Below are 57,671 nucleotides of genomic sequence, written 5' to 3'. Positions count from 1 at the left end.
GTACTTTAAGCGTGTTGTTAATTTCTATTGTCCCTTTATTTTTCTTTAAACTATCCACAAAAATTGATGAAATTGGTATACACTACCAGTTTTTTCCTTTTCATTTAAAATTGAAGCGTATTGCTTGGCAAGATATTGCAAAAGCTTACGTAAGAACGTACGACCCAATTGGAGATTATGGTGGTTGGGGTTTAAAAGGAGGTGCATTTTGGAACTCAGCAAAAGGCAAAGCTATTAATGTTTCTGGTGATATTGGAATACAGTTAGAACTTAAAAATGGACAGAAATTATTAATTGGTACGCAAAAAAAAACTGCAGCAGAAAGCGTTATAAAAACCTATCAACTTAAAACAAATCAAAATGATTAGAGTAATAACTTATTTTCTTTTTTTAGTATTTGGTGTTGTATCACTAACAGCGCAAATTAAATCAGAAGAATTGGTTTTGTTCAATAATAAGATAGAATTACCTGGTAGATTAAGCTATGTAGAAGAACAAACACCTTTACTAATTTGGGTGCATGGCTCTGGAAATGTAGATAGAAATGGCAATCAGCAACCTGTTATCAAAGCCAATTACATTAAACAATTTAGAGATAGCATAAATAAAAACAACATCGCATTTTACAGTTATGACAAAAGAACTGCAAATAAAAAAAACAAAGCAAGTTTGCTTAAAGGAGTTTTTTTAAAAGACTATGTTACAGATGTACAAATAGCCATCAATCATTTTAAAAAAGAAGGCCGATTTTCAAAAATTGTATTGGTAGGCCATAGTCAAGGTTCTTTGGTAGCGATGCTGAGTTCAGAAAACATAGACAAATACATTTCTTTAGCTGGGCCAAGTAAAAGTGCAGATCAGGTTATCATTGACCAAATAAAAGAATCTGCACCTTTTTTAGACTCTATTACCAAAGCCCACTTTAAAGAATTAAAAGAAACAGGTAACGTAGAAAAGGTGAACCCTATGTTACAATCGGTTTTTGCCAAGCAAAATCAAGCGTTTTTAAGTTCATGGATGCAATACAACCCATCAGAGGAAATCAAAAAACTAAGTATGCCTATTTTACTGATTAATGGCACAGAAGATCTACAAGTAAAACCACAGGAAGCATCTAACCTACTCCTTTCAAATAAAAATACTCAATTGGTTTTTATAAAAGGGATGAATCATGTTTTAAAAGAGGTAAAATCAATGACAGAAAATCAGTCTTCTTACCTAAAACCAGACTATCCTTTATCTACAAAATTGGTACAAGTAATTGTTGAATTTGTAAAAAAGTAAAATGACAAAAAAGAAAGCTTTCGCTTTGCGAGTTAATGAAGATATGATGAATGCTATTGAAAAATGGGCTGCAGATGAGTTTCGTTCTACAAATGGGCAAATAGAATGGATACTCATGCAAAGCTTAAAAGATGTAAAACGCGAACCTAAAACGAAAGAAGATTAAATATCAATTTCAACTGTTAAATTAAACGCTCAATTTTTATTGAGCGTTTTCTATTTTGTATATTGTTGGCAAAAATAGATTCCCACTTTTGTGGGAAAGAGAATTTTATTGACACTCAAACTTACGTTTGAAAACATTTTTTATAATAAACAAACCACTTAGAATGAAAAAACTAATCACATTACTATTTTTAAGCGCTACTACTCTACTCTTTTCACAAGAGTTTTCTATGGATTTAGTAAAAAACATGAAACCAAGAAATATTGGTCCAGGAGGTATGTCAGGTCGTGTAACATCTATAGATGTTGTAGAATCTAATACAGAAATTATATATGTAGGTACAGCTTCTGGTGGAATCTGGAAATCTACATCAGGTGGTGTAAAATGGGAACCTATTTTTGAAAACGAGTTAACTGCTTCCATTGGTGCAGTTGCCATTCAGCAATCAAACCCAAGTGTAATTTGGGCTGGTACAGGAGAAGGAAACCCAAGAAATAGTTTAAATGGTGGTTTTGGTATTTACAAATCTTTAGATGCTGGTAAAACTTGGCAAGCTATGGGTTTAGAAAAAACGAGACATATTCACAGAGTTATAATAGACCCAACAAATCCTGATGTTGTTTATGTAGGTGCCATTGGTTCTCCTTGGGGAGAACACAAAGAACGTGGTGTTTATAAAACAACAGATGGTGGTAAAACTTGGAAACAAATTTTATACAATAACGAAAAAACTGGTGCTGCAGATTTAATTATGGATCCAACAAATCCTAATAAATTAATTGCTGCAATGTGGGAACATAAACGTGATCCTTGGTTTTTTAAATCTGGAGGAGAAGGTTCTGGATTATACATTACACATGATGGAGGAGAAAACTGGAAAGAAATAACAGAAAAAGAAGGTTTCCCAAAAGGTGATCTAGGTAGAATTGGTGTTGCAATTGCCCCAAGTGAAACAAATACTATTTATGCTTTGGTAGAAGCAAAAAAGAATGCGCTTTATAAAAGTGAAGATGGTGGTTTTAAATGGGAAAAAATAAATGATAAACCAGGTATAGGAAATAGACCTTTTTACTATTCAGAAATCTATGTAGATCCGCAGAATGAAAACAGATTGTACACAGTTTTCACCTATGTAAATGTTTCACAAGATGGTGGAAAAAATTTCACAGAATTAATGCCTGCTTATGGTGTAGATAATGGAGTACATCCAGATCATCATGCTTGGTGGATTCATCCAAAAAATGGAAAATTCATGATTGATGGTAATGATGGTGGATTAAACATTACCAAAGATGGTGGTAAATCATGGAGATTTATTGGTAATATTCCTGTTGCTCAATTTTATCATATTAATGTAGATAACGAGTTTCCATATAATGTTTATGGAGGAATGCAAGACAATGGATCTTGGAGAGGTCCTGCTTATGTTTGGAAAGCGCAAGGAATTAGAAATTCTTATTGGCAAGAAATTTCTTTTGGTGATGGTTTTGATGTGGTGCCAGATAAAGATGATTCTAGATACGGATGGTCTATGAGTCAGCAAGGTTCTGTGGTAAGATATGATCATATAACAGGTAACAATTATTCTGTAAAACCAACGCATAAAGATGCTAATGTAAAGTTACGCTTCAATTGGAATGCTGCCATCAATATGGATCCTTTTGATAACAATACCTTATATTTTGGTAGTCAGTTTGTGCATAGATCAACTGATAAAGGCTTGACATGGGAAGTTATTTCTCCTGATTTATCAACCAATAATCCAGAAAAATTAAAACAATCTGAAAGTGGTGGTTTAACCATGGATGCCACTGGTGCAGAAAATCACTGTACTATTTTAGTAATTGAACCAACCCCATTGGAAAAAGATTTACTATGGGCAGCTACAGATGATGGTCAAGTACATATTACCAAAAATAGTGGAACTGATTGGACAAACGTAGCTAAAAACATTAAAGGCTTACCAGAAAATTCTTGGATTACGCAAATAAAAGCATCTAATAAAAACAAAGGAGAAGCATTGTTAATTGCTAACGATTATAGACGTTTTAACTACACACCTTATGCATACAGAACCAAAAATTATGGTAAAACTTGGGAACGTATTGTAGATGAAAATGATGTACAAAGCTACACACTTTGTATTGTGGAAGATCCTGAAAATGAAAACCTATTATTCTTAGGTACAGATGATGGTTTATATGTATCGTTAAATGCTGGTGATAAGTGGACAAAATGGACCAATGGTTTTCCCACAGTTCCTGTAAAAGATTTGGTAATACATCCAAGAGAAGACGACTTGGTTATTGGAACTTTTGGTAGAGCTGCTTGGGTTTTAGATGATATTAAACCATTAAGGGCAATGGCCGGTAAAAATATTGCAGATAAAAAAATCTCATTATTTGTACCACAAACTGCTTACCAAGCTGCAACACAACAACCTACAGGAAGTAGGTTTGGTGCAGATGCTATGTATCAAGGAGAAAACAGAAATAGTGGAGCTATTATTTCTTACTATTTCAATAAAGACGATAAAAAGACAAAAAAAAGTGATGATAAAAAAGTAAAAAATGATTCAATTAAACTAGAAATATTTGATGGAAATAGACAAATAAGAACTTTAAAATTTAAAGCCCCAAAAGAATCTGGCGTACATAAAACAACCTGGTATTTAAGAGAAAAAGGCGTTGATAGAGCTTCTAGAAGAATACGAAAATCTACTAGAGAACCAGGAGGTGTAACTGTAAAACCAGGAGTTTATAGATTAAGAATGACGTATGGTAATGCGACTTCTGAACAAAACATTACAGTAGCTTTTGATCCAAGGTTAAAAATGTCTCAAGAAGCGATTAATCAAAAATACAATGCAAGCAAAGTTTTAGAAAGCTATCAAGACAAAATCGCTGCTATTGTAAAACAACTGGTAGAAAGCAAAAATACAGTAGCTTCTATAAAATCAGATTTATCTAAAGAAGATAAAGAAAAGTACAAAGAAGAGATAAAGGCTTCGAAAGAGATTAGTAAGAAAGTAGAGAAACTAATTGCGATGTATTTAGGAACAATTGATAAAAGACAAGGGATTACTAGAAACCCAGAAATAACAGTTAATCAACGATTAGGACAAGCGAGTAGATATATAAGATCTAGATTTGGAGAACAAACTTCTACTGAAACTTTGCTTATGAATCAATTTATAGAAGAATTTAAAAAAGCAGTTGCTGAAACGAACACTTTCTTTAATAACGATTGGATTGCATATAAAAAATCTGTTGAGAATATAAATATCTCTCCTTTTAAAGACACCAAAATCTTTTCTGCTAATTAGTATGATAAAAAAAAGTCTACTTTTCTGTGTCTTTGTTTTCTGTTTTACAACAACAAAGGCGCAGAATGCTGACCAACAATTAGGTGCTTGGTACATGTATAATGGCTCTCATAAAATAGCAGATAAATTTGCAATTAAAACCATGGCTCATTATAGATACTATGAAATTTTAAGTGAATTTCAGCAGGAAATATATAGGTTAGGTTTAAACTACACTATTTCTCCTAAAGTAAATTTTACTGTTGGTTATAGCTATGTAAATACAGATACTGAGTTCAAAATTCCCACTAGAAATATAGAAGAACATAGACTTTATGAAGATATTAATATTAGTGGAAAATTAAAAGATTTAAAATTAAGACATCGTTTACGGTTTGAGCATCGCTTCTTTAATGCCACTTCTAGCCATTGGTTTCGTTACGATTTAAATGCCAACTACCCAATTGCTAATAATTGGTCTGTATACGCGTTTAATGAAATCTTTCTGAACATAGATAAATCAAAACGATTTGTCCAAAATTGGACAGGTGTTGGCTTTTTACATCAACTGAACACTAACCTAAAAATTAAATTAGGTTACTTTTATCAAAAGTTTCCTGATAATGGTTTTCACAGATTACAATTGGGAATTATTTTAAATACAAATCATCTTAAAAATAAAAAATGATAGAACCAATTTTTAAAAATGATGCCATAGTTTTTGGTATTTTAATGCTATCCTTAGGTTTTGTTTTTTACACAGAAAATATTAAAACAGGTTTTTGGCCTAAATTCTATAAAATTGTTCCAGGTTTATTTATGGCCTATTTTATTCCTGCTTTATTTACAACTTTTAGAGTAATAGCTCCTGAATGGGAAACTGAAAAGGAAGTTGGTGAGGTTGTAAAGAATAGTTCGCAATTATACTATGTTGCTAGTAGATTTTTATTACCTGCAGCTCTTGTTTTAATGACATTAAGTATCGATTTAAAAGCCATTTTTAATTTGGGCTCTAAAACTTTAATCATGTTTTTTACAGGAACAATAGGGATTATTATTGGTGGCCCAATTGCTATATTATTAATATCTATTTTTTCTCCTGAAACTGTTGGAGGTGCAGATTTTGATGCTGTTTGGAGAGGTTTATCAACCTTAGCAGGAAGCTGGATTGGTGGTGGTGCTAATCAAACAGCTATGTTAGAAATATATCAATACAATCCTTCTAAATATGGAGGAATGGTTATTGTAGATATTGTTGTTGCTAATGTTTGGATGGCTATTTTATTGATAGGTATTGGTAAAAAAGATAAAATTGATAAATGGTTAAAAGCAGATACCTCTGCTATTGAAAACCTTAAACAAAAAGTAATACACTTTTCTGAAAAGGTAAAAAGAAACCCATCATTAACAGATTTTATTATAATGCTAGCCATTGGTTTTGGAACTGTTGGTTTTGGCCATTTCTGTTCTAAATATTTAGCAGAGTTCTTTGCAAACTTTGTAGCTTCTATTGAATCTCAAACTTGGAGAAATGTATTTTCTTTCTTGGGTTCCAGTTTCTTTTGGTTGATTAGTGTATCTACAATTGTTGCAATTATTTTATCATACACAAAAGCTAAAAACTACGAAGGTGCAGGTGCCAGTAAATTGGGTAGTATTTTTATTTACATTTTGGTAGCTACCATTGGTATGAAAATGGATTTAAATCAGGCTTTAGAAAACCCTGGCTTATTGGTTATTGGATTAGTATGGATGACAATACATGCTGTATTATTAATTATAGTTGCAAAAATTATAAGAGCTCCTTATTTCTTTTTAGCTGTAGGTAGCCAAGCCAATGTTGGTGGTGCAGCCTCTGCTCCTATTGTTGCACAAGCATTTCATCCTTCTTTAGCAACTGTTGGAGTATTGCTGGCTGTATTTGGCTACGCAATTGGTACAATTGGTGCAATTGCCTGTACTATTTTAATGGAATTATCATCAACTTTATAAAAAATTAAGCATATTTGCAACTGTAAAATTAAGATACAAATGAAAAAAGTTTTAGCAGTTTTAGTACTAGCAATAGTAATATATTCGTGCTCATCTAAGAAAGATGGAAACATGATTGTTCAAGGTCAGATAAAAGGATTAAAAAAAGGGAAACTTTATTTACAGAAAATGCAAGACACTGCTTTAGTGTCTGTAGATTCTGTTGCTTTAAATGGTTCTGATACTTTCAAATTAACAGATGATGTAAATTCGCCTGTATTGTATTATTTAACTTTTGATGGAAATACTACTGACAAAAGAATTCTATTTTTTGGAGAACAAGGTACAATTACCATTAATGATAAAGTAGACGAATTTGGTTTGTATCCGGAAATATCTGGATCAAAAAATCAAGAAGTATTAGACCAGTTTAATAAAGTAAGAAGTAGATTTCAAACTGAGCGTTTAGAATTTATTAAAAAAGATTTTGACGCTAAAAGAGCTGATGATAAAGAGCTAATTGAAAAATTAGAAAAAGATTACAACAGATTAGTAAAAAGAAGAGTATTATATACCACAAACTTCGCAATTACAAATGCCGATTTTGAGGTAGCACCTTACATAGCATTAACAGAAATGTACGATGCTAGTTTAAAAATGTTAAATACTGTTAATGCTTCTCTAACTCCAAAGATTAAGGATTCTGAATATGGAAAGCGTTTTCAAGAATACTTAAATAATATTAAAAAAAACGAAGAATAAATAATTCTATTGTTATCCGATAAAAAAACGAGCCAATAGCTCGTTTTTTTTTAATTTAAAATTATATATAACTTAAACTTATGCTCTTTTTGCTTTAAGTTCATCTCTTACTGAATTAGCTTTATTTTCATCTATATTATAATCTTTCATAATAAACATGGCAATAATAGTTCCTAGTACAGGGAAAAAGCAAAAGAAAGCATGTAATCCATCTACTGCAGGTTGTTGTTCTGTAGAAACCAAATCAGGATCAAAACCAACAAAAGCAATAATAACACCACTTAAAGCTCCTGCAATTGCAAAACCTACTTTAACCATCCACCAATAAATAGCTCCAAATATACCCTCTCTTCTTAAACCTGAGTTAAGTTCGTCTATATCTATAATATCTGCGGTCATAGACATCATTATTGTAAATAAACTTCCTATTCCAAATGAGAAAAAAGGCAAAGCTATAATATATAACCAAGGTTTACCAGGCACAAATAAGAAGTATAATAAAACATAACCTACTATAGAAATCCCTTGGGCTATTAGAAAAGCTTTTTTCTTACCAAAAGTTTTAGACATTTTGGTAATTAATGGAATTACTAAAAAAGTTGTTCCAAGTGCCCCTAAACAACCAAACAAAGATACCCAAATACCAGAAGCTTCTGCATCTCCATTAAATAACCCAAAAACAATTACAAAAAAAGTAAGAGCAGCGACAGTATTAAATGCATTGTAAATTAAAAAAGTAGCAGCACATAATTTTCTAAATGCTTTAATTTTAAATGCCTCTAAAAAGCTTTCATATATTTTTACTAAACTATTTCCAACGTTCGAAAAATTTAACGGCTCATATTCTTTGTCTAAAGTGGACTCACTTTTTATAAATACTGCAGGCACAATAGCACAAATTGCACAAGGTATTGCAACCCATATTGCCAACTCTCTTACTGCTATCTCTGCTGAAGGAAACCAATCAGGATCGTACATAATTACCCAAAACCAAGGTGCAATTACCCATGCCCATTGACCAATCCATTGCGCAATAGCCATAATATTTGTACGTTCATGAAAATCATTACTCATTTCATAACCCATTGCTACGTAAGGCACACTAAACAGAGTTAAACCCAGGTAAAATATTAAAGACCAAATAAAAAAGTACCAAAAATTAAACTCTAGTGAATTTTCTTTGAACAATTGCCACATAAAAATATAGGAAACCCCCATAAGAACTCCACCGATTAAAACATATTGCCTTCTTCTACCCCATTTAGACTTTGTATTATCTGATATAAAGCCCATAATTGGATCTGTAATAGAATCAAAAATTCTAGGAAAGAAATAAATTAAAGACCACATCCAGCCTGGAAAACCAAGGTCTTGAACTAAAACCACCATGAAAATTCCTAAAATAGCAGGAAACATTTGATTTGCAAACATACCTATACCAAAAGCTAACTTGTGTCCAAAAGGTACTTTATTCTTGCTAAACTGTACAGAATTACTAGACATATTTTATTTTTTTATACTTTTTTAAATAACAATCGTTTGTAATGATTGCCCTTTAATATCTATGGTAACACTTTTGTTATTTAGTGTTAGATTGATTTTTTTTAGATTTTCTTTTTCATTAAAAACCACAACAGTTATAGAACCATCTATGTTTACTGCTGCTGTAATCATTAAGTCTTTATCTGAATAATTTACCTTGAAAACTTTTGCTTCTGGCCTTATAAACCGAGAGAAATGTGACATTACATAATAAAGAGGTGTAAAATAAATCTCATCGGCATTCTCATCAACAATAACAGGAGCAACGCACCAATTCTTAAACCAATTTGGCCCTCCTTGTTTGTTTAAAACCATATTCCAATCGATCCAACCATCTACATAATTGTTTAAACAACCAATAATATCTCTTGCATATCTGTTAACTGGTGCATACTTAGGGTGTAAAGGCTTGTCTTTTTCTGGAGCCCAATCCCAACCCCAATCTGTAGCTTCTTTTTTCCAATACCAAGCATCGTCTTTCCATTTTGGAATTTCTGAATCTACACATGCTTCAGATTGTATTAAATATTTATTTGGTGATTTTTTATGTGCATACTGTAACTCTTCTGGATAAAAGTGATAAGTACTCGCATACCAATGAATGGCTGCTCCATCAAAATAAGAAGAAGTTTCTTCGTTTTTATATTGTGAGTCTACCCACTCATTTAAATGTTCTCTGTTTTGATCATATCCTAAAATTTTTACATCAGGATAATCATGTCTTAATTGCGGACCTAAATGATGTTGAACAAAATTGGTCATTTCATCTGGAGTGTAATGCATGCTTTCCCAATTATTACCATTTCCTAGAGGTTCATTTTCTACTGTAAATCCCCAAATATCTATACCTTCATTTTTATAGGCTGTTACATATTTTGAGAAAAACAAAGCCCAAGTATCATAATATTTAGGTAACAATTTACCTCCAACATAGTTTTTGTTGTCTTTCATCCAAGGTGACGCTGTCCAAGGAGAAGAAAGTATTTTAAAACCGTCTTTAGATACATCCATGGCATCTTTAATCATTGGAATAATATCATCTAAATCTTCTTGAATGCTAAAGCTCTTTAGTTCTTTATCATCTTCTACAGGAGCATACGAATAGTTACTAAGAGAAAAATCTGAAGAATTAATATGGGTTCTTGTTAAAGAGTACTTAGCACCTGATTCTCCAAAATAAGCTTCAATAATCGAATCTCTATTTTTCTTACTCAACTTGTTAAGTAAATAGGCTGAAGCCTCTGTAAAAGATCCTCCAAAACCAGTAATAGTTTGCTTAGTTTGTTTTGGTTGTAATACTACCTGAATTCTGTTTTCATTAGTTGCATCAGAAAAATTATCTAGTTGTACTAAATTATTCCCAGATGCAGAAGTTTCATAAACTTGTACATTTAATTTTTCTGCACTTGTATTAAAGCCTACAGCAAAAATTACCAATAATAAACAAAATATTATTTTAAAGATTTTCATATCATTCTATTTTTTATAATCAGTATTCGGCAAATTCACAGTTACAAACAATGAATCTAAATTACCTTCATACGTCTTTTTTATAAGGTTTCCATCTCTTTTTAAATCAGAAAAAATTCCTTTATCTACTAAATTCCAAATAGGATATTTAGCTTCTCCTTTTATAGTAAATAAACCAAAATGATTTTCTGAACCATTCTCATTTTTTGCATCTTTCCATTGTTCATCAAAAGCTTCAAAATAGAAACAAGAAATACCATTAGCATTTGTCCATTTACGCATGTTTTTATAGTATAAACCTTGTTTATACTCATCTGTTGCTCTAGAACCATTAAAGCCATAATGTCCGTTAGAAATTGTGGCCCAACCAGTTTCTCCTATATGAATCGATTTTGTAGAATCGATGCTCTTTACATAAGCAGAAACATTCTTGTATTGATTTTTAGCAAAATCTAAAGCACGAATCATAAACTTATCTACGATTTGTTTTTTAGTAAAAACTATATCTAATTCTGGAACAGTCCAAAAATCTGAATTATAATGTGTATTATGATATGGATAAGTGTGCATAGAAACGTAATCTACAGCTCTAATTAAACTGTCTAATTCTTTTGTTTTGTAGCTTTCAGCTCCTCCTCCCCAAGAAGAAAAATCATCTGAAGATGTAATCCATAAATCTTTAGATAACTTATTATTTTCTTTTAGCTTTTGTAAATGATCTACCCATTTTAGAATAACGTTGGGTTGTACATAATAACTAGCTGCCCAATTAACCATAGCTTCATTTCCTACAGCAATTACTTTAACAATTTCTGGATATTTATTTGCCAATTGAACTGCTCTTTCTATTTCTACTTTGTTTTGCTCACTCTCTATATAATGATTTGGAGTTTTATCTGTCCAAGCATTTAAACAATCTATCCAAGCACCTAACATTACATACATCTCAAAAGATTCATCTTCATTTTTTAATTGATGAATAGCCTCTAAGACATTTGCTGCATGTGGTAACTCAGGCTGAACATTGTAAGTTCTTAAAATTCGAATACCCATAGCATGCAACAATTTAAGATCTTCCTTTAATTGCTGAATTGTAGGTTGATTTGCTCTATCTTTTGTTCTATAACCACCATAAGAAATTGCTAGATAATCAGGGTTTCCTAAAATATCTTTAGCAGTAATACTTACTTTCTCTTGTTTATTTATTTGACCATCCTTATTTGCATCAACATCACTTTTACATGATGCTAAAGACAATAATAAGAAACAAAAAACAGCTATATAAAACGTATTCTTCATGCATTTACTTTGTTAGAAAAACTTCTATTTGCTTAACATTATTATTTCTGTTAAATAATTCATTACTTATTTCCTCATTTAAAGCCAATTCGTTTAAAACCTTTTCATCACCTGAATTATAGGTAACTATTACTTTTTGTTCTTGAGCAACAGTATAAATTATTGGGACTTGACAATATGTAAAACATAATTGATTCTGGTTTACAGTAATTGATTCTTTAGTATCTGAAACTGATATATAATCAAAAGTTTTTGCGCTGGTTAAAAATTCTGATTCTTTTAATAATCTTGGTTTAAAAACTATTTTACCACCTGTTACAAAAACACCTAATTCTCCAAATCTGCTTAACAAATCTTCTTTTACTTGACCTGTCATTCCTGGTTGTTGAGCTCCTTTGTTTGCTGGTGTATGAGAATAAGCATCAGTTGGAAATGCGCCATATAGATCTGGAGATTTATGCACACCAATTCCTGCATTAATTTCATAATAATGATCTAATAATCTACCAATAACTTTTTCATCTTCATTAGAGTTAATAGCCAATAAACAATTTTCTTGAACTGCTAATAACAACTTAGAAACCATATGCCAATAAATAGAACCTAAACCTTCATAACCGAAGAAGGTACCTGATCTACCTGTAAAGCTTTTATGGTCAAAAATTTCTTCAAAAACATCTAAAATGTATGTTTTATCCTTTTCAATTAGGGTTTGATAAGTTTCTGGTAAATCTTTAAAAGCTGCTTTTAAACTATCTGCATTATTGAAATTACCATTAAAATGATAATTACCTAAGGCATCTTGCTCTATAATTTCTTTATTATTATCTTTCACTAAAATTTGTAACAATTCAGAATTAGAAACTTTATCATTTGGTATATTATTCTTTTTGGTAAACCTTGATAAATCTTTATTAGGATAAAGTATGTAACTGTATTGATCTTCTCTGAATAAAGCTGAATCTTTTAAACCATCTAGCAGTTCTAAAGCTTGTTTAGGTGTTAAATAACCTGAACTTAACACAGATACTTGACCTTCTAACATTTCTGACAAATAAGAAATAGAAACCTCTTTATCATTCTCTAATGTCATTAAATTATAGGCATGATACATATTATCGCTTCTTTTATTTGCTCTAATACTGTGCTCTAAATACCTATTTGTGATTTGTAAGAAATGTTCTAAATCATCTTTAGAAAGCGTTGATTTTGTAGTAGAAAAACCTTCTTTATACACTTTAGTTCTGTAATCACTTGCAGGATTTCCTAAGCCATCTAAGACTCTTTTTCTATCCACATCAGAAACACTAGATTTTAAGATGCTTTCATTGTTATTTAAAGTCTGAACAACTTGATTAAATAAAATAGCAACTTCCTCTGAAACTTGAACCCCATTTATATCTGCATTATTTAAAACACCTTCAAAGAAATGGATGAATCTTCTTAGGTAATACAAAGTTACCATAGACACTCCATTACCAACTAATGCATTATTGGCATCATTCCATTCTGGCCTCTGAGTATTTAACCAAATACCACCTTCTGGAATAAAATTAGATACTTTCGCTAAAATTGTAACTAGTAATTTTTCTATTAAGTTTACTTTATAAGGTTGTGCATTTTTATCTCTAATTAAAGAACCATCTGCACCAATCTCTGCTCTTCTCTCTTCTATTTTTTCATTCAATCTATGATCAAAATCAATAGTATCTTTAGGGTTCTTAAGAATATCGCTATATAGTTTTATTATGTAAGGAACGTTTGCATACACAAAAATGTCATCGTTAAAAAGTGATGCCAATTTTGATGGATAATGTTTTTCTATAAACTCTAAAAACTTTAATAAATAAATGATTTGATGATCTCCCCAATAACCAATGTAAGACCAAGGATCATTCTCTTCAATCACTTCCCAATCAAAACCATCTTTTGTAACTCTATATGGATTGTAACCTTCAAAAGTAGTTGCATTTAGAAATTTATGAATCATACTCTCAATAAATTGAGGATATGAATGCGCTAAAGTTTCCCAATTTTGAAAAATATCCCTCCAATTTCCTTCATAATCTAAAATTTTAGAACCATCAATTTCACTTTTTGTATTTATAGAAAACTTGTTCCATGGTCTACTAGGGTCTCCATGTCTTCTACTAAATTTTAATGGTAAATATTCTAAACACAGTCTTTTAAAGTCTTTATTAGAATCTTTATCTGCCAATTCTTTAATATGATGTAAAGAAAAAGTTTCTGACAAACTAGCCAATAAATCAACTTTTAGTTCTCTTAATGGTTTATTTGCTTTTGTTAAATAGGTAACAAAGTCATCTTTTTCTATGGTATAATTATCATCAAAAATACCACCTCTCATAATATTGAAAAGCGTGTTTGAGAAGTGTCTTGTATTTACAAGAGCATCATTAGACAATTGCAAACCATCAGAAGCTGCAGCAAGTTTAATAAGGTTATCTGTACCTGTATTAATACTTTCTTGTAAAATATCTGATACATTTTTATCGCTATTTATTAGTTCAGATATTTTTACTACATCTGAAACAGTTTGATTCACATTCGCTACTAATAACCAAGATTTCTCTGAATTTGCTGCAACTGTGATTGTATCATTTAAAAAATAAGCCCCTTTTTCTGCTTTAATATCAATTTCTTCTTTTAATTCTATTCCTTTTCTAAAATTATTTAATTGAAGTGAACATAGCAAATGTTTAGGGTTTTCTAACCCTGAAGACCAAATTAGATTTGCTTTTAAAGCTTCACTCGGCTCTGCTTTATCTACAATAATAGCACTTAAACTAAAAATACCTAAACCTGTATCTGCTTCTAGTTCACACTTTTTATAAGCATCTACTAAATTACTTCTTATACCTTGTATATCTGAACCTACTCCATAAGGGATAACATCCTGTACACCATCTAATAAAGAAACTTCTAATTTATCTGAAGAATGATTTACAAATGTAGCCTCTCTTACAAAGCCAAATTCATCACTAGAATTCCATTGATATTTAAAAGAAACCTCTAAATCTTCATTTATTTCTTCAAAGATTACTTTATTACCATAAATGTTTTTATAAATATTTCTTTTGATATTATAAAGACCTGCCTGCCTTTCAGAGAAAGGCTCCCATAAGTTTTTCTTACCATTTTTAATGATATGAAAAATACTTTTACAACCTGTAGTTTCTGCTAAATCTGTAATTTTATCATCTGTATAGTAAGGAAAAAGCGCATACTCAGCATTTTTCCTTCCAGCTGTTAAACCACCATTACTTGAAATAAACATCCAATGGTTTGAATCTGAAACAATGGTCATAAAAAAAGGACGCATTGTATGACTATTGGATATTTTGTAATAAGATTCGTCTGCTAAGGTTACTAACTTGCCTTTAACTTGATGATTAAAATCTGTATTCATATAAAATTATATATATTGTGTTGGTTTGTAGTTATTTATTTTCTAAAAGCATTTTATTTTTTAAGCCTCGCTTTAAAGCCTTATTTTGATTTATTTTATAAATCTTTTTTTCTATATAATTTGTTGTAATTCCTTTTTGATAAGGATTTATTTGATGCAATTTTTGTAAAACATAATAAGCTGCTCTTGGGTATAATTGATACAAACCTTCAGTATCTGAAAAGCCTTTTGCTGCAATTCCAAACCATTCCTCATTCATGTTTTGGCTATTGTTTTTAGTATCTATATCATAGCCATTATTTGTCCAATTAGCTTCCTCATCATGGATATCTAAATTTATAGTTTGCCCTAATTTCCACCAGCCATCACTGAATTGAAAAGTAAAACCTCCTATAGAATTTGCTGTTTTTTCTAAACCATAAGCATTGGTATAAATTTCTTTCCAGTTTTCTGTTAAATAAAAAGATTGCATCTCCTGATCCTCTTCTTTATTCAAGGCATTAAAAGCATCTACACCAAATTCTGTAAACAAAATTGGCTTGTTTAATTTGTCTTTCACTTTTTGAAAAGCATCTCCAAAAGATTTACCTCTATACATATTTGTACCATAGATATCTAAATCCTTACACTCTTCTGCAATGATGTCTATAAATAAAACATCTCCATTACACATGGCTATAGGGTGATTAGCATCTATTTTTTTCATTAACAATGCAGCCTCATTAAAGAGTTGGTACATAGGCCTCCCTCTTTTTTCACCCATTGCTTTTTTCATTTCTGCATCATCAGGAAAATCTTCTGTTTCTGAACCTGCCCAGAATAAACCATAGTTATTCTCGTTTCCTAAAAGGTATAGTAAAAGCCCTTCTGTATTCTTATATTCTTTTGTTAAACTAGAAACCTCATCTAGTAATAGTTTTTTAGTTGCTTCGTCTCTATAATCAGTAACTGGCTTGTAGATATCATTTATGGTAACTCCATATCTACCAAAAGAATGATTTAACATAGTATAAATACCATAATTTTTGTAGATATAAGTAATCCATTTTGGCTGAATACCTGTATACACACGAATTGAATTAACCCCCATATCTTTTAATAAAGTCATCTCTCTGTCTAATGCTTTTTTAATGAATTCATCAGATTGACTCCATAAGCTATATGAATAATTGGTACCAATTGGAATGTAATCCCAATTCATACCATTTATCATAAAAGGTGAATTATTAACTAAAAGTTGGACTCCATTTTCGTCAGTTACTAGAGAAACTTTGGTTTGATTTTGTGCATAATATGTTTGCACAAAAAGAACACCAAGAAAAAATAAAAAGAATTTAGCTGAAGGCTTCATGAAAAAGAATAGTTAGTATTAACTAGAATTTGAAAAAAGAAACCAGCAAAAAATTCTTTTACTGGTTTCTAACTTTTTCTTAATTCTAAATATTATTCTAAAGTAATAATAAACCACCAGTCAAACTCTGCATTACCATCAGTAGTTCTTAGTACTAATTCATTTGGTGTTCCTCTATCAAAAATTTCGTAGTTATGACTACCTCCAGTATAATAACCAATAAATCCGTTTCCAGAAACACTAATTGTTTCTATACCTCCTGGAGCTGTTAAAGCATAAGTTTCTGTATAATCTAAAAATGCATAGTTTTCTATATCTGCACCATTTGGAGTACCAGAGACATTAGGTCCTAAATCATTAACCATGTATGGGTCTCTACCAAAAATGGTCCCATTAGTTATATGAGTAAAAGTACCATCTGAAGAAAAAGTAATTCTGTCATCATACATACCTGTTCCTACTTTTTCGTCTGGTCCTGCTCCATACCATTCTGCAACGGTACTTCCAGCTACTGGACCTAACCCAAAGTGCTTATTTTTAGCAGCATGAACTTTCCAAGTTCTAGTAGTTACAGCGTTAGGGTCTACAGGATTAAAACCAAATAATTTTGTTTTTAATTCTACGGGTGGCGAATAAGTAGATAAAACTTCTACATCTATGGATTTAGAAGTAGCAATACCTGCTGTACCTGTTGCAACAACAGTAACTGTATAAGTGTTTAAACCTAATTCACTAAAACTAATAGAAGTTTCACCAGAAAGAGCAACAACTTCTACACCATTGTAAGCATACTTGTAAGAAACTGCATTATCTGCTGATGCAGAAAAATTTACTACTCCACTTCCATCTCCATTTGGATTATCAGCATCTGATCCTACAATTTCTGCAGTAATCTGAATATTAGTTGGTGCAATTACTTCACCAAAAGAATATTCATCTTCTTGACATCCTACGAAAATTGCAATCATAGAAAGTAAAAATGTTTTTAAGAATATATTTTTTATGTTTTTCATAATTAAATTATTTAATTAATTCTTTAATTGTAATTCATCATAATAGTAAACAGAATCATCTCCTGAATTTCCAAAATCGAAGAAAACTACGACTCTTATATAATCTCCTGCTGGAGCAGCACTAAAGTCATATATTAATTCTTCCCAAGAATTTGCAACAGAAGTACTTAAATCTACTTCATGAGTAACAGAGGCATCTTCATTTTCTAATTTTAATTTTACAACAGCTCCTGATTTTGGAGACCAAGTTTTTACACTAATCTTACTATAGTTATTGAAATCTAAAGCTGAACCTACTTCAAAGAAAGTCCCTGCCCAAACTTCTGAACCAGCAGTTTTTGTTAATTGAGCAACGTTTGCAGTTGTATTAATTCCAGATTGATCAGGGTTTGTTATAACCTCTGTGGCTGCAATGTTACCAAATACTGTAAATGTTGGTGCAGTACCCTCAAAATCTTGAAAGGTTAAACCTACAGAAACACCTGAATCATCAACTAAATTAATTTCATCATAATAATACACTGAATCATCTCCAGCATTTCCAAAATCGAAGAAAACTACAACTCTTACATAATCTGCAGCTGGTGCAGCACTAAAATCATATAGTATTTCTTCCCAAGAATTAGAAACGGTTGTGTTCATATCTACTTCGTGAGTAATAGAAGCATCTACGTTTTCTAATTTTAATTTTACTTGGGCTCCTGTTTTTGGAGACCATGTTTTTACACTTATTTTACTGTAGTTGTTAAAATCTAAAGGTGTACTAGTCTCAAAAAATGTACCTGCCCAAACCTCTGAACCAGCAGTTTTTGTAAGTTTAGCTACATTTTCTGAAGTGTTAATACCAGAAGTATCTGGATTTGCAATAACTTCAGTTGCAGCAATATTACCAAATACTGTAAATGTTGGTGCAGTTCCTTCAAAATCTTGAACAGTAGAAGTAACTATACTTGATGGTGCTTTGTAAAAGTAGAAATTATCTACATATACGTTACCAGCAATTCCATCAGAATCAATTAAGATTTGTGTTATTTTTTCTTTGTTAGCAAGATTTCCTCCATCAAAACCAGTCATGTCAATATCAATACTTTGCCATGAACCACCAACTGTAGTTCCTAAAGATTCGATATCTTCTCCACCATCAACAGTATTTACAATTTTTACAAATAATTCATTTGTAGTTCCTTCTGGAACCCAATAATCAATATGCATCATTTCCATTCCAGAAAGATCAATTCCTGTATCATAATTTGTAACGATACCTAAAAAGTCTAAGGCAGTAAGTTTCCATACATTATCTGAATCAACTGAAGTTGCTTCGAAATTCCCTGTAGACCAAGTAGTTGGTAATTCGCTTAAAGTTACATCTGTATAAATATCACTAAAAATAGAAACTACATCTGTATCATTTCTTGCAGGAGCAACTGGTGCTGCTTCTGTAGGAGCCAAAATCTCTGTCACTTCAAAATCTACAGCAAAATCTGTAGTTGCAATTGCACCACCTTTTGCTGTTACTATTACAGAGTATGTTCCTGGATTCGCATATACGTAAGAAATTGTTTCTCCAATGTTCCCAGAAACTACTGGTTGAGAAACTCCTGTTTCACCAGAATTGAATTCAAACATCGCTGCAAAATCTGCAGTTGTTGTAATATTAACTTGTTTTGAGATCGCTACATCATTCTCTAAAACCACTACTAAATTCTGTGGTGCTTGAAATGATACAACTAATTGTTGAACAGTTTCTACAACATCACCGGCTAAATTTGAAGCTGCAACAATAACTTGATAAGTACCTTCTGCATAAATATGCTCTACACTTTCACCTTGATTTAACGTTGCTGTGTCTGAATTATCTCCAAAAGAAATTTCAAAACTTATAGCTCCTTGGGCTGTTGGTGTAATCGTAACAGAACCAGAATTATCTTGTGTTATAGCATAACTTGCAGTAACCTCTGAAGGAGGTGCCATATTATCTGTAAAAGACGTCTCTCTTAAATCTTCTTCACAAGCAACAACTACCAATAGTAAAAAGAAGTATTTATATATATATTTTATTTTTTTCATTATTGTGTTTTTTAATAATTAGGATTTTGTGACCAACGATTTCCTGCTAATTGAATTTCAATTGCTGGTATTGGAAAAACTTCATTTTTACCAGCTACAAATCCATTTATTGATTGGGCAGCTTTACCTGTTCTTACCAAATCAAAAAATCTATGACCTTCACCTACTAATTCAGTTCTTCTTTCCTCTAAAATATTGTTATACAAATTGTCTCCTGTTGCTACAATATTTCTAGTACTGTTTCCAAAAGCTCTTTCTCTTACTCTATTTAAGTAAGTTTGCGCTTTAGTATCGTTTGGAGTTGAACTTCTATTAAAAGCTTCTGCTGCCATTAACAATACATCTGCAAAACGAATTGCTCTATAATTATTTGGGTTTGTTAAGTTTCTATCCCCTTGTGCATTAGCACCTCTAGTTCTAGGTATATATTTTCTATTAAAGTACCCTGTATGTTCGTAACCTTCACCGAAAGTTGCTCCTGTAGACGCTGCCCAAGCATTGATATCTAAAATTGCAACATCTCTTCTAAGATCTCCTGCCTCAAATGCATCATAAGCTTCTTGAACTGGAACATTAAAGCTGAAACCTGACGTAAATTCTGGCCCACTATAATTTCTAATTCCGCTAAAACCTACAGCAATATTACCTTCAGAACATTGAAAACAAGCGAAACTTGCTCCTTGATTTTCAAAATATTGAACCTCAAAAACAGACTCTATGTTGTTTTCACCTAATTCTTCGAAAATTGAATTATAATCTGCAACTAAATCATGAGGACCATTTAAAATTAAATCATCTAAAATAGCAGCTGCTTCGTCATATTTTTGTTGATATAAGTAAATCTTTCCTAGTAAAGCTTGCGCAGCTCCTTTTGTAACTCTACCTGCAGTTCCTTGAACATATGGTAAATTATTAGCCGCAAAAGTTAAATCTGCTTCTAACTGCAAATAAATTTCAGCTTTTGGTGTTCTATCTATTGTAAATTGCTCACCAAATTCGATTCTTTTATCTACAGATAATGGAACATCTCCAAACCATTTTACCAACTCAAAGTAATAATAAGCTCTTAAAAAAGTAGCTTCTGCAATTACTTCTTCTTTACCGGCAAAATCTGTTTTATCTTTAAATTCTAAAATGTAATTTGCTCTGTTTACTCCTGCAAACATCCAACTCCATATATCTCTTAGTTGCACGTTTTGTGGAGTATGAATCATATCATCTATTTCTTGTATACCTAAAACATCTGTAGCACTCTCTCCTCCTGCTAAGGTATTGTCTGAAGCAATTTCTCCTAACATTACATTTAAGTAACTAGATTGCAACATATCATATGCACCAATTAATGCATTTTGATAATCTTCTTCTGAATTAAAGAAGTCTTCTGAATTATCTCCTGTAGGTTGTACATCTACAAAATCATCACTACAGGATATTGTTACTACTAGAAATAAAATTGCGACTAAATATTTTTTTATGTGTATTTTTTTCATCTTATATCTAATTAAAAGTTAACATTCATTCCGAATAAAAATGTTTTTGGACTTGGGTAAAAACCCTGATCTATACCACCACCAATTGGAGCGCCATTCGATGTTGTTGGGTCATAACCTTTGTATTTAGAAAGAGTAAATAAGTTACTTGCAGACACGTAAAATCTTAGTTTATTAAACTGTAATTTTTCTAAAGTTGCTTCTCCAACACTATATCCTAACTGTACACTCTGTAATCTTAAAAACGAACCATCTTCTACAAAGAAATCTGAAAATAAATTATTACCTGTAGCACCTGTTGTTACTCTTGGTACAGTATTACTTGTACCTGGACCTGTCCATCTGTCTAAGAAATAAGTAGCTCTGTTTGTTAACGGTAGTGTTCTTTCGTAATTCCTTACAATTTCATTACCAATAGAAGCAAAAGCGTAGGCATTAAAATCAAAATTTTTGTAATTAAATGATAAGTTTAAACCCATTGTTACATCTGCAATTGGATCACCAATGTAAGTTCTATCATCTGCATCTACAGTTCCATCTCCATTGGTATCAACAAATCTTAAATCTCCAGGTGCTGCATTAGTTTGAGCCGCGTGTAAATCAACATCAGCTTGAGTTTGAAATAAACCATCTGTTTGATATCCATAGAAATAACCAATCGGAAAACCTGCCTCCATTCTTGATGGTGGATCTTGACCTACCCCAAATGAACCTCCTTCTATAATTCCTGTAGAATTACCTACAAAAGTTACGTTGTTGTCTAAAGTCGTAAAATTATAATTTACATTAAAGTCAAAATCTTCTGAAATTGATTCTCTATAACCAATTGCAAATTCAAAACCTGAGTTTACAACAGTACCAGCATTAACTACAGGTACTGAAGAACCTGGAGCAGCAACACCAATAATACCTGATGTTTGAGCAGAAACTAATAGGTCTTCTGTTGTTTTCTTAAAGTAATCCATAGTAATGTTGACTTTATCAAATAGTTCTAAATCTACACCTATATCTAAAGGCTTTTGCTCTTCCCATTTAATTTCTGGGTTTGCAACAGGACCTAATGCAATTCCTTGTGCCAATTTATTATCAAATACATATTCTGCTTCTCCATTTAATACTGATACAAATCTAAAACCAGGAATTCTATCATTCCCAATGATACCATAACTTGCTCTAAACTTTAAAAAACTAACAATATTTGAATCTTGTAAGAAGTCTTCTTCTGAAGCTACCCAACCCACAGATGCAGTTGGGAAAAATCCAAATTTGTTTTTAGGTCCAAAATTTGTAGAACCATCTCGTCTTAATACAGCAGAGAATAAATATTTGCTATCATAAGCATACTGCAATCTTGTAAAGTATGAAAGTAATCTACTATCAAATACTAAATTATCTCCATTATTATTATTTCTAAAAATCTCTAAACCATCACCATTTAAAACTGGAGTACCTATCTGCACACCATTTAAATCTTCTCCAGAAGCATTGCTAGATAAAATGGTTTGAAATCTTCCTATCGTTTTAAAAACAGAAGTTCCTAACATTGCTTTTACGCTATGAACATTATTATACACTCTTTCATAATTGATAAATGCATCAAAAGTATAATCAAAAAAGTTTTGACTAAAATCTGTAAATGTTCCTAGGTCTACATTAAATACGTTGTTATTTCCAAAATTAGCTACCTTTCCATAAGTATTTGATGTAGAGACAGCATAATTTGCTTGAAATCTAGTTTCTGCAGAAAAATAATTAAGAAAATCATACTTTAAACCATAACTACCAGATATCTTATTTACCCAACTTCTATTGTGTGAATTATCTATTTGCGCTAAAGGGTTTGCAACCTCAATACCTGTTCCTATTGCAGGAGGCAAAGAGAAATTTCCTTCATCATCATAAACAGATGTTGTAGATGGCATATTTAATGCATTAAATAAAATAGAACCTAATGCGTTTTCTATTAAATTCTTCTTATTTGTGTTTGTATATATAGTAGAAGAATTAAATTTTAAATTTTTAGAAATTTCAGTATCAAAATTAAAACGAATATTTCTTCTATTAAAGTTTGCTTTGTTACCACCTACGATACCGTCTTGACTAGTAACTGATAAACCTAAAGAATATGTTGACTTCTCAGTACCTTTATTTAAAGTATAATCTATACTGTAAATTGGTGCTGTCCCAAAAACTGAGCTTTGCCAATTTGTACCTTGTCCTAAACCACTAGCGTTAGGAAATGGTAACGCATCTCCGTTTGCCGCAAATGCTTCATTAGCTAATAACGCATATTCAGTAGCATTTAAAAGTGGTATTTCTCTAGTTGTATTTTGAAAACCTGTAGAAACATTTAAAATAGATTGAAAGCCTGTATTTTTTCTACCAGATTTTGTAGTAACCAAAATGACTCCGTTTGCAGCACGAACACCATAAATACCTGCTGAGGCATCTTTTAATATGTTAATTGACTCTATATCTGATGGATTTACAACACTTAAATCTTCAATAACCCTTCCATCTAATAAGATTAAAGGTCTACTATCTCCATTTGTAGAAACTCCACGGATTCTAATATTCGAAGCTGCTCCAGGTGATCCAGATGATTGTGTAATATTAACACCAGCAACTTGACCTTGTAGCGCTTGCTCAATTCTAGTTGGATTTAAATCTTCTATTGTTGCACTTGAAACAACAGAAACTGCACCTGTTACTTCCTTTTTACTTTGAGTACCATACCCAATAACTACAATTTCATCTAAAGATTCTGTGGCCTGCGTTAACAAAACATTTATTGTTTTTTGATTAACGACAATTTCCTTTAATTTATAACCTAAGTAATTATAAACTAAAACTGAACCGCTTTTTACGTTAGAAAGACGATACACCCCATCAAAATCTGTTTGGGTACCTGTAGAGGTCCCTTTGATACTTATACTTACTCCTGGCAAAACATCGCCATTTAAAGCGTCTTTAACAACACCTGATACATCCATTGTTTGAGATTGTATCAAAAACGGTGATAAAAGAAGGAGTAATAATATTATTTTTTTACTCATAAAATAAAATTTAGTTATTTTTAATTATGTTTTTTGTAAAATTAGGGTTAATTATTTATTTTTGTCGTAAAATAAACCTCAACAAAAAACATACATCACACAAAACCTTTACTATAGTTAAGAAAATATATTTTAAAAGATAAAATTTTAACACTGTGAAAATAATTAAATTTTAAAATGTTGTGGTAATGTTGTAACCAAATTAACTAATATATAGGTATTATATTTCTAAAATATAGTTTGTTAAGTTAGCATCATGAGGTAAATTAATTTTTTTACGTAATCTATAACGCTTTACCTCTACACTTCTTGGAGATATATTTAAAAGTGGTGCAATCTCTTTAGATGATAGGTTTAATCTAAGATAAGCACAGAGTCTTAAATCATTTGGAGTTAACTCTGGGTGTTTTGCTTTTATCTTTTTAAGGAATTTTTTATCAGCATTGTTAAAAGCCTCTTGAAACATTTTCCAATCATCTGTATTGTTTAAATTTTTATCTATAAATTTAATAACCTTAGAAATACCCACACTTCCATTTGAAGTTAATTCTTGTTTTATAGTGTTCAAAAATTCATTCTTTTTAATAATACTCATTGTAGAAGTAGCCAACTCTCTATTTTTGCTTTCTATATTACTTCTTAACTTATCGTTATTTAATTTAATAATTTTTTGGGAAGACTCAAGCTCTTTTAACTCTAACTCTATTCTTGATTTTTTTATAAGCTCCTCTCTTTGCTTTTTATAATATCTTTTAGAGAACAGATGTAAAATATATAGTAAAATTAAAAAAAGAACAATGTAAATAAAAATTAAAAAATTTGAAAAATACCAAGGCTTTAAAATCTCAAAAGAATAACTGGCTATATTCTCACTAAACTTTGTATCAATAACACCTCTAACCATAAAAGTATAATCACCCGCAGCTAAATTCTTAAATAAAAAATTATTGCTTAGAGATAAAGAACTCCATTTTGTATTTAATCCTTCTAATTTATACTGATATTTTACTGAGGAACTTTTACTAAAATTAGGAACACTATAGTAAAAATGAAAACTATTTTGATTATTATTAGAAATATTACTATTGTTTATATCTACATATTGCTGTGAAGCATCAATTTCACTATTTAAAACCTTGTCTATATTAATATAAAAGTCAGAAGGTTTTTTAACTAGGCTTAGATCAATTAATAAATACCCTTTTGTTGTTCCTATCAAGTAAATATCATCTTCAAGGTTTAGTAAATTTTCATAACCAGAAGCACCTTTAAAAAGAGACCCTTCAACTGAAATAACTTTTAGATCTGGCTGATTACTAAATTTTCCAGGTGTTAAATATCTAATATCATCTTTTGTAAAACACCATAATTTACTATTATCCTTTTCATTTATCAATTTTGCAGATAAGAACTTTTCTTTTGGAATTAATTGACTGTAAATTGAATCTCTTAAAAATAGATCTTGCTTTTGGTCATATTTATAAACACCTCTTTTAGAGGAATATAAAACGTCATTATTATACTTTATTAAACTAGAATGAATTCCTTTTTCTATAGATTTGTCTTTAACTATTTTAGTGATATTTTCTAGATCACTATCGACATCTAATTTAAAAATACCTTTATATTCATGATTCACAAAGATTTTGTCATTATTAATAATCTCAAAGTACCTACTTGAATTTGCAAACCCTTCAATTTTATTTTTTAGGCGCCAAACACCATTTTTTGATTTAACTACATATAAACCTTCGTAGTTACCTAATATCAGTGTGGTTTTATTTAGTTGTTTTAATTGCCAAGAACCAAAAGTGCCTTCTATCATTGACGCTCTATTATCAGAAATTGTAAACGTTCCGGAATCATGATTACAAAACAAGGTATCATTAAACACTTGTAAACTCCATACCTGGCCTTGAGTATTCTCAACAATTGAAAAAGAGTCTTTGGAGTTCTTTTTTTTGTAATACAATCCTTGATTTGTTCCTATATACAAATACTCCTTATAAATAATAGAAGCATAAATAGTACCCCAAAAATTGTCATTTTTCAAAAATTGTTTAAATGGAGATTCTAAATTGATTGTATTGATTCCATTATCTAAACCTAACCAAATATTATTTTCTAAGTCTTCAAAAATGGAAAGTACTGTATTATTACTTAACCCAACATCTTGTGTAATATGATAAACTAAATCTCCTGTTTGATTGATATTTAAAATTCCACTTGAAATTGTACCCAAAATTAAATTACCATTCTTTAGTTCTTTAGCACTATAAATTGTTTTTGTTGATAATAGTTTGGCCGAACTTGGAATCCATCTTTGTAGAAGATTATTTTTCAAAAAATAAAAACCTTCTTTTTGAGTAACAAAAAAAAGCTTACCATTCTTACTTAAAATCTCTACCAACCTACTTTCTTTAAGTATATCGTGGTCTGAAACTAATTTTGGTTGACCGTTTTCAATAACAAAGACTCCTTTTCCTAATTCTTGAAAATAAATTCTATTTTCTACTCTTGAAATTTTTAAAATATTATCTGAAGCGTTTATGATTTTGAAATCTTTACTTTCTATATTGTATAGATAAATTCTTTCAAGTGATTTAAATATTACCCAACCATCTAACTCACAAATCTCCCAGATTTGCTCATCTTCTAACATGGTAATGTTATTTTCCTTTACAATAGATGTATATTTTAATTGACCATAATCATCTTTCTTCCAAAAACCAAAATCCATATAGAAACCAGTATACACCAAATCTTCAATACATTTCACAGAACGCATAATTGTTTCATTTGGAGTAGCATACAATTGCCAAGAAGCACCATTAAATTCTATTAAGCCTTTATTGTTTGCAACGTAAATGTATTTTTTTGAATTTTGTGAAATAGCCCAATTTTGATTCTCAGCTCCATAGTTTTCAGGAGTGTATTTATTTATTGGCGGGATTTCTTGAGCATAGCTATTAGAAAAATTAAAAAACAAGGTAAAGAGTAAAATTTTTAAACTTTTGATCATAATAATTTTGTTTGGTTACGAATTTACTAAAATATTAATAATGTATAGGCTAAAAAAAGAGATGTATAGGAAAAAAAGCAGTAAAATTTTACTTTAATGACTATTTAAAATCTTAGTATCTATTTTATTAATCTTTAAATTATCATAAAATTTCATTTAATTGTTTAAATTTACAGCTGTAAAAAATATTGAATGAATTTGATTAACAATTTAGGCAAAGCAAACTTATTGATGCTATTACTGTGTTTGCTAATAATTATAGTTGCAGAATATCTTTTTTTAACTGGTGATAAATTACATGGAATATTTGTGGGCCTTTGGGCACCAACTTTATTAGGTGTTTTAATTTACATAAAAATTATAAAGAATGAGCGCAGATAATATAGTGCTATATTTTTCACTTTTTGTAGGGATTTGCGTTATTTTGTGGGCGTATTTTATGATTAGAGAATTTAATAGAGTAGGAAAAAATTAAAATATTTTAACACATAAAAAAAGCGACTCTCTATAAAAATATAGAGAGTCGCTTTTTTAGTTAATGTATTTCGTTTTATATCCTATCTAAAAGAAAAATATTATTTTCTGTGATTACATTTAAAGTCCCATTATTTACTTAAAAAAGTTTATTAGAATTCGTATCTCTTATTTCATCTCCATTTTCATACATTTCTGACACATCAATGCTATAATTCTTTTCTGTAAGGTTTAAACCGATTAGCACTTTATCTTCATTTCTTGTTCTTGAAAAAATTAATCCATTACAATTAAGAATAATATTTAATTATAATTAAAAGAGCTACTTTATAGTAGCTCTTTTAATTTTTCTAAAGTGTAATCAATTTCTTTTGTGGTAGTATATTTAGAAAGGGAAAACCGGACTGAAGTAGTTTTTATCTGTTCCTCTAGCAGTAATGCTGTTAAAACATGAGAACCTACACTACTTCCACTCTGGCATGCAGAACCTCCAGAAACTGCAATACCTGCCATATCTAATGTAAAAAGCAACATATCGTTCTGAACTGGAAATCTAACATTTAAAATAGTATACGAACTATTTTCAAAAATATCAGAATCTCCATTAAACGCTATAGAAGAATTAATTTCCAACAATCCTCTTATAAAATATTCTTTTACATTTTCTATATGTATTCTATCTAATCTTAAATTAGTATATGCATTTTCTAACGCTTTATCCATACCTATAATTGCATGTACGTTTTCTGTACTAGATCTAGCTCCTCTTTCTTGATCTCCTCCATGAAACATGGGTAAAATACCAGTACCTTTTTTAAAATAAGCAAAACCTACTCCTTTTGGTCCATGAAACTTGTGTGCACTTGCTACTATAAAATCTACCTCTACTTTCAATAAGTCTAAATTATAATGACCTATAGTTTGTACAGTATCTGAATGAAAATAAGCGTTATAAGAAGTACAAAGAGCACTTACCTTTTTTAACGGTAAAATTGTACCAATTTCATTATTGATATGCATTAAGCTTACCAAAACTTTACCTTTTGTTTCAAGCAATAATGACTCTAAATGATTCAAATCTATAACTCCGTTCTCGTTAACATTTACAAATCGTAAGGTAATATTTTTTGATTGCTTTAAATACTCGCATGTGTGCAATACAGCATGATGTTCTATTTTAGAAGTAATAATAGTTTGTACCCCTAAATTAAGTACTGCATTTTTTAAAATTAAATTGTCTGCTTCTGTACCTCCAGCAGTAAAAACAATTTCACTAGCAGTTACATTAAAGTGTTTTGCAATATTTTTTCTTGCAGTTTCTACCACAGATTTTGCCTTTCTTCCTTGCTGATGAATAGAAGAAGGGTTCCCAGAAACTTCTTGCATACTTTTATACATTGTTTCTAAAACAGTATCATCTATTTTTGTAGTAGCTGCATTATCTAAATAAATGGAATTCATAATGTAAAAATACAATTAATTCGTGTTCTGATAAACATAAACTTCTGTAGCACCAAGCCCATATTTTTTATAAGATGCATCGAAATATTTGACAGGGTATCTATTTAAAAGACTAATTAACTCTCCTTTTAACACCCCTTCTCCTACTCCATGAATAAAAACAAGCTTAGAAATTCGCTTTGAGATTGCATACTCAACTTTTCTTTTTGCTGTTGAGAGTTGAAGATTCAACATATCAAAATTATCTAAACCTCTAGTAGATTTTACAAGTTGATTAATGTGTAAATCAACTTCTAAAATAACCTCGTTTTTAGTTTTGGTGAATAAACTTTTCTTGGGTTTGTTATCGCTAATTTTTTGATTTAATAATGGATTATTAATATCAGAAAATTTAGACAACTCATGCTGATCTTCTTCTATTTTAACTAACTCTCTTTTAGAAAACTTAAAAGGCATACCATCCTCTGTTTCAATGGTAATAGCATCTGCATCAATTGCAATTACAATACCTTTTAAAACGTCATCTAAAACAGCAACTTTGTTTCCAATTTCTAAACGCATTCTTAACTGTACCTTAAATTAAAAATAATATATTTAGTAGTATTTTGCAGTAAAAATAACCAATGATATTGAAGACTTCTAATATTTCTGCAAAAGATTTCTTAATAAGGTAGGAAATAAAGTAATGTCGCTTAAAGGAAATAAAATTGATATGTCAAATCTATCTTCTGCTATTTATATTGTCAAAGCATTCGATAAATTAGAGAATAAAGAAGTTAGTTATAAAGTAGTTAAGAATTAATACCATTCTAACTATTAGAAGATTAAATAGTATTTAAAAGGCACTTATAGAAATATAGGTGTTTTTTTATGCAATACACTTTAAATAAAGTACCACATTTGTAATTACTACATACCTTATTTTGATTTAAAAACCATAGATGGATCAGTAAACCAAGAAGAAAAATATGAGGCAATCAATCAACAAATTGAATGTGAAATGTATTTTTTATTTTCAACAATAAAAAATAGTCTCTCTTAAAAGTAACAGCGATTGTTAATTAACCACCTAGAATTTCTTTTAAGGTTAAAATCTATATGAAAAATCTAAATTAATGTTTTTTTTTTAAAATTAATAATAGCCTCTAAATTTCTAAATTTTTATCATAGGGGATACTTTTTAAAACATGATTAATTACATTTATTCTGGCTTCTGTTTTTCTGTTTGCTCTTATAATTTTCCATGGAGAAGATAACGTATTTGTTTTCTCGAACATTGCGTTCTTATACTCTGTATATTGATCCCAGAGATCTTGAGCTTTCTCATCTAACTTTGTCATTTTCCACTGCTTTAATGGATCGCTTTTTATCTCTGCAAAACGTTTAGCTTGTTCTTTTTTAGAAATTGACATATAAATTTTAACCAAGTGTATACCAGATTCTAAAATCATACGTTCAAAGTCGTTCACCTGATTCATAAATGTTTTATACTCTTCTTGAGTACAAAAATTATTTACAGGCTCTACTACTGCTCTGTTATACCAGCTTCTATCAAAGAAAACCATTTCACCTGCTTTTGGTAATTGCTCTACATAACGCTGAAAGTACCACTGACTTTGTTCGTCTTTAGTAGGTTTTGGCAAAGCTACAATTCTCATAAAACGTGGATTTATTCTTTCTGTAATTCTTCGAATTGCCCCACCTTTACCTGCTGCATCTCTTCCTTGAAATACTACAATAATACGTTCGTTATTTTGAATTGCCCAAGTTTGCATTCTAATAAGCTCTACCTGTAATTTTTTAAGTCTTTTCTGGTAATTCACATACCTTAGTGCTTTTTCTACATTTAATGGTTGCTTTGATAAAAGTGCTAATAAACCTTTGTTTGAATTTAATTTTTTAATGTCTGACTCTGATAATGTATTTTCCATACTTTAATCTATTTTATGGATACTAGATCTGTAGTACCTCATTACTATATTTGGATCTGGGTTTAATAGAGTAGCAGATTCTAACTTTCCTTCATAATCGAACTGAGAGAGTACATGTCTTATAGCCTCGAGTCTAGCTAACTTTTTATCATTAGTTTTTATAATTACCCAAGGACTATAAGAAGTATGGGTCTTAGAAAACATCTCTTCTTTATAATATGTATACTTATCCCAAAGAATTTGTCCTTGTTTATCTACAGGGCTAAATTTCCATCGTTTTAATGGAGTCTCTTTTCTACCCTCAAAACGTTTCCCTTGCTCTTCTTTTGTTATAGATAACCAAAATTTTATAATAATTACTCCATCTTCATACATCATGTGCTCGAACTCTGGAACCTGAACGAGAAATTGCTTATACTGTGTTTTGGAACAAAAACCCATTACAGGTTCTACTACAGCTCTATTATACCAACTTCTATCAAAGAAAACAATCTCTCCTGGATTAGGAAGTTCTTTAATATATCTTTGAAAATACCATTGCCCTTTTTCTATTTCAGTGGGCTTATTTAAAGCTACTAATCGAGAGGATCTCGGATTAAGATGCTCCATAAACCTTCGAATGTTACCTCCTTTACCAGCTGCATCTCTTCCTTCAAAAATAACTACAACTCTCTTGTTATGAAGTGTAATATGGTTTTGTAGTTTTACTAATTCTATTTGAAGCATTCGTAATTCTTCGTTATAAGAAAGTATTTCTTTTACTTTATCAAAAGAAATATTCTTATCTTCTAAAGTAGCCAATAAATCTTTAGTACTAGAAATGCTGTTAAAATCCTCTTCAGTCAATCTACTCATAAATCTCTTATTAAATTTAAGAACCCTAAAAATAAAACCTTTTTTTAATAATACTGTTAAATATTTATCATTTTTAAGTTGTAAAAATTATATTTGTTTAGCATGAAAAAGTCAATATTTATTGTTTTCTTAATTTTATCTTTTACAACCCCATCTCAACAAATATTTTCTAAAGAACTAAGTATTATCTCAGATAATGATTTGTATGTTTCCTTTAAAAAAGATCGATATTACACTAACGGTATCTTTTTAAATTACAGCTACTTAAGTAAATCAACAGATATTAAATTAGTTAAAAAAATTATAGGATGGCAATTAAGCCACGAAATGTTCAGTCCATACAAACCTATAGCTCCTTTAAAAAAAGAACACGATAGACCTTTTGCTGGTCATTTATTTGGTGGGTTTTCAGTTAAAAACGTATTTAAAGATCATAAAATTAGTGAATTTTTACTAGAGATCGGTGTAATTGGACCAGCTGCACATGGACAAGAAATACAAGAATTTATCCATAGAACCTTTAACTTTAAACAATCAGAAGGTTGGGAATATCAAATTCAAAACACATTAAGCCTCTCTTTAAATGCGTCGTTTATTAAACAATTATTTATGAATAAAACTCATTTTTTTGACTTAAATTGGGGAAATAACGTGCAATTAGGAACAACTTATACTGCCGTTAATTCTGGTGTAAATATTAGATTAGGGCTGCTTCCACTTCAAAATATAATGAATTCCGTAGCCTACAAAACTCAGTTAAATGCAAGTCACACAAATTACTACAATGAACCTGAATCCTTTATTTATATAAGACCTCTTCTAAGCTATTCGCTATATAATGCTACTATCCAAGGTGGTTTTTTTAATAATAAAAGTAAAATCACAAGTGAAATTATACCTCTAACCTTTAATCTAGAAATAGAAATGAAGTTAACTTTAAAAAAAAATAATTGGGGGTATTCTTTTAATTACAATACTAGTAAGTCTAAAAAATTAAGATATGTTAATGGAAATAAATTTGGAAAAATAACATTTAATTATTCTTGGAATTAGTCCTTAAAAAATTCATCTTTAAAACCAATTAAATATAATTTTTCTCGCGTTCTTGTTACTGCAGTATATAACCATCTAAAATACTCTTTAGAAACCCCTTTTGGCAAATAAGGCTGCTCTATAAAAACCGTATTCCACTGTCCTCCCTGAGATTTATGACAAGTCATTGCATATGAGAATTTTACTTGCAATGCATTAAAATATTGATTCTTTTTAATGGCTAAAAACTGTTTGAATTTCGATTTTTCTTCAGCATAATCTTCACGAACTACTTGATATAACTTATTAGACTCTTCATAAGTTAAAGATGAACTTTCACTTGTAATAGTATCCAATAATAAAACCGTTTCAAATGGAGCCATATGAGGGTAATCAATCATTCTTGCTTCTACTTCTGCAAATTTAAAACCATACAAATCTTTAATAGCAAAGATTTTTAAAACTTGGCAAATATCTCCGTTTGCAATAAAACCAGCATCAGAAGATTCTTTTAACCAAAAATAATTATTTTTAACAACCATAATAAAATCTCCTGCAGAAATTTCATTTTCTTGGCCTCTAATATTTAAACGAATTTGCTGGTTGTATTGATTTGCTCTTTTATTAGATCTAACAATAAAGGCTGTATCCTCTACCCCTTCATTTTCATAAGCTAAAACCAGAGCATCTTCTATATCATAACCATCTTCTAATCTTATGATATCTGGAAAACCTAAATCGAATTTAAAATCTTTACCATCATTCTGAATTAAAAATCGTAATTCAGTTGCATTCGCTAAAATACCAGAATTTTCGTGCTGACGCATAACCTCATCCAATTCTATTTCTACTACCTCTTTGTGATAATCTGTACGTAAAGTATCTGAATCTAAAGCCGGGCTTAATGTTAGTTTAACAGGAGGTAACTGTGCTGTATCTCCAATAAAAATGAGTTTACACTCATGTCCACGATCTACAAAAGAGATTAAGTCATTTAACAAAGAACCATTTTCAAAAAGTTTTTGATTTTGTCTCGAATCAGGAATCATAGAAGATTCATCTACTATAAAAATTGTATTCCTATGCTTATTTTGTTGTAACACAAAATCCACTCCTCCATTAGCTTGTTTTTTGGGAAAATATATTTTTTTGTGAATTGTATATGCTGGCTTTTTTGAATAGACCGAAATTACTTTAGCCGCTCTTCCTGTAGGAGCTAATAACACTGATTTTTTATTAGCAGACCATAATGTATTAACAAAAGTACTTATCGTTGTCGTCTTTCCAGTTCCAGCATATCCTTTTAATAAAAAAAGAACATTCTTATCTCCATTAAAAATAAAATCACTTAACAGGTTTAAAAGCTTACGTTGCTTAATTGTTGGGTTGTGAGGAAATTTATTTTGTAATTCTTTATAAAAATCTAGTGGTTGTTTTATCATGGAAATCTTAAAATATCAAAGATACATTTCTTTATAAAGAAAAATTTTTATCATTGAAAAAAAATTGTAGATTTGCGACTATACTATTAAAAAAACTAATTTATAATGAATTTAATACTAATGATTTTAGGAGCTGTGATAGTAGCGGTTCTAGTAGCTTATGTAATCGTTAAATTTTTACCCTTAAAATTAAGATGGTTACCTTCTATTTTACTTTTAGTTTTAGCAGGTTTCCTAGGGTGGAAAATTTATGGTGGAATTATGGAGCCAATTCAATTTAACGAAGAAAAAGTTGTAAAGTACATTGGTGTAGTAAATAGCTTGAAAATTATTAGAGATGCCGAAGTTAAATATTATGAGGTGAATGGAAAATACACCAATGACAAAGATGGTTTAATACAATTTATAGATACAGCACAACTTGTGTTAACAGAAACAAAAACAGTAGTAGAAAAAGTAAATAAAGGTGGTGGTGTAATTGTAGATGAAGAAAAAAGAGTAACTGATACTATAGGATATGAACCTGTGATTAAATACTTTAAAAACAAAGATTATAAATCGATGTTTAAAGTTCCTGGGGTAGCAAATACAGAATTTGAGTTAGAAATAGGTGAAGTTGAAAAAGTACCAGGCTTAATGCAACCAACATTCAGAGCAAGAACGCCAAAGAGGGGTATTTTAGAAGGTATGAACGAATCTCTAGTAAAGCAAGAATTAGAAGCTATAGAAACAGACCAAATAAAAGGTGAATATGTTTCTGTAGGTTCATTAGAAGAAGTAACTACTGGAGGTAATTGGCCACCATCATATGACAGAAAAGTTGCAAAGAAAGATTAATAATTCTTCATTAGACATATCAAATAATATTACATTATCCATCCAATTTAGTTTGGATGGATTTTCTTTTTGTATAACAAAGAATGATACAAATGAAATACAGTATTATTTTACTCGTAGTTTTACAAAAACACTAAAAAGTCCTGAAAAATTACTTGAAAAAATTAAAATCATTTTTGAAGAAGAAAAAGAACTGCAAAAAGATTTTAAAAAAATAAGGGTAATACACGAAAATCATCTTTCAGCACTAGTTCCCGAAGCGTATTTTGATAAAAATTTGTTAGTAGATTATTTAGACATTTCAATAAAAACACTAAAAACAGATTTTATAGCTTTTGATACTCTTCAAAAAATACCTGCAAAAAACGTTTATGTTCCTTATGTAAATATCAACAATTATTTATTTCAGAGCTTTGGTGAATTTGAATACAAACACCATCATTCTGTTTTATTGGAAAAAATCTTACAAAAGAAAATTAACAATAAAGCAATGTATGTTAACGTAGCAAAAACTCATCTGGATATTATTGTAACAAATAATTCTGAATTGTTGCTTATAAATTCATTTGCATTCGATACGAAAGAAGATTTCATTTATTACATTCTTTTTGTTGCAGAACAATTAGATCTAGATACAGAAAAATTTCTACTTACATTTAGTGGATTAATCTCTAAATATGATGATATTTATATGATTACCTATAAATACGTTAGAAATATAAACTTTGTAAAAATCAAAGAACCAATAGACTCTAATTTTAATGAACCATATCAAAAAAATTACATCTTACTAGGAGAATGAGAATAATATCTGGAAAATTAAAAGGAAGGCGTTTAAAAGCACCTAAAAACTTACCTGTTCGTCCTACTACAGACATGGCTAAAGAAGGCTTGTTTAATGTACTTAACAACACCTATTACTTTGATAGTATAGATGTAATTGATTTATTTTCTGGAACTGGTAATATTAGTTACGAATTTGCTTCTAGAGGTACTAAAAATATTTATGCTGTAGATGCAAACCATAATTGTATTAGGTATATTTATAATACTTCAAAAGAATTAAGTTTAGATATAAACAACTACAAAAGTGATGTCTATAAGTTTTTAGAGAAGACAACGCTACAAGCAGATATTATTTTCGCAGATCCACCTTATGATTTCACTACTGAAAAATTCATAGAAATAATAGAATTGGTATTTAAAAACAATATTTTAAAAGAGGAAGGCGTATTAATTGTAGAGCACTCTAAACATACAGATATTTCAGATCATAAGAATCACACTTATGATAAAAGATATGGAGGAAATGTATTTAGCTTTTTCGAAAATCTATCTACTGAATAGGTTTAAAGTAAGGATTCAATAATAGTTTGTATTGTAACACCTTCTGCTTCAGCTTTATAATTCTTTACAATTCTGTGAGATAAAATTGGCACAGCAACTGCTTTTACATCTTCGATATCTGGCGAATATTTACCATTAATTGCTGCATGTGCTTTGGCTGCTAAAATTAAGTTTTGAGAAGCTCTTGGGCCTGCACCCCAATCTAAATAATTTTTTACTAATTCTGTTGCTGTTTCAGACTTTGGTCTTGTTTTACCAACCAAACCAACAGCGTATTCAATAACATTATTGGTTACAGGAATTTTACGAACCAAATTCTGAATAGCAATAATTTGATCACTTGACAGAATTGCATTAACAGAGTCATGCATATTACTTGTTGTAGCTTTAACCACATGAACCTCCTCTTGAAAGGACGGATATTCTAAATGGATAGAAAACATAAATCTATCTAATTGAGCTTCTGGTAAAGGATAAGTTCCTTCTTGCTCAATTGGGTTTTGAGTTGCTAATACAAAAAAAGGTAAGTCTAACTTGTAATGGTTATTTGCAATAGTAACGGAACGTTCTTGCATAGCCTCTAGTAACGCAGCTTGTGTTTTTGGTGGTGTTCTATTAATTTCGTCTGCTAAAATAATATTAGAAAAAATTGGCCCTTTAATAAATTTAAATTGTCTTTTTTCATCTAAAATTTCACTTCCTAAAATATCAGAAGGCATTAAATCTGGAGTAAACTGAATTCTTTTAAAATCTAATCCTAAAACACTTGAGACTGTATTTACTAAAAGTGTTTTTGCTAAACCAGGAACACCAATTAACAAGGAATGTCCTCCACAAAAAATAGATAATAATGTAAAATTTACAGCATCTTCTTGGCCTATTATAACTTTACTAATCTCAGACTTTAATGCTTTATATTTTAGAACTAAATCGTTTACTGCGCTAACATCAGACATTACCTACTTGTTTCTTTTTTCCAATTTTTATCAAACTTACATTTTCTATGATCTTTAGACATTTTTATATAAGTATCTTTAATTTTTTCTTTTGCCCATTTGGTTACAGCTTCCTCTTTCTTTTTTGTTAAAGCCAACTCCTGAACCTTCACATAATCATTTACAAGATCTGCAGTATGTGTATTGGTTCTATCTCTCATAACAATGAATTTATACATTTTTTCACCACTTCTATTTTCATCAAAATAAACATCAGTAAGCTCTCCTTTTTGTAACTCTGCTACTCTTGCGTATAGTGAAGGATCCATTCTTGTTAAATCCCATGTACTTTCTCCTGTATAAGGATTCATTAACAAGCCATCGTCATTTTTTGTATCTTCATCATCAGAGTATTTTTGTACTGCCTCAGTAAATGTGATATTTCCTAATTTAATATCATTTGCAACTTTTTCTGCGGTGTTTTTTGTTTCCATTAAAAGAGATTCTGGAACGTTTGGTTGCATTAAAATATGTGTCGCAACCCTCATATTTCCTCTAATTTCTTGTAATTGCATTATGTGATAACCAAAATCAGATTCAAAAGGTTTAGATATTTGCCCTACATCTAAAGAAAAAGCCATTTCTTTAAACTCTTTGATAAAAGGAGAATCTTTTGTAACCTCATATTTTCCACCATTAGAGGTAACACCAGGATCATCCGAATTAATAATCGCTTTCATTTTTATACTTGATCCCTCTTCAATTTCTTTTTTTATTTCATTTAATTTCGCTAAAATTCTTTCTTTTTCAGCTTTCGAAGGTTTAGCTTTTATAACAAGTTGTGCTAACTCAATTTCAGCCGAAAACTCTGGCAACTCTCCAGCTTCCTTTAATCCTACATAATATAAACGAACCTCTTCTGGAGTTACATCTATCTTTTCAGTTATTTTTAACTGCTCTTTTTCTATTAATACGTTCTCTGATTGCACAGAGTATAATTCTTTCTTTAAGTCGTCTAAATCATTAAACCCGTAGGCTTTTATAACTTTATCTACAGAACCAAATTGATCTGTAAAATAAGCAACACTTCGTTCTACTCTAGTAGAGATCTCTTCATCAGAAACAGTAACACTATCAATTACTGCATGATGTGCTAATAATTTTTGTTGCATTAATTCTTCTAACATTTCGCAATCAGAAATTTGAATCTTCCCCTCTGACCTTACTTCAACTTCTTGTTTGAATTTTTCAATATCTGAATCTAAAACAATATTTTTACCAATAACAACTGCTACACCGTCTATCTTTATTTGCGCTGAAGTATTTATTGTTAAACACACAAATAGAGCGATCAATACAGTTGATTTAATAAATTTTAAGGTTGTTGTTTTTTGTTGCATCTTGTACTAAAATTTTTTCTATATCTCTTATTAATTCGATTTTACGTCTGTGTAAAATCATTTGTTTTATTGTTGGTTTTATGTACCCAACAGGTGCAATATCGTTCCTAAATAAAACACTATTTACCTTGGCCAAATATAAACCTAATGAATCTTGTTTTTGAAGTAATTTAGTTTTATTTAACAGATATTCTTTAGAAAATGGTAGTTTTAACATAACGTTATCTAATGAAGACCAAACAGAATCATTAAAATGATATGTCTTAAAACTTAATTTCTGTTTTTCTAAGGCTTCTAAATCTTCAATTTTATCAGATTTAAAAAGTTTTATAAGCTCATTTTTATTAATAGTAGCCTCCGCTAAGTAAAGAAATTTTATTTTTAATAACTCTTCGTTTAATTTAAAATTTTCTTTGTTAGCTTCATAGAAATCAGCAATCTCTTCTTCTACAACAACAGTATCCAACTGCTGTTTAATTAAACTTTCTTTATAACTATTTATAAGAAGACTTTCTTTATAATCTTGCACTAATTCATCAATATTTTTAACCTCTTCTAAAGTAACATTACTCTCTGCATTTTTAAGTAAAAGTTGTTTTATTGCCCAATCATTAATGTAACCTCTTACCAAAACAATACTATCTTCTTTACTTAAGTTTAAGGGTAAAATTCGAGAAACATCTTCGATAAACAATTTTTCAGCATCAACAATAGCTACGATATCTAAAGTTGTGGTTTCTTTTTCTTTTACATTTAAATATTCACAAGAATAAAAGAATAAAAGAGCAACAAAAAAAATTATAAATTTTCTCATTTATTTTTGTTGTAATATTTTTTTAGTTTTTTTAGAGCTTTTTTTCTAATTTCAATAACACTTTTATTTCGCATCTCTTTAATCCACGAATCCTCTAAATGATTTTGAAAATCGTTTATCACCTCCCCTTTTACAATATCTAGAGAGCTATTATTGTACTTTTTAACATTTTTTTTGTGAAATCTTTGTAATCCCAACGTATCTTTTGAGGCTTTGTCCCAAATTTTTCTTTGCATCAACTCAAACAATAATAAGCCATCTTCATACTCTTGTATAATAGAAGCGAATTCGGGCTCAGTTTTTTCTAAATTATCTTTGTAATATTTTAAAATTTCCTGCTCTTTAAAATCCTTGAAAAGATCAAAAATAGAAGTGTTATTTTTTCTTTTAATAAAATTTATAAAATCTATTTGCTTCAGCTCTTTTTCATTGATTTTCAATATTTTAAGATTCAAACTATCTTTAGCCATAGTCCTAATATTAGCATTATTAAAAATTTCTTTTGCATTATCATACTCAGTAACAGAGTACATTTTCTTTAATTTATCTACTACTGCTTTTTCTGACAATTGTAACCTTTCATTAGATCTAATTTTATTTGCTAACTCTTGTTTTAATTCATTAAAAGTGCCAACTGGATGTTTTTTAATTAATTGAATAATATGCCATCCAAAACGAGTTTTAAATGGCTTAGAATAAGAACCTTCTTTAGTTAAACTAAAAGCTACTTTATTAAAAGGTTCTACCATAACTCCAGCTCCAAACCTTCTTAATTTACCTCCTTTAGACTTAGAGCCAGTATCATCAGAGTATTTTCGAGCCAACATCTTAAATTGCTCATCATTTTCTAATCGATTATAAATAGAAGTAATTAACTCTTCTCCTTTAAAAGATAAGTCTTGTATTAAAATGTGTGCAACTTCTACTTCACCTTTTGAAGGTCTTATGTCATCAACTTTAAGAATATGATATCCAAACCTTGTTCTAAAAGGCATAGAGATTTTACCTATCTTAGTAGTATAAGCAGCATCTTCAAAAGGATAAACCATTTTAAATGCAGAGAAATATCCTAAATTACCTTTATTGCCAGCTCTTCCAGATTTTTGATCTGTTCTAGCAGACGGGTCTTCTGACGTTTCTACTGCTAATTTCTCGAAATCTTCACCGTTTAAAATTCGATTTCTAATTTCTAAAATCTTTGTGTAAGTTCGTAAAGTATCTTCTGCAGTTGAAGCTTTAGGGATTTTAATTAAAATATGCTTTGCTTTAACTTCATTTTTAGTTCTATAATAAGCATCTTTTATCAAACGGTTTACAGCTAAAGAATCCTGTAAATAAGGAGCTGCTAACTGATTCCTATACATTTTCATTTCTTTAATATACGATGGTAATGTATCTAGTTTAAGAGCATAAGCCTCATTTACTTTTAATTTATAATTTATAAATAAATCTAAATTTTTTTCTAAATCTTTAGCTTCTTCATTATCTATAGCATCTAAATTTTTCTCATAGACTCTTTTAAATTCAGAAACCATAATTTCTTCTCCACCAATAGTTATTAAAACTGCATCTTTTTTCTGTGCTACTAAAACAACTGAAAAAAACAATAAACTTAAAATTAAATATTTCTTCATAATCTTATAATGAAATTATTCCCTCTACTTTTTCTACTTTTTCATAGTAACTGATTACCTCATCTGAACTATTCAATTTTAAAACGATAGAAATACTAATGTATTTTCCTGTTTTTGACTTTTTTGTTTTAATTACAGCTCCTTTATTTTCAAAAACATTTTCCACTTCTTCTTGCTGACCTCCATTAGTGGGGACTATGAATTTATACATATAATCTGATGGAAAGTTCGTGGTATCTTCTAATTGATTTTTTAGTTTTGCGTAAAATGCTTTTTTATCAGTCATGGTTGTTATTTACAGCTATTATTTACAATAATAATAAGTACAAAATTACATTAAATATTAGATTTATAATGCGAATGATTTATTTTTGTAAATTGAATTAGTTATATATAATACAAAAATAATAATTCTAATATCTTTTTTTTGAAAAAAAATAAATTAAAAATTCTTCTCATTGGCGGACCTGGAACTGGTAAAACAGCTGTATTAGAAACTCTTAAAAAAAGAGGATTTTTCTGTTTAGACGAAGTATCTAGAGCAGTTACACTAGAGGCTCAAAAACAAGGTATAGATCAATTATTTTTAAGCAATCCCTTATTGTTTAGTCAAAAACTTCTTGAAGGAAGAGAAAATCAGTTTTTTAATGCGCAAAAATCTAATTCTGAATACGTTTTTTTTGATAGAGGTATACCCGATGTTAAAGCATATTTAGACTATTATAAAACAGAACACCCTTCTTTATTTTTAGAAAAGTGTAAAGAATACTTTTATGATGTAATTTTTCATTTTAAGCCCTGGAATGCAATATACACCAAAGACAATGAAAGATATGAATCCTTTGATGAAGCCAAACAAATTGATTTTTTTATTACAAAAACATACCAAAATTTAGGGTACACTTTAATTGATGTTCCTTTTGGTACCGTAAATGAAAGAGTAGATTTTATTATTAATTCACTTCCAAGTGAATGAAACAAACACCAGAAAAAATACTAAAAGCCTATTGGAACTATGATAGTTTTAGAACTCCTCAAAAAGAAATTATTGATGCCGTTCTAAATCAAGATGATGTAATTGCGCTTTTACCAACTGGTGGAGGGAAATCAATCTGCTTTCAAATACCAGGATTGATTAAAGAAGGAATTTGTATTGTGATTTCTCCTTTAATTGCATTAATGGAGGATCAAATAAAAAATCTTACCCAAAGAAAAATTAAAGCTACTACAATTAAATCAGGAAGCACTAGGAACGAAATTATAACGCTTTTTGACAAGATTAAATTTGGAAACTACAAATTCTTATATCTCTCACCAGAAAGACTACAATCGCAATTAATTCAGCAAAAAATTAAAGAATTAAAAATTAACTTAATTGCAGTAGACGAGGCGCACTGCATATCTGAATGGGGGCATGATTTTAGACCTTCTTACAGAACAATATTTAAGTTAAGAGAGGTTATACAAAACGTAAGTATTATTGCTTTAACGGCAACTGCAAATCAAGCAGTTTTAAGTGATATCGAAAAAAACTTAAATTTAGTAAAACCAAAAATATTCAAAAAGTCATTCTTAAGAGAACGACTAGCCTACCAAGTATTTGATGTTGAGGATAAACTACTAAGAATTAAGCAAATTTTCACAAAAACTAAAAAACCTGCAATTGTATATGTAAACTCTAGAAGAAAAACTGTTGAAATAGCAAGATTTTTAAATAAAAATGGATTTAAAAGTAGTTTTTATCACGGAGGCTTACCTACAAATGAAAAAGAATTTGCCTTTAAAAATTGGGTTTCTGAAGCTACACCAATAATAGTAGCAACCAATGCTTTTGGTATGGGCATAGACAAATCTAACGTTGGTATTGTTATTCATTTTGATTTACCTTTGTCGATAGAAAATTACATACAAGAATCTGGAAGAGCTGGAAGAAACGAAACGAAATCTTTTGCTGTTTTATTAAAAAATGAACACGATAAAATTCAATACAAACTTCAACAGAAAAAGAATACACCAACCTTAAATGAAGTTAAAGAAGTACACCGAAAATTATACCAGTATTTTAGAATTTCTTTAGGTGAAAAAAATGAAGATTTTTATAGCTTCAACCTTTTAGAATTCTCTAAAAAATATAATTTCTCAATTCAAAAAGTAACAATAATTTTAAAATTATTATCCAATAACGGAATCATTGAGACTACAAATACCTACCATCAAAAATCTACTCTAAAATTTAAAACCAGTAGTAAAAATGTCATTTCTTACGCGATAAGAAATATCTATAATGAAAAATTTATAAACTCACTACTAAGAACTTATGCTGGTTTATTTGAACAAGAAGTTAAGGTTGATGAATTCTTAATTGCAAAAAAAAACAACATAATATCTACACAGGTAAAAGAAAAATTATTACGATTACAGGACGATAACTTAGTAGAATACAAACCTGTAGAAACAGATCTAGAAATTCAATTTTTAGTACCAAGAGAAGATGATAAAACAATACACAGGATTTCAAAAAACATTACTTCTTTTTTGAATCAAAAAATAAAAAAATCTGAGGATTTCTTAACTTATATTTCTAATGATACCAAATGTAGATCAATACAAATATTGGAATATTTTGAAGAAAAAACAACCCAGAAATGCACCATTTGCGATGTTTGTATTTCTCAGAAAAAAGGAAAAGAAAATTCTATATCATCAGACATTATGAATTTATTACTAAACACTAAAAGCTTAAGTTCACAAGAAATTAATCAAAAACTTAAAGCAAAAGAGAAAGACGTTTTAATACATTTGCGAGAATTAATTTCTAATGATAAAATAATAATAAATTACCAGAATAAATATCAAGTAAAATAAGATGAAGAATTTACGTATTGTTTTTATGGGAACTCCAGATTTTGCTGCAACAATTTTAAAACATTTGGTCCTAAATAAATATACAATTGTAGGAGTAATTACAGCTCCAGACAAACCAGCAGGCAGAGGAAGAAAATTAAGTGAATCAGCTGTTAAAAAGTATGCTATTTCAAATAACTTAACTGTTTTACAACCTACAAATTTAAAAAGCGAATCTTTTTTAAATGACTTAGAGTCTTTAAAAGCAGAATTGCAGGTAGTTGTAGCTTTCAGAATGCTACCTAAAGCTGTTTGGCAAATGCCAAAATGTGGTACATTTAATCTACACGCTTCTTTGTTACCTGCCTACAGAGGTGCTGCTCCTATTCATTGGGCGATTATAAATGGAGAAAAAATAACAGGAGTTACTACATTTTTTATTGATGAAAAAATTGATACTGGAGAAATCATACTTCAAAAAGAAATAGAAATTGAAGACAAAGAAACTGTAGGAACCCTGCATGACAAACTAATGTATATAGGTGCAGAATTAGTTGCAAAAACAATAGATGTCATTAAAAAAGGTAATTTAAAAACTAAAAAACAACCCTATTTAGAAGAAAAAATTGCCCCTAAATTATACCCAGAAAATACTAAAATAGATTGGAACACTTCTCTAGAATCTATCTATAATAAAATCAGAGGATTAAATCCTTTTCCCGCAGCTTGGACAACAATTCAAAATGGTGATAAACCTGTAAATGCAAAAATTTATAAAGTACACAAAAGCATTTTAGAACATAATTATAAAATAGGAAAACTTATTAGCACTAAAAACGAATTAAAAGTAGCAGTTGCTGACGGATTTCTAGTTATAGATGAAATAAAAATAGCTGGAAAGAAAAAATTAGAAACTAAAAGTCTTCTTAATGGTTTTCATTTTTCTGAAAATGCCAGTATGCTTTAGTCCCCTATTTTAAGGGACTTTTGGTAAATTTTTAAAATAAACCTTCCTTTATTAACATTTTACATGTATTTATCAACAAAAACACTCTTTTAAAGGGTGTACATTTGTGTAAACCCCTAATACGTATATATTTGTTAAGCATATTAGCAAAAAAAATTAATAAAAAACTTAAAAAATTTATTCATTATGAACAAGTCAGATTTAATCGACGCAATGGCTGCAGACGCAGGAATCTCTAAAGTAGCAGCAAAAGCTGCATTAGAATCTTTTACAGATAACGTAACTTCTGCTTTAAAAGGAGGAGATAAAGTTGCATTAGTAGGTTTTGGAACTTTTTCAGTATCTCATAGAGCTGCAAGAAGTGGTAGAAACCCACAAACTGGAAAAACTATCCAAATTGCTGCTAAAAATGTAGCTAAGTTTAAAGCAGGTGCTGGATTAAGCGATGCTGTAAACTAATTTTTAAAAATAGATTACTCAAAAACTCTCTTTTTTAAGAGAGTTTTTTTTTGCTCTTTTTTGTACATTTACATATGACCCACTTAGAAATTAAAAAAGGTAATTTACTTATTTCTGAACCTTCTATATTAAATGACTCTTCTTTTAATAGAGCCATTGTACTTCTAACTGAATATACCAAAAATAATGCCGTTGGCTTTATTCTAAACAGACCTACATCTTTCCTTTTGAGTGATTTAATAACAGATCTTAATTGTGATTTTCCTGTCTATGAAGGTGGTCCTGTAGAGCAGGAAAATCTATATTTTGTTCATAGAGTCCCTGAATTAATTCCAAATAGTATTGCAATTAGCAATGGCGTTTTTTGGGGTGGGAATTTTGAATCACTAAAAGCTGCTTTACATACAAGACAAATCACAAATACTGATATTAGATTTTTCTTAGGATATTCAGGATGGGGAAAGAATCAATTAAGCGAAGAAATTGAAAGTAATTCGTGGTTTGTTACCAAAAATAGTAGTAAAAATATTTTTTTAGAAGATCATAGTACATTTTGGCGAAACAAAATGGTCGAAAAAGGAGGTAACTACAAATTATGGGCCAACGCACCTAAAGATGCTTCATTAAACTAACTATTTGTAACTTCTAAGATTTTTAAACTCTGTGAGATTTTATTTCCAAAATCTATAGAAAAACTTTTCTTTTTGTAATTAGTAACGGGCTGAACCCCGACAATTGCATTGGTAATAAATACTTCATCAGCTTTTTGAATTTCAAAAGGAGATATACTAGTTTCCTCTATAGTATACTCTTTATTTTTAGAAATAATTTCGATTACTTTTTTTCGAACAACTCCCTTAATACAACCCTCTTCTAAAGATGGTGTTTTTATAGTATCCCCTTTTAAAATAAAAATATTTCCATTTGTTACCTCTACTACACCTTTTCTTTCGTTAACTAATACACAATTATCTAAATCATTTTCTTTAGCATAAATACTCGCTAAAGTATTAACCATTCGATTATTTGTTTTTACTGTAGACAATAAACCTGAAAAATTATAGAAATCTTTAAAAACATCTATATTATATTTATCTTTTTTAATTGATGCTATTTCAGATACCTCAATCGTATAGTCAATATCATTAGTATGCGGAGTGTAATACCCACAATCCTTTCTATATACATTTAAACGAACTCTACTTAAGTTATTTAAATTACTAGCATTTACTGTTTTTATAATTTCTTGCTCTAAAAACTCTAAAGTAAACTTTAATGGTATTTTCATACGAAGCATTCGCATTGAAGACATTAACCTAAAATAATGATCTTCCCAAAAAACAATCTTATTGTGCTGAATTTTAATTGTTTCAAAAATAGAATCTCCATATTTAAACCCTCTATTCTCTAAAGAGATGTTTAAATTTTCTGCAGCTAACAATTTACCATTGTAATTCACCATTATATTTAATTTAGAATACAATATTAAGGCTTTTTAAAAAGAATCTACAAAAAAACTCAACCTTTACAAGTTGAGTTTTAAAAATTGTATTTTAAGAATTAGTTAAGCGCCAATTGTGTGTTTTAATTCATCTATCTGGTTTTCCCAAAGTTGTTTAGCCTCCTCTACCTCATCTTCATCCTCTGCAAAATCAGTTACTATCAATGATACATCTTTAGTAAGGGGATCAACTTGAATTTTTATTTCAAAAAAACTATCATCACCTTCACTCTCTAACCATTTAAACCGAACCCTATCCTCTGATTTTTTTGCAATTAGTTCTGCTTGTTCTTCTGTTCCATCCCAAAAAAAAGTATAAATTTTTCCTCTTGAATTTACTTTATCTGCAAACCATTCTTGTAAATTAGACGGAGAGGAAATGTATTGATACAACATGCTAGGGGATGCGTGAACTGGGATTTCTATTTCGTATTTTACTTTGTCCATTGTATAATAAGTTGAGGCACAATATAGGTATTAATTTGATTAAAAAAAATTAAAAACACTACTTGCCAGTCTGTAAAAATCGATTATATTTGCATCCTCAATTACAACGGCGAGGTAGCTCAGTTGGTTAGAGCGCAGGATTCATAACCCTGAGGTCACGGGTTCAAATCCCGTCTTCGCTACAAATTTTATTTGCAAAACGAATTGTTCAAAAACAATTCGTTTTTTTGTGTATAAATTAATGTTCACACTTAAAATAATTTTAAAAACACGAAGTAATTAAAACTAGAACAGTGATATAAAAGTAAATAGAAAAACTATAAATTATTTAAAAGAAAGTATTGTAAAAGTAAAAAATGATACTATATTTGTAACTCTTTACCATGCGAAAGTAGCTCAGTTGGTAGAGCGTCAGCCTTCCAAGCTGAATGTCGCCAGTTCGAACCTGGTCTTTCGCTCAAAAAGACTTTATTAGAAATAATAAGGTCTTTTTTTTTATAAACGTTTTAATTTATCACTAAAAAATAATAGTAGTATAATTGGAAACGCCAACAAAACGACGAATATTCTATTGGTTTCAATTAATATTGGATTTAAAATAATTGTAATTGCAAAACCACCTATAGCTCCTCCTAAATGAGCTGCATGCCCAACATTACCTACTTGTTTTTTCACACCATAGATTGAGTATAATAAATACCCAACACCAAATAAATATCCTGGTATAGAGATCGGTATAAAAAATAAATACATACTCATTCCTGGATACAATAAAATACAAGCGTACACAATACCAGAAACAGCACCTGAAGAACCAACTGCACTATAATAAGATTCATTTTTATGATATTGTAAAGTATATAAACTACCAGCTAATAAGCTACCAAAGTAAATAAGTAAGGTGGGTAAAGTGCCTAAAATTGAAAGCACAATTGACCCAAAAGCATAAAATACATACATATTTAAAATGAGATGCATCCAATCTACATGCAAGAAACCAGAAGTAAATATTCTAAACTTTTCACCTTTCTTAACAGGGGCTACTTGAAATTTATACTTATTTAAAAAATTATAATCGTCAAAGCCTTTTTTAGAAACTAAAGCATTTGTAATTATAATTAACAATAATGCTGAATTTAAATTTTCCATCATAAAACAAACTTACTAAAAACCAATTACTAATTAATATTTCAATTTAAATATATATACGATATTTGTAACATTAAAATCTAAGTATGCAGTTTATCGTATTTGCAATAAGTTACCCTTTTATTTGGTTATTATCTAGACTTCCTATGCGAATTCTATATTTAAAGTCAGATGTATTCTTTTTTATAATTTACCACATTATAGGGTACAGAAAAGAAGTAGTTTTAGAAAATTTAAAATTAGTTTTTCCTGAAAAATCACAAGAGGAAATTAGAAAAATCAGAAAAAAATTCTTTAAACATCTAATGGACTTAATGATGGAAAGTGTAAAAGCATTTTCTATTTCTGAAAAAGAAATTTTAAAACGTTATACATACAAAAACCCAGAATTAGTAAATAGTTATAGTAAAAAAGGGAAAAGTATTGCTTTAGTAGGCGCTCATCAAGCCAATTGGGAATGGTCTACAAGCTTACCTAAAGTTTTAGATATAAATATTTATGGTGCTTACACAAAACTAAATAATTCATACTTTGAAAAGTATGTTAGAGATTCTCGAGAAAAATTTGGTGTTATTGGTTACAAAACTTCAGAGATGGTTAGAGCAATGCAACAGCGTTTTTCTAATAAAGAGCAAGGTGCTTATATATTACTAAGCGATCAATCTCCACAATTACATAAAACTTATTATTGGAGACGTTTTTTTAACACTAAAGTTCCCATTCATACAGGTGCAGAAATGCTAGCTAAAAAATTCGATCTTGTCGTAATAAATTATGTAACTAAAAAAATAAAAAGAGGATATTACGAAACAGAGTTTCAACTAATCACAGATGAACCAAAAAAATTTAAAGATTATGAAATTACAGATATTTACACAGAGTTAACTGAAAAAAACATACTAAATCAGCCTGAATTTTATTTGTGGTCACATAAAAGATTCAAGCACAAAGATCGTTTTAATAAATGGCAAGAATCACAGAAAATTAAACAGAAAACCAAGAATTAACTAATTTTTTCTCTATAGGTTTTATTGTTTTGTGAACAAAATCATTCTTTGATGCATCATATGAATAATCACTAGCCCAAACCTCAATTTTTTCTGAAAGCTCTTTTAGAGAATCGCATATAAATGTTAATGCTTTAGTTGTAATAGTAGGGTGTAATGACAAACGAACCCAACCTGGTTTCTCTGTACTACAACCCTCTAAGATTTGGTTCTTTATCTTGTTAGAGGTCTCTTGATTTACATTTAGTAAAAAATGACCATAAGTTCCAGCACAAGAACATCCTCCTCTTGTTTGTATACCAAATCTATCATTTAACAACTTCACCACTAAATTAAAATGGTATTTTTCAAAATAAAAAGAAAAAATACTTAATCTTTTTTTATGATTAGGTGCTAAAATTCTTACCCCTTTAAGTTGCTCTAAAGTATTAAAAACAATTGCATTGATTTCTTCTTCTCTTTCTTTAATTTTCTGAGTACCCATTTTTTCTTTTAATTGAATTGAGAGTGCTATTCTAATAGTTTGCAAGAAAGCTGGTGTTCCACCATCTTCTCTGGTTTCTACATCATCAAAATAATCATGTTGCCCCCAAGGGTTTGTGTAAGAAACGGTTCCTCCTCCTGGATTATCAGGAACGGTGTTTTTATATAACTTCTTGTTAAAAATTAATACTCCTGCACTTCCTGGCCCTCCTAAAAACTTATGTGGAGAAAAGAAAATAGCATCTAAATATTCGTCTTCTTCTTTAGGATGCATATTAATTTTAACATAGGGTGCACAACAAGCAAAATCAACAAAACATAATCCATTATAGTGATGAATTAATTTAGCAACTTTATGATAATTAGTTTTAATACCAGTAACATTAGAACAAGAAGTAATTGAAGCTATTTTAATAGCCCTATGCTCGTATTTTTTTATGCATTTTTCAAATTCTTTAAGACATAATAAACCATGTTCATCACAAGGAACTATTTCAACATCTGCAATAGTTTCTAACCAAGAGGTTTGGTTAGAATGGTGCTCCATGTGGGAAATAAATACAATTGGTCTAATTTCATCTGGTATAATTGTATGAGCCTTTAAGTTTTCTACTACTTTTAAACCTAAAATGCGTTGAAACTTGTTTATAACACCTGTCATTCCAGATCCTGTTGTTATTAAAACATTATTTTCATTTGCATTTACATGAGATTTTATGATTTTTCTTGCTTCATGATACGCAAGAGTCATTGCTGCACCTGAAGTAGAAGTTTCAGTATGTGTATTTGCAACAAAAGGACCAAATTGATGTGTAAGTTTATCCTCAATTGGACCGTATAATCTTCCACTTGCAGTCCAATCGCAATACACTAAACTTTTCTCACCATAGGGTGAATTAAAAGTTTGATTTATTCCTATAATTTTTTCTCTAAATTGTGAAAAATAATGTTCTAAACTCATAAAGAAATCTATTTAAAGAGATGAAATTTTAGCAATATTAAAGTAATATTTATACTTAAAAATAATTAAAGCAAATACTAAACTCTTTTATATCTAAAAAATTAAGCGATTAAATCTTTAATTTCTGCTATAAATCTCTCTGCTAACGCATCTGCTAATATTTGCGATTTTGCTTCTGTATAAATCCTAATAATTGGCTCTGTATTTGATTTCCTTAAGTGAATCCATTCTTCAGCAAAATCAATTTTAACACCATCAATCGTGTTTACATCTTCATCTGCGTATTTAATAGCCATTGATTCTAAAATATTATCTACATCTATTGCAGGTGTTAACTGTATTTTATTTTTACTCATAAAGTAGCTTGGATAAGAGTTTCTTAACGTTTTACAAGATACTTTTTGATTTGCTAAATGCGATAAAAATAGTGCCACACCTACTAATGAATCTCTACCATAATGTGAAGCAGGATAAATGATTCCTCCATTTCCTTCACCACCAATTACGGTATTTGTCTCTTTCATTTTAATAACTACATTTACTTCACCCACTGCAGAGGCTGTATATGTTCCACCATGTTTTTCAGTAACATCTCTTAATGCTCTAGAAGAAGATAAATTAGAAACTGTATTTCCCCCTCCAAGTATCCTTAAAACATAATCTGCACAAGCAACTAAGGTATATTCTTCACCAAACATAGAACCATCTTCTGCAATAAGAGCTAAGCGGTCTACATCTGGATCTACAACAATACCAAAATCTGCTTTTTCTTTAACCACCAATTCAGAAATATCAGTTAAATGTTCTTTTAATGGTTCTGGGTTATGAGGAAATTGTCCATTTGGAGTACAATAAAGTTCTACAAACTCTACATTTAAAGCTTTTAATAATTCAGGAATAAAAATTCCACCGGTTGAGTTTACACCATCTACTACTACTTTAAATTTCGCTTTTTTTATAGCCTCTACATCTACCAATTCTAGATTTAAAACCTCTTTAATATGTTTTTCTAAATAAGAATTGTCTTTAGTATAAGAACCTAAATTATCTACATCTGTAAAATTAAAGGCTTCATTTTCAGCTAACATTAAAATTTGCTCTCCTTCTACTCCATTTAAAAACTCTCCTTTTTCATTTAATAACTTTAAAGCGTTCCATTGTTTTGGATTATGAGATGCTGTTAATATAATTCCACCATCTGCATTTTCTATTGGAACTGCAATTTCTACAGTTGGTGTTGTAGATAAACCTAAATCGACAACATCAATCCCTAAACCTACTAATGTATTTGCAACTAAACTAGAAATCATTTTACCAGAAATACGAGCATCTCTTCCAATTACAACCTTAATTTCTTTTTTATCTTTATTCCTATTTTTGATAAAAGTACCATAAGCAGAGGCAAATTTAACGGTGTCTATTGGTGTTAAATTATCAGCAGTTTTACCACCTATTGTTCCTCTAATTCCGGATATTGATTTTATTAATGTCATTTTCTTTTTTTGGTCTTACAAATATAAATTATTTAAGCTGATTTTTATAATTGTCTTATCGACTCATTTAAGAAAGTTTGAAGAAAATTAAAATTGAAAACACATAATTGTAATCAAAAAAAAAACCGTAGCAGATGCTACAGTTTTAGTACTTATTTAGAAAAAAAGAATATCTATTTCTTTTTAGCTTTAGCTTCCATTTGTGCTTTTAAATCTGCAAGACCTCCAATATCTCCTAAAGTAGTCTTTTCTGCATCTGCAGATTTCTTAGCAGCAGCTTTTATATTCTTGCGCTCTTGCTCCTTAAATAAAGAAGTATGAGAAACAACAACTCTTCTGTATTCTTTAGAGAATTCCATTACAATAAATTGTACTGTATCTCCTTTTTCTAACTTAGAACCATCTTCTTTCTCTAAGAAACGAGTCGGAGCAAAACCTTCAACACCATCAGCAAAACTTACTGTAGCACCTTTATCGTTCTTCTCTTTAATAGTTCCTTCATGAGTAGATCCTATTGAATAAGTAGCTTCATGAGCATCCCAAGGATTATCTTGAGTTTGTTTATGACCTAAGTTTAATTTTCTGTTCTCTACATCTAATTCTAATACTTGAACATCTAATTTTTGACCAACAGTTACAAAGTCTGATGGGTGCTTAATTTTCTTAGTCCAGGATAAATCAGAGATGTATACTAAACCATCAATTCCTTCTTCTAACTCAACAAATACACCAAAGTTTGTGTAATTTCTTACAGTACCTGTATGTGCAGAACCTACAGGGAATTTAGTAGTAATATCTGTCCAAGGATCTGGATGTAATTGTTTAATGCCTAAAGACATTTTACGGTCTTCTCTATCTAAAGTTAAAACTTGTGCTTCTACTTTATCTCCAACTTTTACGAAATCTTGTGCAGAACGTAAGTGAGTTGACCAAGACATCTCAGAAACGTGTATTAATCCTTCTACTCCTTGCTCTACTTCAACGAATGCTCCATAATCAGCTAAAACAACTACTTCACCAGTTACTTTATCACCAACTTTTAAAGTATCATTTAAAGCTTCCCAAGGATGAGCAGTTAATTGTTTTAATCCTAACTGAATTCTAGATTTATTATCATCAAAATCTAAAATTACAACGTTTAATTTCTGATCTAATTCTACAACCTCATTTGGATGATTAATTCTAGACCAAGATAGATCTGTAATATGTACTAAACCATCTACACCACCTAAGTCTACGAACACACCATAAGAAGTAATGTTTTTAACAACACCTTCTAATACTTGTCCTTTCTCTAACTGACCAATGATTTCTTTTTTCTGTAATTCAATATCAGCTTCAATAAGTGCTTTATGAGAAACAACAACGTTTTTAAATTCGTGGTTGATTTTTACAACTTTGAATTCCATTGTTTTTTCTACATACTGATCGTAATCTCTAATTGGTTTAACATCAATTTGAGATCCAGGTAAAAATGCTTCGATTCCGAAAACATCTACAATCATACCACCTCTAGTTCTACACTTAACAAAACCGTTAACTACTTCACCTGTTTCATGAGCATTATTTACTCTTTCCCAAGCTTTAATTACTCTCGCTTTTTTGTGAGATAATACTAACTGACCAGAAGAATCTTCTCTTTTGTCAACTAATACTTCTACTGTATCTCCTTCTGCTAAGTTTTGGTTGTAACGAAATTCGTTTAACGAAATTACACCTTCAGATTTAGAGTTAATGTCTATAATTGCATCTCTGTCTGTAATTCTTATTACAGTACCCTCAATTACATCACTTTCATTAACAAAACCAATAGTTCCTTTTAAAGCTTCTTCGAATTCTTTTAATTTTTCTTCATCAACAGCCTCAATACCTTGTTCGTATTTGTGCCAATTAAAGTCAGCTAAAAATTGTTTTGGATCTTGTTTTTCCTCTACAGCAGGAGCTGCTGCGTTTTGTACATCAGAAGCTACTTGCTCTTCAGTATTTTTTGTTTCTTCAGACATGTGTCTAAAATAATTTGTATCTTATTGCTTTTCAGATTTTTAACGACAAAAACAGCAAGAGCTATTTATAAAAATTGTTTTATCTAATTCCTTTTCTAAATCTGTTATCGTAAAAAGGAGTGCAAACTTACAAAAAAAGATTGATTTTAAGGTTTTTATAATAAAAAAATACAAGTACTAAAACAAACAAGATTAAATATTTAGACTGTGTAATGGATTAAATTTTACTAATAATTAATTTAAGAACAATTAACAAGGAAAATCTATTCACAACAATTACATTTGCAACTTAATTTGGATGCTTAGTACTTTAATAAAGGTACAACTGCAAATGAAAGGATACAAATGATGGATACAAAAACAAAAGAATTGGTAGCTAAGGGCATCATGCTTCCATTAATGGAAGAGTTCTATACAATTCAAGGTGAAGGCTCTCACACAGGAACTGCTGCTTATTTTATTAGAGTTGGTGGTTGCGATGTAGGTTGTCACTGGTGTGATGTTAAAGAAAGTTGGAATGCAGATTTACACCCACCAACAATGGCTGATTCAATTATAGATAATGTAAAAAAATATACAAATACTGTTGTAATTACTGGAGGTGAACCTTTAATGTGGTCTATGGATTATATTACTGAATTGCTTCAAAAAAATAATATTAAAACCCATATTGAAACTTCTGGAGCATATTCTTTTTCTGGAAAATGGGATTGGTTTTGTCTTTCACCAAAGAAAACAAAATTACCTCTAAAAGAAAACTATAGAGAAGCAGATGAATTAAAGATGATAATTCATAACAAATCAGATTTTGATTTTGCAGAAGAACAAGCTGAAAAAGTGAGCAAAAAATGTCAATTATTTTTACAACCAGAATGGAGTAAAAAAGAAAAAATGACAGAACTTATTGTAGACTACGTAATGAAAAATCCAAAATGGAAAGTTTCTTTACAGACCCATAAATACCTAAATATTCCTTAGAATATTTAATTAGTTTCACAGATGTTCTTTAAAACTAATACCTGCTTTACGCGATATATTTTTTTTGCGAAAAACAAAAAAGGATATCGTTTCAATCAGAGCTAATCTAGTCTGATTCTTAACTACTTTGAGAAATTTTCTTGTCCACTAAACTGCAAATTCTTTCAAATTGCTCATTAATTCCCATATCAGAATTATCAAATTCAATAGCATCATCAGCTTTTAATAATGGAGAATCTTCTCTTGTTGAATCTATTCTATCTCGCTCTTCAACGTTAAATAGAATTTCATTATAATTTACTTTGTCTCCCCTATTAATCAATTCATTATAACGTCTCGTAGCTCTTTTATCTGCAGAAGCTGTCATGAATAACTTAAGTTCAGCTTCAGGAAAAACTACAGTTCCAATATCTCTACCATCCATAACAATTCCACCTTCCTTCCCCATGAGTTTTTGTTCATGTACTAATTTTTTTCTTACCTCACTTATAGTGGCAATTTTACTTACTAACTGTGAAATTTCTAAACTCCTTATTTCTTTTTCTACATTAACTCCATTTAAATGGATTTCTGCATAACCTAAATCGTTATTAAATACGAAGACTAAAGTAATATCATTCAAAGAACTAACTAAATCATTACTATTTAATAAATCATTGCTAACATAACCATTGTTTTTAGCGTATAAACTAACAGCTCTGTACATAGCTCCAGTGTCTACATAGACATAATTATATTTTTTTGCTAAAAGTTTAGCTATTGTACTTTTCCCTGTTGATGAGAAACCGTCTATAGCAATAGTTATTTTTTTACTCATGTCTATTAAAATTGTATTGTAAACTAAAAGTACTGGCATTTGTTGCAGAATGATATTTAGAATACGCATAATTAAATTTAAACCTATTCAATTTAATTCCAAATCCAAAAGAAATACCTCCAAAGGTTCTTACGTTTTGAAGTTTTAATTCAGATCCTCTTCTAAAATTATAACCCATTCTGAGGTTTATAGCGTTGTTTGGAAAAAGCTCTGCTCCAATTACAAAATGTCTTAAAGTATTATTTAAAAAACCTATTTCTTCTTTAATAATATTTCCTTCTAAATCTGATGATTGTTCAGAAGGATTAGGAATTGACACATCCCATTGTTGAAGATTATCAATAGTTAAGTACCATTTTAGAGGTACATATTCTAACTGATAAGATGCTCCGATTGCAATCTTTAATGGTAATTCTTCTCTAATACCATTGAATGTAGATAATTGTGTACCAAAATTTCTAGCTACAATTGTAAAGGAATAGGGTTTATAAGGACTATAATATAAAATACCTAAGTCAGCTGCGATTCCTGTAGAATAAAAATTACTTATTTGTGAATTAATAAACTTTACATTTGTTCCGAAAAATAGATTTGTCCACGGAAGATTTAAAGCATAACCAATAGAAATAGCAAAATCGTTGGCATTAAAATTTCCAATTTCATTACCTTGAATATCTGTACCTATAAAAGTACCATAGTCAAGGTAGGTAATATTACTATAAATTGTTCCAAATCTTCTAGATAATTGTCTTGCATATGAAATAGAACCAATATTAACTCCTGCTAAAAAGCTTGAATAATTTAAAGAAATTAAATTATCTAATTCATTATTAATAGTAGATGGGTTCCAATTTGGCTGATTAATGTTATCTATCATAGTTAAAACTTCACCTCCTAATGCAATTTGTCTTGCAGAAGTAGAGAGGTTTAAAAATTGATAAATATTTTCACCACCAACTTGTGCATTAAGAAAATAAAAATTGAAAAGAAATAAAAAATAAAAAAATCTACTTTTCATATTATAGAATATCAATATTTATTGATAACGAAAATACATCAGGATATTATATATTTAATATTAATAAAGATTTAAAAATAGATTCGTTATATAAAAAAACCTCATATCATAGATATGAGGTTTTAGTTACTTGACTAGGTCAAGATTTAAAGAAA

Annotated in this window: 47 protein-coding genes and 2 tRNA genes (1 of these 49 running past the window's edge); 21 read left to right on the top strand and 28 right to left on the bottom strand. The window is 29.8% G+C overall.

Features of this window, described 5'->3' with window-relative positions; all coding sequences use genetic code 11:
• The 7 genes from Q0L44_RS06150 to Q0L44_RS06120 form a co-directional block, all read left to right on the top strand.
• On the top strand, positions 1-368 hold the 3' portion of the coding sequence (locus Q0L44_RS06150) for a hypothetical protein (RefSeq protein WP_296636693.1). The gene continues 142 nt to the left of window position 1, outside the view; only the last 368 of its 510 coding nucleotides appear in the window; its start codon lies beyond the left edge, outside the window; the stop codon is at positions 366-368.
• The gene (locus Q0L44_RS06145; RefSeq protein ID WP_296636690.1) at positions 361-1,284 is read left to right on the top strand and encodes an alpha/beta hydrolase; all 924 of its coding nucleotides are present in this window, start codon (positions 361-363) and stop codon (positions 1,282-1,284) included. The genes Q0L44_RS06150 and Q0L44_RS06145 overlap by 8 nt, the downstream gene beginning before the upstream one ends.
• A gap of 1 nt (position 1,285) precedes the next feature.
• Positions 1,286-1,450 (top strand): Arc family DNA-binding protein, encoded by a 165-nt coding sequence (locus tag Q0L44_RS06140; RefSeq protein ID WP_296636688.1) that lies wholly within the window; start codon positions 1,286-1,288, stop codon positions 1,448-1,450.
• A gap of 163 nt (positions 1,451-1,613) precedes the next feature.
• Positions 1,614-4,775: a hypothetical protein gene (locus Q0L44_RS06135; RefSeq protein ID WP_296636684.1), complete on the top strand. Its 3,162-nt coding sequence runs from the start codon at positions 1,614-1,616 to the stop codon at positions 4,773-4,775.
• Between the two features lies 1 nt (position 4,776).
• On the top strand, positions 4,777-5,442 hold the full coding sequence (locus tag Q0L44_RS06130; protein ID WP_296636681.1) for a DUF2490 domain-containing protein: 666 nt from the start codon (positions 4,777-4,779) through the stop codon (positions 5,440-5,442).
• A complete protein-coding gene (locus Q0L44_RS06125; protein WP_296636676.1) occupies positions 5,439-6,746 on the top strand; it encodes a DUF819 family protein in 1,308 nt (435 codons plus the stop codon). Before Q0L44_RS06130 ends, Q0L44_RS06125 begins: the two co-directional genes overlap by 4 nt.
• A 39-nt stretch (positions 6,747-6,785) precedes the next feature.
• Positions 6,786-7,487, top strand: coding sequence for a DUF4369 domain-containing protein (locus Q0L44_RS06120; RefSeq protein ID WP_296636673.1), 702 nt, complete (start codon positions 6,786-6,788; stop codon positions 7,485-7,487).
• 78 nt (positions 7,488-7,565) lie between these two features.
• Here the strand turns inward: Q0L44_RS06120 and Q0L44_RS06115 are convergent, their stop codons facing one another.
• From Q0L44_RS06115 to Q0L44_RS06070, 10 genes are all read right to left on the bottom strand, one after another.
• Complete coding sequence (locus tag Q0L44_RS06115) at positions 7,566-8,990, bottom strand: MFS transporter (protein ID WP_296636671.1); 1,425 nt, start codon at positions 8,988-8,990, stop codon at positions 7,566-7,568.
• A 21-nt stretch (positions 8,991-9,011) separates the two neighbouring features.
• Positions 9,012-10,499, bottom strand: coding sequence for a glycoside hydrolase family 30 protein (locus tag Q0L44_RS06110; protein WP_296636668.1), 1,488 nt, complete (start codon positions 10,497-10,499; stop codon positions 9,012-9,014).
• Positions 10,500-10,505: 6 nt separating this feature from the next.
• Positions 10,506-11,798 (bottom strand): glycosyl hydrolase family 17, encoded by a 1,293-nt coding sequence (locus Q0L44_RS06105; protein WP_296636666.1) that lies wholly within the window; start codon positions 11,796-11,798, stop codon positions 10,506-10,508.
• Between the two features lie 4 nt (positions 11,799-11,802).
• Positions 11,803-15,228 (bottom strand): hypothetical protein, encoded by a 3,426-nt coding sequence (locus Q0L44_RS06100; protein ID WP_296636664.1) that lies wholly within the window; start codon positions 15,226-15,228, stop codon positions 11,803-11,805.
• 31 nt (positions 15,229-15,259) lie between these two features.
• Positions 15,260-16,579: a glycoside hydrolase family 2 TIM barrel-domain containing protein gene (locus Q0L44_RS06095; RefSeq protein ID WP_296636663.1), complete on the bottom strand. Its 1,320-nt coding sequence runs from the start codon at positions 16,577-16,579 to the stop codon at positions 15,260-15,262.
• A 92-nt stretch (positions 16,580-16,671) separates the two neighbouring features.
• On the bottom strand, positions 16,672-17,592 hold the full coding sequence (locus Q0L44_RS06090) for a glucan endo-1,3-beta-D-glucosidase (protein WP_296636660.1): 921 nt from the start codon (positions 17,590-17,592) through the stop codon (positions 16,672-16,674).
• Between the two features lie 15 nt (positions 17,593-17,607).
• Positions 17,608-19,659, bottom strand: a complete 2,052-nt coding sequence (locus tag Q0L44_RS06085; RefSeq protein ID WP_296636656.1) for a PKD domain protein — start codon at positions 19,657-19,659, stop codon at positions 17,608-17,610.
• Between the two features lie 11 nt (positions 19,660-19,670).
• Complete coding sequence (locus Q0L44_RS06080; RefSeq protein ID WP_296636654.1) at positions 19,671-21,149, bottom strand: RagB/SusD family nutrient uptake outer membrane protein; 1,479 nt, start codon at positions 21,147-21,149, stop codon at positions 19,671-19,673.
• Between the two features lie 11 nt (positions 21,150-21,160).
• Positions 21,161-24,205, bottom strand: a complete 3,045-nt coding sequence (locus Q0L44_RS06075; RefSeq protein ID WP_296636652.1) for a TonB-dependent receptor — start codon at positions 24,203-24,205, stop codon at positions 21,161-21,163.
• Positions 24,206-24,425: 220 nt separating this feature from the next.
• Positions 24,426-27,227 carry a triple tyrosine motif-containing protein gene (locus Q0L44_RS06070; RefSeq protein ID WP_296636650.1) on the bottom strand — a complete coding sequence of 934 codons (2,802 nt, stop codon included), beginning with the start codon at positions 27,225-27,227 and terminating at the stop codon, positions 24,426-24,428.
• A 192-nt stretch (positions 27,228-27,419) separates the two neighbouring features.
• Between Q0L44_RS06070 and Q0L44_RS06065 the strand changes: the two genes are divergently transcribed.
• Positions 27,420-27,608, top strand: a complete 189-nt coding sequence (locus tag Q0L44_RS06065) for a hypothetical protein (RefSeq protein WP_296636647.1) — start codon at positions 27,420-27,422, stop codon at positions 27,606-27,608.
• A gap of 420 nt (positions 27,609-28,028) precedes the next feature.
• On the opposite strand, the gene Q0L44_RS06060 is transcribed toward Q0L44_RS06065, so the two are convergent.
• The 4 genes from Q0L44_RS06060 to ppk2 (Q0L44_RS06045) form a co-directional block, all read right to left on the bottom strand.
• Positions 28,029-29,162 (bottom strand): cysteine desulfurase family protein, encoded by a 1,134-nt coding sequence (locus Q0L44_RS06060; RefSeq protein ID WP_296636645.1) that lies wholly within the window; start codon positions 29,160-29,162, stop codon positions 28,029-28,031.
• A gap of 15 nt (positions 29,163-29,177) precedes the next feature.
• Positions 29,178-29,723 carry a DNA mismatch repair protein MutS gene (locus Q0L44_RS06055; RefSeq protein WP_296636642.1) on the bottom strand — a complete coding sequence of 182 codons (546 nt, stop codon included), beginning with the start codon at positions 29,721-29,723 and terminating at the stop codon, positions 29,178-29,180.
• Positions 29,724-30,307: 584 nt separating this feature from the next.
• Positions 30,308-31,093 carry a polyphosphate kinase 2 gene (gene ppk2 / locus Q0L44_RS06050; RefSeq protein ID WP_296636640.1) on the bottom strand — a complete coding sequence of 262 codons (786 nt, stop codon included), beginning with the start codon at positions 31,091-31,093 and terminating at the stop codon, positions 30,308-30,310.
• A gap of 3 nt (positions 31,094-31,096) precedes the next feature.
• The gene (gene ppk2, locus Q0L44_RS06045; RefSeq protein WP_296636638.1) at positions 31,097-31,948 is read right to left on the bottom strand and encodes a polyphosphate kinase 2; all 852 of its coding nucleotides are present in this window, start codon (positions 31,946-31,948) and stop codon (positions 31,097-31,099) included.
• A gap of 102 nt (positions 31,949-32,050) precedes the next feature.
• Here ppk2 (Q0L44_RS06045) and Q0L44_RS06040 point away from each other — a divergent pair, with 102 nt between their 5' ends.
• Positions 32,051-33,001 (top strand): lipid A deacylase LpxR family protein, encoded by a 951-nt coding sequence (locus Q0L44_RS06040; protein WP_296636635.1) that lies wholly within the window; start codon positions 32,051-32,053, stop codon positions 32,999-33,001.
• On the opposite strand, the gene Q0L44_RS06035 is transcribed toward Q0L44_RS06040, so the two are convergent.
• Complete coding sequence (locus Q0L44_RS06035; RefSeq protein WP_296636634.1) at positions 32,998-34,422, bottom strand: AAA family ATPase; 1,425 nt, start codon at positions 34,420-34,422, stop codon at positions 32,998-33,000. The two genes, Q0L44_RS06040 and Q0L44_RS06035, sit on opposite strands and share 4 nt — an antisense overlap.
• Positions 34,423-34,527: 105 nt before the next feature.
• Here Q0L44_RS06035 and Q0L44_RS06030 point away from each other — a divergent pair, with 105 nt between their 5' ends.
• From Q0L44_RS06030 to Q0L44_RS06020, 3 genes are read left to right on the top strand one after another with little or no spacing between them, the layout of a single operon-like run.
• Positions 34,528-35,259 (top strand): hypothetical protein, encoded by a 732-nt coding sequence (locus Q0L44_RS06030; protein WP_296636632.1) that lies wholly within the window; start codon positions 34,528-34,530, stop codon positions 35,257-35,259.
• On the top strand, positions 35,231-36,061 hold the full coding sequence (locus tag Q0L44_RS06025) for a DUF3822 family protein (protein WP_296636630.1): 831 nt from the start codon (positions 35,231-35,233) through the stop codon (positions 36,059-36,061). The genes Q0L44_RS06030 and Q0L44_RS06025 overlap by 29 nt, the downstream gene beginning before the upstream one ends.
• The gene (locus Q0L44_RS06020; protein WP_296636628.1) at positions 36,058-36,606 is read left to right on the top strand and encodes an RsmD family RNA methyltransferase; all 549 of its coding nucleotides are present in this window, start codon (positions 36,058-36,060) and stop codon (positions 36,604-36,606) included. Before Q0L44_RS06025 ends, Q0L44_RS06020 begins: the two co-directional genes overlap by 4 nt.
• 2 nt (positions 36,607-36,608) lie before the next feature.
• Here Q0L44_RS06020 and Q0L44_RS06015 read toward each other — a convergent pair whose 3' ends face one another.
• The 5 genes from Q0L44_RS06015 to Q0L44_RS05995 are packed head-to-tail and all read right to left on the bottom strand — an operon-like array spanning position 36,609 to position 41,675.
• Entirely contained in the window at positions 36,609-37,562 is a 954-nt protein-coding gene (locus Q0L44_RS06015; RefSeq protein WP_296636625.1) for a MoxR family ATPase, read from the bottom strand.
• The gene (locus Q0L44_RS06010; RefSeq protein WP_296636624.1) at positions 37,562-38,896 is read right to left on the bottom strand and encodes a peptidylprolyl isomerase; all 1,335 of its coding nucleotides are present in this window, start codon (positions 38,894-38,896) and stop codon (positions 37,562-37,564) included. The genes Q0L44_RS06015 and Q0L44_RS06010 overlap by 1 nt, the downstream gene beginning before the upstream one ends.
• 10 nt (positions 38,897-38,906) lie before the next feature.
• Positions 38,907-39,755 (bottom strand): hypothetical protein, encoded by an 849-nt coding sequence (locus Q0L44_RS06005; protein ID WP_296636621.1) that lies wholly within the window; start codon positions 39,753-39,755, stop codon positions 38,907-38,909.
• A complete protein-coding gene (locus Q0L44_RS06000; RefSeq protein WP_296636619.1) occupies positions 39,752-41,389 on the bottom strand; it encodes a peptidylprolyl isomerase in 1,638 nt (545 codons plus the stop codon). The genes Q0L44_RS06005 and Q0L44_RS06000 overlap by 4 nt, the downstream gene beginning before the upstream one ends.
• A gap of 4 nt (positions 41,390-41,393) precedes the next feature.
• Complete coding sequence (locus tag Q0L44_RS05995; RefSeq protein WP_296636616.1) at positions 41,394-41,675, bottom strand: DUF493 family protein; 282 nt, start codon at positions 41,673-41,675, stop codon at positions 41,394-41,396.
• Between the two features lie 141 nt (positions 41,676-41,816).
• Here Q0L44_RS05995 and Q0L44_RS05990 point away from each other — a divergent pair, with 141 nt between their 5' ends.
• The 5 genes from Q0L44_RS05990 to Q0L44_RS05970 all read left to right on the top strand — a co-directional run bounded on the left by Q0L44_RS05990 (position 41,817) and on the right by Q0L44_RS05970 (position 46,291).
• Positions 41,817-42,365: an ATP-binding protein gene (locus Q0L44_RS05990; protein ID WP_296636613.1), complete on the top strand. Its 549-nt coding sequence runs from the start codon at positions 41,817-41,819 to the stop codon at positions 42,363-42,365.
• Positions 42,362-44,254 (top strand): ATP-dependent DNA helicase RecQ, encoded by a 1,893-nt coding sequence (locus Q0L44_RS05985; RefSeq protein WP_296636611.1) that lies wholly within the window; start codon positions 42,362-42,364, stop codon positions 44,252-44,254. The genes Q0L44_RS05990 and Q0L44_RS05985 overlap by 4 nt, the downstream gene beginning before the upstream one ends.
• A gap of 1 nt (position 44,255) precedes the next feature.
• Positions 44,256-45,200 (top strand): methionyl-tRNA formyltransferase, encoded by a 945-nt coding sequence (gene fmt / locus Q0L44_RS05980; RefSeq protein WP_296636608.1) that lies wholly within the window; start codon positions 44,256-44,258, stop codon positions 45,198-45,200.
• A gap of 186 nt (positions 45,201-45,386) precedes the next feature.
• A complete protein-coding gene (locus tag Q0L44_RS05975) occupies positions 45,387-45,659 on the top strand; it encodes an HU family DNA-binding protein (RefSeq protein ID WP_015479825.1) in 273 nt (90 codons plus the stop codon).
• Between the two features lie 74 nt (positions 45,660-45,733).
• The gene (locus Q0L44_RS05970; protein WP_296636603.1) at positions 45,734-46,291 is read left to right on the top strand and encodes a YqgE/AlgH family protein; all 558 of its coding nucleotides are present in this window, start codon (positions 45,734-45,736) and stop codon (positions 46,289-46,291) included.
• Here Q0L44_RS05970 and Q0L44_RS05965 read toward each other — a convergent pair.
• Both Q0L44_RS05965 and Q0L44_RS05960 read right to left on the bottom strand, forming a co-directional pair.
• Positions 46,288-47,121: an aminotransferase class IV gene (locus tag Q0L44_RS05965; protein ID WP_296636601.1), complete on the bottom strand. Its 834-nt coding sequence runs from the start codon at positions 47,119-47,121 to the stop codon at positions 46,288-46,290. The two genes, Q0L44_RS05970 and Q0L44_RS05965, sit on opposite strands and share 4 nt — an antisense overlap.
• A gap of 102 nt (positions 47,122-47,223) precedes the next feature.
• On the bottom strand, positions 47,224-47,607 hold the full coding sequence (locus Q0L44_RS05960; RefSeq protein ID WP_296636598.1) for an START-like domain-containing protein: 384 nt from the start codon (positions 47,605-47,607) through the stop codon (positions 47,224-47,226).
• Positions 47,608-47,715: 108 nt separating this feature from the next.
• Here Q0L44_RS05960 and Q0L44_RS05955 point away from each other — a divergent pair.
• Together Q0L44_RS05955 and Q0L44_RS05950 are read left to right on the top strand one after the other, a co-directional pair.
• Positions 47,716-47,789, top strand: a tRNA-Met gene (locus tag Q0L44_RS05955).
• A gap of 203 nt (positions 47,790-47,992) precedes the next feature.
• A tRNA-Gly gene (locus Q0L44_RS05950) sits at positions 47,993-48,065 on the top strand.
• 37 nt (positions 48,066-48,102) lie between these two features.
• Here the strand turns inward: Q0L44_RS05950 and Q0L44_RS05945 are convergent.
• Positions 48,103-48,759, bottom strand: coding sequence for a rhomboid family intramembrane serine protease (locus tag Q0L44_RS05945; protein ID WP_296636596.1), 657 nt, complete (start codon positions 48,757-48,759; stop codon positions 48,103-48,105).
• A gap of 83 nt (positions 48,760-48,842) precedes the next feature.
• Between Q0L44_RS05945 and Q0L44_RS05940 the strand changes: the two genes are divergently transcribed.
• Positions 48,843-49,763: a lysophospholipid acyltransferase family protein gene (locus Q0L44_RS05940; protein ID WP_296636593.1), complete on the top strand. Its 921-nt coding sequence runs from the start codon at positions 48,843-48,845 to the stop codon at positions 49,761-49,763.
• Here the strand turns inward: Q0L44_RS05940 and Q0L44_RS05935 are convergent.
• The 3 genes from Q0L44_RS05935 to rpsA form a co-directional block, all read right to left on the bottom strand.
• Positions 49,741-51,207 carry an aminotransferase class V-fold PLP-dependent enzyme gene (locus tag Q0L44_RS05935; RefSeq protein WP_296636590.1) on the bottom strand — a complete coding sequence of 489 codons (1,467 nt, stop codon included), beginning with the start codon at positions 51,205-51,207 and terminating at the stop codon, positions 49,741-49,743. The genes Q0L44_RS05940 and Q0L44_RS05935 overlap by 23 nt on opposite strands.
• A 101-nt stretch (positions 51,208-51,308) precedes the next feature.
• Complete coding sequence (glmM, locus tag Q0L44_RS05930; protein ID WP_296636588.1) at positions 51,309-52,700, bottom strand: phosphoglucosamine mutase; 1,392 nt, start codon at positions 52,698-52,700, stop codon at positions 51,309-51,311.
• Positions 52,701-52,873: 173 nt separating this feature from the next.
• On the bottom strand, positions 52,874-54,703 hold the full coding sequence (gene rpsA, locus Q0L44_RS05925; RefSeq protein WP_296636584.1) for a 30S ribosomal protein S1: 1,830 nt from the start codon (positions 54,701-54,703) through the stop codon (positions 52,874-52,876).
• Between the two features lie 348 nt (positions 54,704-55,051).
• Between rpsA and Q0L44_RS05920 the strand changes: the two genes are divergently transcribed.
• Positions 55,052-55,681 (top strand): 7-carboxy-7-deazaguanine synthase QueE, encoded by a 630-nt coding sequence (locus tag Q0L44_RS05920; RefSeq protein WP_296637619.1) that lies wholly within the window; start codon positions 55,052-55,054, stop codon positions 55,679-55,681.
• A gap of 118 nt (positions 55,682-55,799) precedes the next feature.
• Here the strand turns inward: Q0L44_RS05920 and cmk are convergent, their stop codons facing one another.
• Positions 55,800-56,498: a (d)CMP kinase gene (cmk, locus tag Q0L44_RS05915; RefSeq protein WP_296636582.1), complete on the bottom strand. Its 699-nt coding sequence runs from the start codon at positions 56,496-56,498 to the stop codon at positions 55,800-55,802.
• Positions 56,491-57,516 (bottom strand): type IX secretion system protein PorQ, encoded by a 1,026-nt coding sequence (gene porQ, locus Q0L44_RS05910; RefSeq protein WP_296636579.1) that lies wholly within the window; start codon positions 57,514-57,516, stop codon positions 56,491-56,493. Before porQ ends, cmk begins: the two co-directional genes overlap by 8 nt.
• Positions 57,517-57,671 lie beyond the last annotated feature (155 nt).

It is taken from the genome of Polaribacter sp., assembly GCF_024639685.1.
GTDB lineage: Bacteria > Bacteroidota > Bacteroidia > Flavobacteriales > Flavobacteriaceae > Polaribacter.
The sequence above is the reverse complement of the archived record's forward strand: the minus strand, read 5'-3'. Positions and strand labels throughout refer to the sequence as shown.

What these genes read in the sequence shown, in the direction of transcription:
- Q0L44_RS05975 (WP_015479825.1), top strand. Translation starts at nt 45,387, where the DNA reads ATGAACAAGTCAGATTTAATCGACGCAATGGCTGCAGACGCAGGAATC.
- Q0L44_RS06040 (WP_296636635.1), top strand. Translation starts at nt 32,051, where the DNA reads ATGAAAAAGTCAATATTTATTGTTTTCTTAATTTTATCTTTTACAACC.
- Q0L44_RS06085 (WP_296636656.1), bottom strand. Translation starts at nt 19,659, where the DNA reads ATGAAAAAAATAAAATATATATATAAATACTTCTTTTTACTATTGGTA.
- Q0L44_RS05970 (WP_296636603.1), top strand. Translation starts at nt 45,734, where the DNA reads ATGACCCACTTAGAAATTAAAAAAGGTAATTTACTTATTTCTGAACCT.
- Q0L44_RS06005 (WP_296636621.1), bottom strand. Translation starts at nt 39,755, where the DNA reads ATGAGAAAATTTATAATTTTTTTTGTTGCTCTTTTATTCTTTTATTCT.
- ppk2 (WP_296636638.1), bottom strand. Translation starts at nt 31,948, where the DNA reads ATGAGTAGATTGACTGAAGAGGATTTTAACAGCATTTCTAGTACTAAA.
- Q0L44_RS05935 (WP_296636590.1), bottom strand. Translation starts at nt 51,207, where the DNA reads ATGAGTTTAGAACATTATTTTTCACAATTTAGAGAAAAAATTATAGGA.
- Q0L44_RS05940 (WP_296636593.1), top strand. Translation starts at nt 48,843, where the DNA reads ATGCAGTTTATCGTATTTGCAATAAGTTACCCTTTTATTTGGTTATTA.
- rpsA (WP_296636584.1), bottom strand. Translation starts at nt 54,703, where the DNA reads ATGTCTGAAGAAACAAAAAATACTGAAGAGCAAGTAGCTTCTGATGTA.
- Q0L44_RS06115 (WP_296636671.1), bottom strand. Translation starts at nt 8,990, where the DNA reads ATGTCTAGTAATTCTGTACAGTTTAGCAAGAATAAAGTACCTTTTGGA.
- Q0L44_RS06120 (WP_296636673.1), top strand. Translation starts at nt 6,786, where the DNA reads ATGAAAAAAGTTTTAGCAGTTTTAGTACTAGCAATAGTAATATATTCG.
- Q0L44_RS05945 (WP_296636596.1), bottom strand. Translation starts at nt 48,759, where the DNA reads ATGATGGAAAATTTAAATTCAGCATTATTGTTAATTATAATTACAAAT.
- Q0L44_RS06070 (WP_296636650.1), bottom strand. Translation starts at nt 27,227, where the DNA reads ATGATCAAAAGTTTAAAAATTTTACTCTTTACCTTGTTTTTTAATTTT.
- porQ (WP_296636579.1), bottom strand. Translation starts at nt 57,516, where the DNA reads ATGAAAAGTAGATTTTTTTATTTTTTATTTCTTTTCAATTTTTATTTT.
- Q0L44_RS06055 (WP_296636642.1), bottom strand. Translation starts at nt 29,723, where the DNA reads ATGCGTTTAGAAATTGGAAACAAAGTTGCTGTTTTAGATGACGTTTTA.
- Q0L44_RS06035 (WP_296636634.1), bottom strand. Translation starts at nt 34,422, where the DNA reads ATGATAAAACAACCACTAGATTTTTATAAAGAATTACAAAATAAATTT.
- glmM (WP_296636588.1), bottom strand. Translation starts at nt 52,700, where the DNA reads ATGACATTAATAAAATCAATATCCGGAATTAGAGGAACAATAGGTGGT.
- Q0L44_RS06020 (WP_296636628.1), top strand. Translation starts at nt 36,058, where the DNA reads ATGAGAATAATATCTGGAAAATTAAAAGGAAGGCGTTTAAAAGCACCT.
- Q0L44_RS06025 (WP_296636630.1), top strand. Translation starts at nt 35,231, where the DNA reads ATGACAGAAAAGTTGCAAAGAAAGATTAATAATTCTTCATTAGACATA.
- Q0L44_RS05965 (WP_296636601.1), bottom strand. Translation starts at nt 47,121, where the DNA reads ATGGTGAATTACAATGGTAAATTGTTAGCTGCAGAAAATTTAAACATC.
- Q0L44_RS06135 (WP_296636684.1), top strand. Translation starts at nt 1,614, where the DNA reads ATGAAAAAACTAATCACATTACTATTTTTAAGCGCTACTACTCTACTC.
- Q0L44_RS06090 (WP_296636660.1), bottom strand. Translation starts at nt 17,592, where the DNA reads ATGAAAAACATAAAAAATATATTCTTAAAAACATTTTTACTTTCTATG.
- Q0L44_RS06075 (WP_296636652.1), bottom strand. Translation starts at nt 24,205, where the DNA reads ATGAGTAAAAAAATAATATTATTACTCCTTCTTTTATCACCGTTTTTG.
- ppk2 (WP_296636640.1), bottom strand. Translation starts at nt 31,093, where the DNA reads ATGGAAAATACATTATCAGAGTCAGACATTAAAAAATTAAATTCAAAC.
- Q0L44_RS06030 (WP_296636632.1), top strand. Translation starts at nt 34,528, where the DNA reads ATGAATTTAATACTAATGATTTTAGGAGCTGTGATAGTAGCGGTTCTA.
- Q0L44_RS06140 (WP_296636688.1), top strand. Translation starts at nt 1,286, where the DNA reads ATGACAAAAAAGAAAGCTTTCGCTTTGCGAGTTAATGAAGATATGATG.
- cmk (WP_296636582.1), bottom strand. Translation starts at nt 56,498, where the DNA reads ATGAGTAAAAAAATAACTATTGCTATAGACGGTTTCTCATCAACAGGG.
- Q0L44_RS06065 (WP_296636647.1), top strand. Translation starts at nt 27,420, where the DNA reads ATGAATTTGATTAACAATTTAGGCAAAGCAAACTTATTGATGCTATTA.
- Q0L44_RS06105 (WP_296636666.1), bottom strand. Translation starts at nt 11,798, where the DNA reads ATGAAGAATACGTTTTATATAGCTGTTTTTTGTTTCTTATTATTGTCT.
- Q0L44_RS06100 (WP_296636664.1), bottom strand. Translation starts at nt 15,228, where the DNA reads ATGAATACAGATTTTAATCATCAAGTTAAAGGCAAGTTAGTAACCTTA.
- Q0L44_RS05960 (WP_296636598.1), bottom strand. Translation starts at nt 47,607, where the DNA reads ATGGACAAAGTAAAATACGAAATAGAAATCCCAGTTCACGCATCCCCT.
- Q0L44_RS05985 (WP_296636611.1), top strand. Translation starts at nt 42,362, where the DNA reads ATGAAACAAACACCAGAAAAAATACTAAAAGCCTATTGGAACTATGAT.
- Q0L44_RS06095 (WP_296636663.1), bottom strand. Translation starts at nt 16,579, where the DNA reads ATGAAGCCTTCAGCTAAATTCTTTTTATTTTTTCTTGGTGTTCTTTTT.
- Q0L44_RS06080 (WP_296636654.1), bottom strand. Translation starts at nt 21,149, where the DNA reads ATGAAAAAAATACACATAAAAAAATATTTAGTCGCAATTTTATTTCTA.
- Q0L44_RS06130 (WP_296636681.1), top strand. Translation starts at nt 4,777, where the DNA reads ATGATAAAAAAAAGTCTACTTTTCTGTGTCTTTGTTTTCTGTTTTACA.
- Q0L44_RS05995 (WP_296636616.1), bottom strand. Translation starts at nt 41,675, where the DNA reads ATGACTGATAAAAAAGCATTTTACGCAAAACTAAAAAATCAATTAGAA.
- Q0L44_RS06060 (WP_296636645.1), bottom strand. Translation starts at nt 29,162, where the DNA reads ATGAATTCCATTTATTTAGATAATGCAGCTACTACAAAAATAGATGAT.
- Q0L44_RS06000 (WP_296636619.1), bottom strand. Translation starts at nt 41,389, where the DNA reads ATGAAGAAATATTTAATTTTAAGTTTATTGTTTTTTTCAGTTGTTTTA.
- Q0L44_RS06110 (WP_296636668.1), bottom strand. Translation starts at nt 10,499, where the DNA reads ATGAAAATCTTTAAAATAATATTTTGTTTATTATTGGTAATTTTTGCT.
- fmt (WP_296636608.1), top strand. Translation starts at nt 44,256, where the DNA reads ATGAAGAATTTACGTATTGTTTTTATGGGAACTCCAGATTTTGCTGCA.
- Q0L44_RS05920 (WP_296637619.1), top strand. Translation starts at nt 55,052, where the DNA reads ATGGATACAAAAACAAAAGAATTGGTAGCTAAGGGCATCATGCTTCCA.
- Q0L44_RS06015 (WP_296636625.1), bottom strand. Translation starts at nt 37,562, where the DNA reads ATGTCTGATGTTAGCGCAGTAAACGATTTAGTTCTAAAATATAAAGCA.
- Q0L44_RS06145 (WP_296636690.1), top strand. Translation starts at nt 361, where the DNA reads ATGATTAGAGTAATAACTTATTTTCTTTTTTTAGTATTTGGTGTTGTA.
- Q0L44_RS06125 (WP_296636676.1), top strand. Translation starts at nt 5,439, where the DNA reads ATGATAGAACCAATTTTTAAAAATGATGCCATAGTTTTTGGTATTTTA.